Genomic DNA, 57,671 nt, shown 5'->3' with positions numbered 1-57,671 from the left:
AGCGTAGCCGCGTACGAAGTCTTTTTGTCGGTCGTTGCCGAGATTTCTGAAACGTGGGACGTACGAGCCTGCTGGACGCCGACCAAAATAATAGCTATCATTAAACTCATCTCCTTCGTATATGCCACTTACCCGAATTCGGTAGTTATGGTCCATCAAATAACGGCCCAGTGCGCCGCTGTCGTTGCCCAATCCGTTGGGAAAACGCCCCGAAGTGGAATTCATCAAAATGGCGGTACTATTGATGGTAGCGGCATTGACAAAAATAATGCGGGCATAAAACTCCGTCATTTCCAAGGTATTGGTGTCAATGACGCGTACTCCCGTGGCCTTTCCCTTTTTTTCGTCGTAAATAATCGAATGAACAATGGAAAACGGGCGTAATGTCAGCTTACCTGTTCTGACAGCGGCCGGAAGGGTAGAGGATTGGGTGCTGAAATAGGCCCCATAAGGACAACCTCGGCTGCACCAGTTGCGGGACTGACAAGCCGAGCGACCCAAGGCCGTATGAATTGTCGAAGGCTTGCTTAAATTGGCGGTGCGACTGATGATAAAATGCCGGTCGTTGTATTTATTGGCGACGGTCTTTTGGAAATGTTTTTCAAGGCAATTTAGCTCAAAGGGCGGCAAAAACTCGCCGTCGGGTAAGGATTTAATGCCGTCTTTATTGCCCGAAACCCCAATAAAACGCTCAACGTAACTGTACCACGGTGCGAGGTCTTTGTAACGAATGGGCCAATCAACCCCGATACCTTCGCGGGCATTTTCTTCAAAATTATCCTCGTTCCAGCGCTGTACCCACCGCGCCCACATCAGCGATTTGCCGCCTACCTGATAGCCGCGTGTCCAGTCGAAAGGCTTGATTTGGGTATAGGGATGTTCGTCGTCTTTGACAAAAAAATGATTGCCGTACTCGTTGGCGGCCGGGCCCGTTTTGCGCTGAATCGGCACGCGGTCAGCGAGTTCGAGCGGCAGGCGTCCACGGTGGGCCATCTCCCACGGTGCCGACATCGTGGTGGGATAATCGACAACGTGTTTTACGTCGCGACCGCGTTCGAGCATCAGCGTGCGTAATCCTTTCTCGGTCAATTCTTTGGCGGCCCAGCCACCGCTGATGCCAGAACCAATGACGATGGCGTCGTACGTGTTATTTTTCTGAACTTCGGTATTGAGGTACATTTTGTAACGTTTTACTTTAACTTATTATAATAAGTCTCACTCCCGTTTTTTATACTCCTAATTCCGTTGTTTTTAAGCCGGCTAAACGAAGCAATGAGACAATAAAAAAAGTGTAATTTGCGGCAGGAAAAAGAAGCGAAAGCAAAGACATGGTTCAACAGATAACAATTGAAAATTTCAAATCTATTCAGTCGCTCACGTTGGAGTTGGGGCGGGTGAATGTCTTTATTGGTGAAAACGGCAGCGGGAAAAGCAATATTTTAGAAGCTATTGCGATGGGCTCAGCAGCTGCTGAGAATAAATTGGATAATGAGTTTTTGAGCTCTCGGGGAATTAGGGTAACCGAGCCGAAGGCGATGCGGAGTGGGTTTGAGAAGGACGAGTTGGTAAAGGATATTGCAATGCGTGCTGTGATTGATAATTTTTCCACAGATTTAATATTGAAACATGATAATTTTCAATATTCTAAATGGCGGGTTGTATTAAATGGTTTTGATTTGAATAAAGGAATTGAAAACATAGAGAAAGTAAAAAATATAAAGCAGGCACTAGCTAAACATTCAGAAGTAATCAATTACGACAAAATAGCCGCTTCACTTGAATTACTGGTAAATCAAATAAATTTAACCAATAATGTATTTAATGGGGAGATTGAAAAATTTCAAAACTTTTTAATATATGCACCTGAAAATTATTTTTTACGCCTTTTTGAAGACGAAAAGCAAATTGATCCATTGGGAGTAAAAGGAGAAGGACTATTTAAATTGTTATCAAATTTAAATGAAGAAAAACCCGAACAATTTCAAAAAATTCGGGAAAATTTAGAATTGATAGATTGGTTTGAAGGCTTTGAAATTCCCAACGATTTGCGCTTTACCGAACGGCGGATTCGTATCAAAGACCGCTTTTTGGAAGAAGGATTGGCGTATTTTGACCAACGCAGTTCCAACGAAGGTTTTTTGTATCTGCTGTTTTATTTCTCATTGTTCATCAGCGATTACACCCCTAAATTCTTTGCCATTGACAACATCGACAACGCCATGAATCCCAAACTGGCGAGCCGATTGGTGCAGCAATTAACGCAACTTGCCAAAGAACATGATAAACAGGTAATCATGACTACCCACAACCCTGCGGTGTTGGATGGGCTTGATTTGAAAGATGACGAACAGCGCCTTTTTGTTATCTCGCGCAACAAACTTGGGCATACCAAAGCCTTACGCATTACCCATAAACCTACCCCCGAAGGGCAGGAACCCGTGCGGCTGTCGGAGCAGTTTTTGAGAGGATACATTGGCGGGCTTCCTAAAAACTTTTAATGTATGCCTACTTTTGGACTGATTGCGGAAGGCGTCACTGACCATGTGGTTTTGGAAAATATTTTGGTGGGCTACTTCAATGACCCTGATCTTGATGTTCGTCCGCTAACACCTTTGCGGGATGCTACTGATGCTTTGCAGGGGTTTGGTGGTTGGTACAATGTCTTTGAGTATTGTAAATCCTCGTTTTTCAAAGACGCGTTTATTCAAATTGATTACCTTATTATTCAGATTGATACTGACTGCTCCCACGAGAAAAATTATGATGTACCTCCGATTCATGGTGAGTCGACAGAAGAATTTATTGAACGAGTAATTGCCAAATTTGTGGGACTGTTTCAAAATGGCTTTGGAGAGAAATTTTATGAATCGCATCAACGTAGAATTCTTTTCGCAGTATCGGTCAATGAAATTGAGTGTTGGCTGTTGCCACTTTATTCAACTGAAAAAAAGACGCAAGCATCATCCAATAATTGCATCCATAAACTCAATCAATTGTTGACTAAAAGCAAAAAAGACATTATAAATCCTACTCGGAAAGATGCTAAAATCTATCAGAAACTGTCCCGAGAATTCTGTAAAACAAAGATTCTGAAAAACGCATATCCACAAAATCCAAGTTTCAACTATTTTGTGGAGCAGTATCTTGTAAAGATTGAAACAGCAAACCTAAGTTAGAAATCGAAAGAAAGTAATTGGTTGATATTTAGATGGTTAATGCAGTCGAAAATCGTCAATCGAAAACCCAAATTTTTAAACTAATGAATCTCCCATTTGAAGGAACCGATAAATACGTAGCAACGCGAGAATTGTCGGTCGCGGTCAATGCCGCAGTTAGCTTACAAAAGCCACTTTTGCTGAAAGGTGAACCGGGTACGGGCAAGACCATGCTGGCCTATGAAGTGGCCAAAGCACTAGGTAAACGGCTCATAACGTGGCATATAAAATCAACCACCAATGCGCATCAGGGGCTTTATGAGTATGACGCTGTATCGCGTTTGCGGGATTCACAATTGGGCGATAAGCGCGTGTACAGCGTCGAAAACTACATCAAAAAAGGGAAATTATGGGAGGCGTTTGAGTCGGAAGAACAAGTGGTATTGCTGATTGATGAAATTGACAAAGCCGATATTGAATTTCCCAATGACCTGTTGCAGGAACTCGACCGCATGGAGTTTTACTGTTATGAACTCGACCGCACCATCGCGGCCAAACAGCGCCCGATTGTCATCATTACTTCAAACAACGAAAAAGAATTGCCAGATGCGTTTTTGCGGCGGTGCTTTTTCCACTTTATTCGTTTTCCCGACCGTGATACCATGCAGCAAATTGTACATGTGCACTATCCCGAACTGGACAAAGAGTTGCTTGAACGCGCCATGAAAGCATTTTTTGCCGTGCGCGACGTGAAAGCCCTGAAAAAGAAGCCTTCTACGAGCGAACTACTAGATTGGATAAAATTGCTTTTGTGGGCAAAGGTCTCTGCCGATGACCTCAAAGACCTCGAATCACTGCCCGAAGTGCCACCGTTTTTGGGTGCTTTGCTCAAAAATGAACAGGACAATGATTTGTACGCAGCACTACGGGCAAAAGGTTTTAAACCGTATTAATGAGTCGAATTTGATAGGATGGGTTTCTGATTTAATGGTTGCGAATATGTTCTTAGACTTCTTTTTACTGCTAAAAAAACACGCCCTGCCCGTTTCTATCGGGGAGTACTTGAACCTGTTGGAAGGGCTCAAACGACAGGTGATTGACATGAGTGCGGAGGAGTTTTATTATTTTAGTCGCACGGCGCTTATCAAAAATGAGATGCACTACGATCTGTTTGATCGCCTTTTTGCCGAGTATTTCAAAAATGCCCAAACCGTCGAAGCAAAGATAATGGAGACCCATTTGCCGCCCGAATGGTTTAAAGATGCGTTGTCGCGCGAGTTGACCGACGAAGAAAAAGAGATGATTGAACGAATGGGTGGCTTGGAAAAGCTTTTTGAGCGGTTTCAGCAGTTGCTACAAGAACAAAATGAACGTCACGACGGAGGCAATACTTGGATTGGTACGGGCGGGACTTCACCTTTTGGCAACAATGGCTATAACCCAGAGGGTTTTCGGGTAAAAGGGCCTTCGGCGGGCAACCGTACGGCCACCAAAGTTTGGGAAAATCGGGAGTATAAAAATTACGACGAAGACCTCGAACTCAACACCCGCAACATGAAAATGGCCCTGCGCCGACTGCGTATCCTGACCCGCGAAGGCGTGGACGAAGAACTCGATATGAATGCCACCATCGAAGGCACCAGTCGCAACGCTGGCATTCTCGATATTCACATGCATCCGTCGCGCAAAAACAACGTGAAAGTATTACTGTTGTTGGACGTAGGCGGTTCGATGGATGAGCACATCGAGCAATGCTCCCAATTGTTTTCGGCGGCTAAGTACCAGTTCAAACACATTGAGTATTTCTATTTTCATAACTGCGTTTACGAAACCCTTTGGCGCGACAATACCCGCCGAAGTTCACGCGTACCTACGTTGGAGGTATTGCATAAATACAACAAAGAATACAAAGTGATTTTTGTGGGCGACGCCTCCATGGCTTCGTACGAAATTACGCATCCAAGAGGCAGCGTAGAGCATTATAATGAAGAGTCGGGGCTGGTTTGGCTCAATCGTTTTAAAGAGCAATATCCTCATTTTGTGTGGCTTAATCCCGTTACGGTGGCTGATTACTGGAAATATACCCACAGCATAAGTATCATTCGAGAATGGGCCGACAATCGAATGTTTCCGCTCACACTCAGCGGCCTGACTCAAGCAATGAAATGTTTAAAAAATCCTAAAGTTAAATTTGAAAGTTAATGCACCTCTTTTACCAGCCTAATTTCTCCGAACTCTCCGCTTTAATTGACGACGAAGCTTTTCATGCCGCCAAAGTACTGCGTCTGCGTGAAGGGGAAGCGGTGCGCGTTACAGACGGGCAGGGGAGCTGGTTTGATGCGGTTGTCCAAAGTAGTACACCCAAACGTTGTGATTTAAAAGTGGTTCAACAAACGGTACAGGTCCCGCGCCCCTTTCGGATTGAAATTGCGTTGGCCCCGACCAAAAACATGGACCGAATTGAGTGGTTTGTGGAAAAAGCGACCGAAATCGGGATTGATACCGTTTCGTTTTTTTATACCAAACATTCTGAACGACGCAACATGAAGTTGGAACGCCTGCACAAAATCGCCGTTTCGGCCATGAAACAATCTTTGCAGGCCTTTTTGCCCGAAATAAAGGAAGTTGGTGATTTTGGGAAATATATCCCTACGGTCAATATTACCCAAAAGTTCATTGCACATTTACCCGAAGATAAAATCCCCGCGCATTTATTAAAGAAAGCCAGTCCTGAACAGCATTATACCGTTGTGATTGGCCCCGAAGGAGATTTTACGGAGGCCGAAATACAGTTAACCCAACAGCACGGATTTGAGATGGTAACGCTCGGTAATACGCGTTTACGCACCGAAACGGCCGCTTTGGTGGCTTGCCAAACGTTGCATTTGGTGAATATTATATCCCAACCCTAACGCTTCGCTTGTAAGTTCTCTACGGTTCACTTGGCTATTGGTACGATTCACTGTTTCTTATTTGAATTAGGGCTGCTTCAAACCCCACCTTTGGGGCATTGAAAATCTCTAAATCAACTTTAGCCATGTCGCAGCCACAACTCTTTTCGCTACCTCAACTTGAAGAAAACCCCATTCACCGCCTTTGTATTCACATCGGTGGATTGGTGAGAACCATTGACATTCAAAGCATTATGTACCTCCAATCAGAGGTAAATTATACCCGTTTTTTTGCCAAAGACGGAAAGACCTACTTGGAGGCTAAGACATTAAAACATTTTGATAAAGTACTGGAAGATACCGAGTTTATTAGAATTCATAAGTCTTATTTGGTCAATCGAAATTGCATAGTATCGATGACTTCCGATTTTGTTTTACTCAAAAATGGGGTTCAGCTGCCCGTTTCGCGCCGTAAAGGGCGAGCCCTCAAACGCAATCGGAACGTGGTTTCGCTTTTTAGCAAACTGCGCGAGCGCCGAACTTGGTATTGATTTTGCTAGAGATGGATAAAATCGGTATATATGTTTGCGTAAACCGTTCGTTTACGTTAAGTTCGTAAAACCATAAATTATCCATTTCAGACAAGGCAACTATGACACTTATTCGCCTTTTTTTTGTATCCACTCTGCTGACGGTTTTCTGTTTCTTGCCCTCCGCTCATGCGCAATACGCGTATAAGATTGCAAAACTTAAATACGGCGGCGGCGGTGACTGGTACGCCAACAAAACATCATTGCCCAATTTAATTAAATTCTGTAATCAAAACCTACGCATGAATGTCTTCCCCGACGAAGACATTGTGGAGCCGGGAAGCCCCGATTTATTTTCCTATCCATTTGTCCATTTAACGGGCCACGGCAACGTCCTGTTTTCGGATTCGGAAGCGCGAAATTTGCGTCGTTACATGATTTCGGGGGGCTTTTTACATTTAGACGATAACTATGGCCTTGATAAATTTATTCGGCGTGAGATGAAAAAAGTCTTTCCCGAATTAGAGTTTGTGGAAGTCCCTTATACACATCCGGTTTATCATCAAAAATTCAATTTTCCCAACGGCCTGCCCAAAGTACACGAGCATGATGCTAAATCTCCACAAGGATTTGGGCTTTTTTGGGAGGGCCGTTTGGTATGTTTTTATAGTTACGAGTGCGACTTAGGAAATGGTTGGGAAGACCAAAGTGTTTATAACGACCCCGAGGAACTGAGACAGCAGGCATTGCGCATGGGAGCCAACTTGGTACAATACGCGCTTACGGTAAACCAATAACGGCGAAAATTCGCTTTTTTCTGTTGGTTTTGCCGAAAGTATTTCTTAGATTTGTACAAGTTTTCACATTAAAATAACCCGTTAATTTTCATGTACGCAGTATTGGCCGCTTTTTTTGGACACTGGTATCTTTCCTTGTTTTGTCAAACATTTTTCTTGCATCGTTATTCTGCCCATAAGATGTTCACTATGAACAAATTCTGGGAGAAGTTTTTCTATGCCTTAACCTACATTTCGCAGGGTTCATCCTATTTAAGCCCGCGTGCTTATGCCATTTTGCACCGTATGCACCATGCATTCAGTGACACCGACAAAGATCCGCACTCGCCGCACCATACCGAGAACGTATTTACGATGATGTGGAAAACAAAAGATATTTATAATGCGGTTTTGAGCCGTAAAATGAAAGTTGAGGCTCGCTTTGAGCGTGATTATCCTTATTGGGAAAAACTCGAAAAACTGGGTGATTCGTGGATGTCGCGTCTTGGCTGGGGGCTTTTGTACTCGGCTTTTTACATCTTCGCGTTCATGTATTTGGATATGCACTGGGCGTTTTTCCTGTTGTTGCCCATCCATTATTTGATGGGACCTGTACACGGTGCAATTGTCAACTGGAGCGGACACAAATACGGCTACCAGAATTTTGACAACAAAGATGAGTCTAAAAACTCCCTTATTTTTGATATTTTGATGATGGGAGAGTTGTTTCAGAACAACCACCACAAACTCCCCAACCGCGTAAATTTCGGAGCAAAATGGTTTGAGTTTGACCCAACTTATCCAGTAATTAAACTCTTGAGCTGGACCAAAATCATTAAGATGAAAGAGTCAAAAGTAGGAGTTGAAGTGCCTAAACAAAAGGCCGAAATGATGCAATAATACAGTTTTGTGTCTTATATAATAACAACGAAAAAGGGGCGAAATATTTCGTCCCTTTTTCGTTTTAGAGCAATCGAGAAGCGATTTCTTCCCAGCCCATGACTCGGTCAAATTCGGTATCTTCTAAATTATGAGGTGCATTAAACAATAACCCTTTCCCCTTGAACGTCTTTAGGTTACGGGGAAGGTCGTCAACCAAATAATCTCCACTGAGCACACTTTTGTCGCCGCAGAAAATAATATTTGACCAAGGGATAAAATCGAAGTGTTTCTTTAACCAATCGTATTTTTCTCGAAACGAATTGGGGAACTCCATCGCCGCCGTTGCCACAAAAATTTCATATTTTTTACTTAGTGCGAAAACCGTTTCCTGGGCATTGGGCACCAAAGGAATATCACTGAAAAAGCCTGGCTCATGAATGAGGCCATACAAGCGTTGATGATGGTCGGAAGATAGAATTTTGTGTAAAGACATTTTGTCGAATTCTTCGCGGGCAAGGCCCGTTCCGAAGTCACGCACGATAATATCAGCGAGTTTGCCGTGGGTATCGGCCAATACGTCATCTTGATCTAAAATAAGGCGAGGTTTTGTCATTATCATTGAAACGTTAGTTATAAAGACAACCGTCTCAATTTTTGAAAAATTCACCATTCCTCAAAAAATTGCGTTTTAAAAATAGTACAATCTGCAAAAACCTTCTTTTGGAAATGGAGTTAAGTCATTGATACATTGTTATTTTTAAGCTATGCCGAAGCGTTACATTATTTTTTTTCTTTGGTGTTTGGCGCTGCAAGGAAGGGCCCAAAGAAATGACTGTAATTTGTCAATCAACAAGCCAATAGTAAGCGTATCAAAAGCAGGAAGACCTGCGGTAGCGGCCCTAACGACCGTTTGTCAGGATAGTTTAGTCCAGCTTAATCTAAAGAACCACGAAAAAGGAACGGTGGTGCAGTGGAGGTTGAATAACACAGATATTCCAAACGCAACAGATACCATTTTGGTCATCAGAAACAATCAGGCAGGAGTTTACACTTGTATCGTTAAAAACAATGTGTTGTGTACAAATCCCGTCATCTCTGACCCCGTGGCTATTACGCTGATTCCAAAACCGATTGTAGGTCCAGTCATGCGGGGTGGTTTTGTGGGTACGCCCTGCGTGGATGGTTACGAAAAACTGACCGTCACCGCCACCGGAAATAGTTCGTTAAGTTATCAATGGTTGAGCGAAAACAGGCCGATTGAGCGGGCAAATTCAACTTCCTATGACGTTATTGAAACAGGTGTTTATTCCGTAAGGGTCACGGACTCTGACGGATGTGCTACCGTATCTGGTAATTTGACCGTCATTCCTGCTACACCACCCAAAGCCGAGATTAGTGCTTCAAAAGGTGGGTTTTGTGCGGGAGAAAACGTAACGCTTTTTTCGACCCGAGGCCGCACCAACGTTTACCAATGGATGCGAGACGGGCAACCCATTGGCGGCATCAAAGACACGATTATTATTGCACAGGCAGGGGTGTACAGCGTAAAAGTGACCGCGCCCAATTCATGCTCGACTACTTCATTGCCTATCACCGTAATTCGGCACCCCGAACCCGTAGTTTCAATCGAAAGTCCTGGAAATGAGTTTTGTCCAGGGGCGGCGCTGCCTCTAACCGCCGCAGGAACTGATTTGAAAAAGTTTGAATGGATGATGAATGGGCAACCGATTAAAGGAGCCTCCAAAAATAAGTTTGAAGTAAATGTGGAGGGGAGTTATTCCGTAAGTGTCACTGATACAAATGGTTGTAAGGCGGTAGCGAAAGCCGTTGAAGTAAAAAAAGTGGATAAAATTACGGTGCGAATCGACTCTCTCCCCGATTTTTGCGGGCCATTCGGCAGCCCGATTCCGCTTAAAGGTATACCCTCGGGTGGAATTTTTTCGGGAACGGGCGTGGTCAATGAAACCTTTGATTCAAAATTGGCGGGCGTTGGTGAGCATGTTGTTACTTATGTTGTACAAGGAGCTTTGGATTGTTTGAACGGGGAAGCCCAGAAAAAAGTCATTGTTTCGCGCCCCCCAACGCTCAATTTGGGAGAAGACCGCATTATTTTTCAGGGAAGTTCCTTATCGCTTGACGCTGAATTGGGCATTGGTTATACCTACCAATGGACGCCCACGGCGGGCGTGGATAATCCTGTTTCGCCCAAGGCGTTGTTTAGGCCCGAACAAACCACGACTTATCACATTGTAGCTACGGGACCGATGGGGTGCTTGGCCGAAGACAGCATTACCATTACTGTATTTTCAGGCGTGTATGTTCCTGATGTCTTTACGCCTAATGGGGATGGTCAAAACGATACGTGGGAATTGAAAGGCTTAGAGCAGTACCCCCAAGCCCAAATTACCATTTTCAATCGTTGGGGACAGGCCGTTTTTAATGAAACTGGCGAAGCTCCCAAACCTTTTGATGGTACTTTTAATGGGAGTGTATTGCCCGTTGGCGAATACGCCTACGTTATCCTTACCGAACCAAACGGGCACGTATTGCGGGGAAAAGTATTGCTTCTGCGGTAAATAAAACAGGCAGCCTGCCGAAGCAAACTGCCTGTTTTTAGGTATTTATAATAGATAAATCTCTGGCTTATAATCCAAGAGACTTCAGTACTTCGGTTACTTTGGCCGCCGCTTCTTTGAATTCAATGGCTGAATATACTTTCAGGCCAGACTCATTGATGATGCGCGCACCTTCTTCGGCGTTGGTTCCTTGTAGACGTACAATGATGGGCACTGGAATGTTGCCAATGGCCTTGTAGGCTTCCACAACCCCCGTTGCTACGCGGTCGCAACGTACAATACCTCCGAAGATATTGATAAGAATCGCTTTCACGTTAGGGTCTTTTAAGATGATACGGAAACCCGCTTCTACCGTTTTGGCATTGGCACCACCCCCTACGTCGAGGAAGTTGGCAGGCTCACCGCCTGAAAGTTTAATTAAGTCCATTGTACCCATGGCTAAACCAGCACCGTTTACCATACAACCCACGTTGCCGTCAAGTTTTACGTAGTTGAGGTTGCTTTCGCCAGCTTCTACTTCCAACGGATCTTCTTCGTTGGTATCGCGCATGAGGGCGAGTTCAGGATGGCGAATCAGGGCGTTGTCGTCCAAGTTTACCTTGGCGTCGATGGCCATGATTTTATCATCTGATGTTTTCAACACTGGGTTGATTTCAAACATAGACGCATCAGACTCCCAATAGGCAGTATAAAGGGAAGTGATAAACTTCACCATTTCTTTGAATGCATTGCCTGAAAGGCCGAAAGCAAAGGCAATTTTACGGGCTTGGAATCCTTGCAAACCTACGCGTGGATCGACCCATTCTTTGATGATTTTCTCGGGAGTATGCTCCGCTACTTCCTCAATATCCATCCCGCCCTCGGTACTTGCCATAATGACTGGACAGCCTTTGGCACGGTCGAGCAGAATTGAAATGTAGTATTCTTTGGGCTCAGATGCACCAGGATAGTAGGCATCTTCGGCCAAAAAGATTTTGTTTACTTTTTTGCCTTCAGGCCCTGTTTGGTGAGTGACCAAAACGTTACCCAAAAGGTTTGTTGCGATTTCGCGCACTTGGTCGGGCGATTTCGCCACTTGCACGCCGCGTTGCTCCAAACCTTGAATTTGACCCTTACCGCGTCCACCAGCGTGGATTTGAGATTTTACGACGACAAATTTTGAACCCGTACGCTCGGCAATCGAACGGTAGGCTTCTACAGCGCGCTCTGGGGTATCAACGACGATACCGTCTTGAATGCGAACACCGTATTTCTTGAGTATTTCTTTTCCTTGGTACTCGTGAATGTTCATATTATATATTCCGGTGAGTGTTTGTAATTTTTTGTTTTACCGTGCCAAATTACGGAAAATAACTGAATGAGAAACAGGATTTCTCTGGTTTTAGCCGAATGGGGCTAGATAATATGCAGAATGTTGGGGAATAGGCACCGTTCAGGCAATTTTTCGTTCTTATACGATTACTGCCTAACTGGAATAAATTGTAATAAGCATAGATAAAATAGAAATAAGTAACCATTTAATGCCAAAATCTAAAACTTTTCAGTAAATTCATAAACGGTGACCGTGATTTAGACGTTCTTTAGGAAACAAATCAACGTAAATCTTGCTCAAACGTTTATTCAATAGGTTTTGGAAGTATCGCTTCTACGTATCAGATCCTCCTATTATTACGATGGAAGGGTTGTACCCACTTTTGCTTCTTTTGCTGCTAAGTATGGTGGCGCTTACCTATCACATGATACGTATCCAATTCAAAGAAGCGGTAGATTTCTCGATGGATTGGAATTTATTTTTAAGTTGGATTCCTTTGTTAGTCGCTTTTTTGGTGGATGTAACCGTAAAACGATTCGGAAAATTGCCCAAATGGGTTGGGTTTTGGAGCATCATCTGGTTGTTGTTTTTCCCCAATGCTCCTTACATGATTACCGATTTACTGCACATTTCGGTCAATATGGGCAGCGATTTAACTTGGCATGATATCATCATGCTTTTTTATTACGCCGAAGTCAGTCTTTTCAACGGGCTTGTTTCTTTGTATTGGATGCACCGTTGTTGGCAAAAAACCTTCACAAATACCATTGGCAACGTCTTGTTGGCCATCAGCTTGCCGATGGCGGGCTTTGGTATTTATCTTGGCCGGATTCGCCGCTGGAACAGTTGGGACATTATTCATAACCCCAAAGAACTTTTAAGTGCGGTCTGGCAAAGCCTCACCGACCGCACTGCGTTGGTTCTCAGCCTAGAATTTGGCCTACTTTTGAGTATGCTTTATCTGGTTTTATGGGTGTTGTTGCGCTTTCGCGTCCGACATATCAATGAATAATTTACTTTTTTGAATCCCATTTTTCGCCAGCATTCAAAATATTTTCTTGGTCACCGAAATCAGGGTTTTGATAAATCGCAACACCATTATGGTATTCGGTGACTGGCGTTTGGCCAAACCGATGACGGTGAAAAGGAAGAGCTTCTTCGGTAGAATAGTGGCATACGTATGATTTGCGGGTTTGGTCTGGGTTCGTAATCAGACGACCGCCGTGGGCCAAGGCCGCGTGCCAGATCAAGACATCGCCGCGTTTGATAAGTAGCGTATCTTTGGGAAGCTTTAATTCTGCACATTTTGTGTCAAGATAATCCGCAAATTCGAGCGCTGTTTTGGTCGAGCGGTTGTTGTACAGAATTCCGTTGCCAAAATTGAACTTAGGCATTTTATGAGAGCCGATATAATAATACAACGGACCAGAATCAATTTTGATGTCTTCCAGCGGAATCCATGCGGCGGCCAAATGACTGGGTATTTTGGCCGTTACCCACGGATAATCCTGGTGGGTAGGCTGCTGACTGCCATACATAAACGTTAGGCTTTGCATTACCACCGTATTTTGTTGGAAAATCGCATCCAAAAAATTAACAATGGCGGGGTGAGTCATGAGTTTTTTGCCCGCCACCGATAGGTTATGAAAGTCATTTAACTTCACGTATTTTCCCTGGAGATCTTCTTTCGGGAAATCTTTGATGTGGCGTTCGCGAACAGGGTCAAACTTTGGAAGGTCGATGCGCGCCCACATTTTGTATTTTTCGGGATGCTCCACCAATTCTTCAACGTCTGACCAAAACAAATCCAATAATTCAGACTGAATCGATTGTTCTAAAATAACGTACCCATTTTTTTGCCAAAACTTCAGCTTTTCGGCCAGATTGTAGGATACGTCAAATTTGGGTTGGTATTTTTTTACAAATTCATCGACGTCTGCATCAGGCCGATCAATCCATGGAAGGGTTGCTTCATCGAATTCTGTTTGCGGAAATAATTGTTCTTTGGTAGCAATTACCTTTTGTTTTAGCGTAGTTAATAATCCCATGGCAAAGAGGAAAGTTAAATGATTGTTTCCCAAATATATCAGGATTCAAAGGGATTATCAAAATCTTCCTTTCAACAAATATGTGTCTGTACAGGCATACAAAGAGGAATAAATGGTAAAATGAGGCCGATTGGTCTCGATACATTTTTCGAGACGAAGCACTGGGGTATACTCGGCCATGCGCATTATATCGGTTAAAGGCGCTTGGGCAGCGGTAGCCCAAACTTTTTCTTCTCCGCCTTTAACAATGATGTTGTACCGACTCCGAAAAACGCCAAAAAGGGAGCGATTTTCTAATTTTTGTTTATGAAAATCGGGAACATCCGCCGCTGGAAAAGCCAACCTTTCAAAAAAAATCACTTCTTTGTTGACCAATCGTAAGCGTTCAAAATAATAAAAAGGCTCATTTGGATGGGTGGGCGCAAACAGAAAATCGCTAGGAAAAGGCATCAACTGAGGTTTTTTCAGAATTTCGGTTCTGATGTCTTCCTCTTTGAGTTCTTCACGTAACGGGTTTGGATAATGCGCCTGTATCGAAAGCATCCCCAAACCCACGGGAAGCGGTTGAACGATGCTTCCTTTTCCTTGGTATTTCTTGATAAATCCTTCTTCGGCCAACATCGAAAGCGCCTGACGGATAGTGGGTTGGGTAAGGTTATAGGTTTGTTGTAGTTCTTTTTCAGAAGGCAACAAACTCCCGATTTCATAGACGCCTTTAATGAGCTGTTGGCGTAAGGTTTCGTACAAATGTTGATAATGGGGAAGGCGGGCAGGTACTTCAGACATTGATGGATGGTTTTTTAATAAGGCAAAAATAGCGCCTCTTTTTTGAATATTTTTCTTAACATTGCATCATGCAACCAATTGTTCCGATACACTATTTTCTTATCGTTGCGGCGGCATTGTTCAGCATTGGACTTGCGGTCATGATTACCAAACGTAATGCCATTGCGGTGTTGATTGGCGTTGAATTAATTTTAAATGCGGTCAATCTCAATTTAGTGGCTTTTTCGCAATATGACCCTTTACGGCTTGAAGGCCAACTCTTTGCCTTGTTTGTAATGGTCGTTGCCGCCGCCGAATCGGCCGTTGCTTTGGCTATTATTCTGAAAGTGTACCGACATTATCAAACTACTGATTTAGATAAAATCAGTTCGATGAAAAAATAAACGGATTGTACGCTATTACGTGGATTTTTACGTTTTTAGGTAAGTAAACCTATACCGCTTCTTTATCAATTCAAGTGGTTTAACACACTAACAGGATGAATCGCATTGGCCTGATTTTATTTTTTTTAATTGCTGTCGGCACTTTTAGTGAGGCACAGCAAACTTCTAAAACCAAAAAACGCAAAGGAGATGCTCAAACGACGGCCGCCGCTAGTGGGGTAGACGACGTGACCATCTTAGGGATTAAAAGTAAATTTTTGAGCAAGGATACCAACTCGGTCGCTATTTTTATGCGGGTTGATTTGAGCAAACCCAATAATATCCCCGTGCGTTGGAAAGATTTTACGGATAAATTTACCCTCAACTACGTGCTGTATCCTGATTTTGCGTCTCGTGAGCGACTGGGCTACGGCAATATCCCTCTCAATGAGCAGAATGTGGTGCAGCTCAGTGCCACCAAATTTATGATTCGGTTTGACGTAAAAAGGCCAGTAAATCACGCTACGGCCGTTATGTTGGCCGAAATATCGGAGATTGGAACGACCAAAAAGGTGCTTAATGATTTGGCGGTTCGGTTCAACGCCCCCAAACTCAGCGACCGCTTTGCTTTGTTTGAGCGAACAGGTCAAGTTGTGATGCTCCAAAATTATGTCAACGTAAACGACACCTTGCTCATCAAAGACATCAAAAAGACCGTGAAGCCGCTGTACGTCATGCGCTATAAACATGATTTCGAAGCGGCCTCGTCGCCGATGAATACTACGCCGCGCAACGCACCTCGTACATTGGGGGTTGATACAACTTTCATGATTAATACAAGTACGCCGCTTACTTTTAAAGAGGAAGGCTTGTATTATATGACCGAAGACACCACCGACGCCACGGGTATCGGATTGGTGGTGAGTAATAAACGTTTTCCTAAAATGACCCGCCCTGCTGAGTTGGTTCGGCCTGTGATGTATATGAGTCAGAATCAGGAAATAAACGAACTCCTAGGGACAAAAGACGCTAAAAAATCACTGGATCGGTATTGGCTTTCGTTGATGAATGGCAACACCGATTTGGCTAAGCGTACCATAAGCGTATTTTATAACCGCGTGGAAGAAGCCAATCGACTTTTTACTACGTACAAAGAGGGTTGGAAAACGGACAAAGGAATGATTTTTATTGTGATGGGACCGCCCGACCGCGTGCAGCGTAGCAAAGACCGCGAGGTGTGGGTGTATTCGCAGCGGGCCAATTTTTCTGAAATTAACTTCACTTTCAATCGTAGGGCCAATCAATTTGTGGAAGACCACTATGAGCTCCAACGCTATGTAGAATACCAGCCCATTTGGTATCCAATGGTGGAAGCATGGCGTACGGGGGCGATAAGGGATTGAGCAGGCTTTGTAGTTTTAAATTTTCTTCTAGTTGCCCGTCCTAGTTTCAAGATTTTTGTCTTGTCCGTGATTTAATGTATCTGTGTTGGTGCCCATGCCTTGGTCGTTTACTTCGTTCAGGCTATATTTTTCTGGGTGCGGCGCAAGTATTTTAAAAATATCGGTTTCTAAAACTTCACAGATTTGCTCCAGCCTGTCGAGACTTAGGTGGGTTGTCCCATTTTCTATTTTACGGTAGGCTTCAAGGCTGATGTCTAAATGATGTGCCATATCTTCACGCGAGAGCTTTTTCTCCTTGCGAAGCCTTCCAATGTTAAAGTTGGCTAAGTTTTGTAAGGTTGACATGGGTCTAAAATTTAAATTGAAAGTTTGCAACCTAAGTGGCTTTGTTGCATGTTGAGCGCATCTTCCCATTAGACTTAAAATGTAAACACTTGTCACTACGTATAAATACGTGTTTTTGTAAATACTTACTCATTAGACCCTCTGTTTCAAGAAGTATAAGTAAGGGCTGCCAATGTTATGATAAAAGGCATAGTCACGTAGCCTTAGGATAAAGAAACAGTAATTGTGGAGACCTGATTGAAAATGAAGTATCATAAAACGGCTTTAATACGAAAATCTATTGGTTTCTTTACAAAATACAACTAAAAGTGGTAGATTTTTAAGGCTAGGTTTTACAAATTTGCGCTAACCATTACACCTCATGTGCGGCCGAGCTATGAAAGGCACTGTTGCTAAAAACCATATAGTTTTATAGGCAAAATTTCCTTCACCATTAAAAGCAGATGGTTAAAGGGTTAGGATAACGAATCTTGCCCTTTAACCACTCAAATAAACCTAAACTTTCATGAAAACAATCATCGTATTATTTTCTTTGTTTTGTGTATTTCAAACTGTACCGCCAAAAGCGTACAAGGTGAGTTATAGTCTTGTTTATCAGCCCGATTCAACCAATAGTAAGCGCGTTGGCGCTGAGACTTTCTTTCTTTATCTGAACAAAGGAGAGTCCTCAATATTTGGGTCAGAAGGTCGCTTCAAGAGTGATTCCATTAAAGATTTGGTGAATAAAGGTGTTCTGCCTCAAAATATTCAAATGGATAGTGAGTATAGATTTAAGACTAACTTTAGATATTTTGTATGTAAAGAATATACCAAAACAGAAACTATGGTTCACGAAGCCCTCAGCACCGACCGATTTATCTATCCTATAAATACATTAGATTGGAAAATTCTGGCGCAACAAGACAGTATAGTGGGTTATTTTTGCACCAAAGCAACCACCCATTACGCTGGCCGAGACTATGAAGCTTGGTTTACGACCGACATCCCCATTTCCGATGGCCCTTACGTGTTCAAAGGTTTGCCAGGATTGATTGTAAAACTCAACGATGTGCGTAACCATTATGTATTTGTAATGCAAAGCTTTCAAGAAGATAAAATAAAAAGAACGTACAAGCCTGTTTATATGAATTCAGCACCTGTGCCAATAGATCAAGCAAAGGTATTTTCGCTACGCACTGAGTTTAGAAAAGATAGATTCGAGTACATAAGACGTAGAACTGGCCGTAATTTTAAAAATGCTACCGTCACGACACCAGATGGGGTAACCAAACCCGCCAGCGAGGCCAGAGTCGACCGCAGTTGGGATAACAACCCGCTCGAATTAAAACCTTAAGTATGAAGCATTGGTGGGTTTTGGGGCTATTGGTATTGAACAGTGCTTTTGGGCAGGTTGTTATAACTGGCAAAATTACCCAAGCCAATCAAATACCTCTTGCCAGTACAAATATTACGCTTCATGCGCCGCGCTCGTCGGCTATTTTGGCATTTGCAATTGCAGATAAATCGGGCTTTTATTCGATTCCAGTCAAGACGATGGCCGATACGCTAGTATTGAGAGTGTATCGGCTGGGCTATGCCACGCAACAACGCACCGTGTTTAATAAAACCCAAGAAGTAAATTTTGAACTGTCGGAGCAGGAAATCAAACTCAAAGAAGTTGTAGTAAAAGAGAAGCCCATTACGCGTAGTGGCGATACGCTCTCGTACTCGGTCAATGCCTTCAAGACCCAGTCAGACCGCGCCATTGGTGATGTCATTAGGCGGCTACCGGGCGTAGAAGTACAGCCCGACGGTAAGATTTTGTACCAAGGCAAAGCCATCAACAAATACTACATTGAAGGGCTTGACTTGCTCGACGGGCGTTACAATTTGGCCAATGAAAACCTACCTGCTGATGCCGTGTCGCGCGTAGAGATTTTGGAAAACCACCAGCCTGTGCGTATGCTTGATAGTTTGGTGTTTTCGGAAAACGCTGCGCTCAACATCCGCCTCAAAAACAAAATAACCACTACCGGTACCGCCCGTGTGGGGCTTGGCGTAAGCCCGTTTTTGTGGGAGGCCAACGTTACTCCGATGCTTTTTACACGCGGCCAGCAGTTGATAGCCTCTTACCAAACAAACAATATTGGGCAGAACATAGGCCGTCAGATCAAAACGCTGACGAGAGAAGATGTGCTCAATCCATTTGAAAAAGAGCCTGCCAAGATAGTATGGGCGCGTGTAATGCCACTGGCAGCACCGACTTTTTCTGACACGCGCTGGCTTGACAACAAAGCGCATTTGGGAACGATTAATTTCTTAAAAAAACTCCCGAAAGGCTACGAGTTTCGCGTCAACCTATCTTACCTAAACGACCACCAGTTACAAACAGGCCGAACTCAGACTATAAATTATACACCTACGGATACCATTAATATCTTAGAAGAAAAACGTAATAGTTTTGTTTTCAGGACATTAGAAGGGAGTTTTGCACTTCAAAAAAACGACCGAGGTCAATATTTCAAAAATCAGTTTTCGTTTAAGCGGCAATGGGACAGCGAAACGGGGCTACTTTTGCTCAATGGTAATCCTCTGACGCAGCGCGTGAGTAGCCCATTTTATGCCCTTTCCAATCATTTGAAGGATATTTTCAAAATCAAAAAGCAGGTACTTACGTTGCAGTCTTTTATGAGTTTGCAAAACGCACCGCAGTCGCTATCCGTTACACCTGGGCCGTTTTTAGGGCTGATTAATAACAACTTACCCTACAATAGATTAAGTCAAGAGGTAACTTTACGTAGTTTTTTTACGCACAACATGGTTAGCCTCACGAAGGGGTTTGGTAGGGGCTTTTCGGTGTCGCCACAAGTTGGTTTTCAGGTAGAAAACCAGCGCTTGCAAAGCCAAATAGCGCGGGGTGATGGGGAAGAGGTATTAGAACTTGTCGGTGGCACTTTTGAAAATCAGTTGGACTGGAAAAAAATACACGCTTATGCTAAATTACAAACCCAGTATCGTAGAAGCAAGTGGCGCATAACGCTCAATTTGCCACTGAATTTTTACGATTTTTCGATACGAGATACGCCCCTACAACAGCAACAACGGCGGCAACAATTTACGTTTGAGCCTCGTTTCAATGCCAGCTACGACGCCACGCCTTTTTGGACCCTCTCGACGACGATAGACCGACAAAATACTTTTGGCGAAATAGACGATGTTTTTTACGGGTATTTGCTCCGTACGTATCGAAACATCGAACGCCGCAACGCGCCATTGTCTGCCAATGTTTCGCACGTAGGTAGGCTGAACGCCAGTTATCGCAATCCTGTTGCCTCGATTTTTGGACATGCCTCTTACTCCAAGCGATTGATAAACAATAATTTACTTTACAGCACCCAACTCAATGTCAACGGTGCCATCGAAAGCTACGCGTTGGCATCGTCCAACCGAGCTACCAATGATGTGCTCATGGCGCAGGTGAGCAAATATTTTACCAAATTAAGCACCCAACTTACCCTCGAAGGCCAATTCATGCAAACAGAGCGGCCGCAGATTATAAATGGCGTGGCCGCTACCGTCAGAAACCAAAATACGACCTATGGTTTTCGACTAGATGGCAAAGTAGCCAAATGGGCGGATTGGGAGTATCGTTACAAAAAAATGGGCTTTTTGAATCAAGTAAATAAACGTACATATCCTCTCACTTCCCAACAGCAGCACCAGTTTAACCTTAGTCTATATCCTGCTAGAAATCTGCACGTTGGCTTCAAAAATGAGTATTTTGTCAATAGGTTGGTGTCGAAAAGCAATCATACAATTTTCAGCGATTTGATAATACGCTTCACTTGGCAAAAGCAAAAAATTGATTTTGAAACGGCTTGGAATAATATCTGGAATACCTCCCAACTTTTGTTGGTTTCAACTAGCGCCTTCTCGTATCTTGAATCAAGCTATCAGCTACGCCCTATGCAGGTGCTTCAGCGAGTGCGTTTTTCGTTCTAAAAAATTACGCTGTTCAATGGTGGAAGCATGGCGTACGGGGGCGATAAGGGATTGATTATCTGTTACTTATTTTTGATTTGTATTTTAACGAAATAAGATAACAATACAACAAAAATCCCCGTCAGGAGCCTGACGGGGATTTTTGTATTTGAAGAGAGTACGAACTAGAAGAACAAGCCAATGGTACTCACAACATTGATGCTGCTGACGTTCAACTGTGCCGAAAAGTAATTGTTTGGGTCGTTGAGTTGATAGGGGGCAAAAGCATCCTTTGTGATTAGATACGTACCCGCCAAATCAATGTAAAAACGCTCGTTGCGATACCCTAACCCGCCCGAAAATGAAAGCTTGGCGCGGTTGAGTTTTCCCTCTACGTTGTAGTTTTGGCTGTAAATATTTGGCATATAACCTACCCCCGCCCGTACCCTGAAGGTATTGAGACGGGCCTCGCCACCAGCCCGCAGATTAACGACGTTGTTGAAGGTAGATTGGATTAAACGGCGATTGTTGCTACGAAACTGGTTGTCGTCGGGGGTACTGATACCCATTCCTTTATAGCCAACGTATTCGGCACTGGCGGTGAGGAAGCCTTTTTTGCCAAAGAAAAAAGTTGCGCCACCCGTGGCCCGTAGAGGAGTACGCATACTGTACTCAAAATCATAAGGCTCAATCGTTACCCGATTGGTGGGCAGTTGGTCAAAAGCCTGTTGCCCTTGTCCATTCGTAACGGGGTTACCATTAGAGTCATAAATTGGAACTCGGTTGTTTAAGACATCTACCCCTACTTCTTCTTCGTACGTCATTTGCATATTACTCCACGTGGGGCTGTGCAGTGAGGCCCCTAACTGTAAAAATTCGGTGGCTTTGTAAATAACCCCCGCTGATAGAAATACACCCGTTCCGTTGATATTTATATCCTCACGATAATCTAATCCACGAAATGCCCCGCCGTTGATGAAGCGTTCGGCATAGTTTTGTTGGCGAATATAGGTATGGCGCGAAAACCCTCCCGATACCCCAATGTAAAGCTTGTCGGCGTAATTTCCCGCATACGCAAAAGTCCATTGCGATGAGCCACCAGAAAGCTCGATACTACCAGTTTGCTCAAAAGATGAACGTGATAAAGGAATGGGGCGGCGATAGGGGCCGTTGGCCGAAAGGGCATCTATTTGATAAAGATTATAAAAAGCCGATTCAATTGAGTAAGGGCGGCCATTGTTGTAGTCATTTTCGAGGGTTGTAACTGGAACTCCGTTGGCTAGTTCTGCGATGTCGTCAATCATTGAACTGCGGTTGTTGGTTCCCCCGTAAGAAAACTGGGTGCCCGCGTTCACCTGCCGAGAATAACTGATCCCGAAGGATGTACGACGCCATTCGCGGTTATAACTTTGGGGGTTTCCAGCCAGAATCAACGAAAATTGCGATAGGTTCGGATTGACCTTTTGGTCGGTCGTGGTGTTGCCAATATAGTCGGCCTTGTTGTTGATGGAGTAAAAAGTCGGGCTAAGGCTTATCTCTGAGCGATTGAAAAAAGCAATGCCTGCGGGGTTTCCAAAAATGTTGCTGGCATCACCCCCAAGTGCCGCATGATTGCCACCAACACCCTGAAAACGAGCGGTTCCGTTTTGGGTAATCTGGGATAATTGAGAAGCCGCATTGGAATAAAGACGGCTTTGGGAAAAAACGTGAGTTGTGGTCATTCCGACGACAATTCCCACTAAAATGTGACGTGTTCTCATGGCAGAGTTAAAACGATTTCCCTGTTAAAATAATATGTGGAGCCTTATTTATTGTTAAAAGTACATTTATAAGCAAGAAAAAACCTCGCCATTCAAAAATAGCGAGGTTTTTTATGAAAGCGAATTTTGTCATTTATTTTTTAAACGGTAAGTCTTTCTTGGAAAAGTCTTTGTTTACTTTTCCGTTATTCTAACCATTTAGCGTGGTCCGCGTGAGGAGCCGCTGCTGCTTGAGCTCGAACCACTACTGCTTGAACTTGGGCTGCTGTAGCTGGGACTTGGGCTGCTATAGCTGCTTCTGCCACTGCTGTTGCTGCTATTGTTGTTCCAACTGCTAGAGTTGGAAGAATTGTTGTTGCTGTAAGAGCTGCTACGCTGGTTGCTGTACGTGCTACTTTCACCATAAGAGCGGGTTGCTCCACCGCGAGTACCCGAAGAGTATCCCGAACTTTGGGTGGAAGGAGCGCTGTAAGTGCTGCCAGTACGGCTGCCCGAATTTGATGAATAGCCATTGTACGAACGGTCGGCACCACCACGAGGACGTGAGTAGTAGGTGTCACTGCTTGTGGCGGTTGAGCTACTGTTTGCCCGTGAAGATGGGTCATAACTTTGACGGCGGCCATCGTTGGTATAACGAGGACTGTTGTCATTGTTACGGTTATACGAATTGGCTGAACGATCTACGCGGTTGTAATAATCAGAGCCTGGACGGCGGCGTGCGTCAACAATCTGAATGTTGTTGTTGGGGCCGTTATACCAAAGGTTATTATTCCCATAGAAGTTATTGCCATAGAAACCGCTTCCATAAAAACTGTATGGAGAGTAGAACGAATTAAAGCCCCACGGATTCCCCCAGCCAAAGCTTGAATAACCACCCCAAGCAGAATAAGGCGAATAATAAGAATACGGTGAAAAAAATGGGTCACCGTAGCCATAAGCGAAGGCAGAATTCCAGCCGAAAGGACTGCCAAAACGATAAGGATTTCCAAAAGCAGAACCATAACCATACCCAAGGCCTAACATCATGGCCGAACTGCCAAAGCTGTTCCATCCAAACGAGTTGTAACGATAAGGGTTGTTCCAGTAGCTTCCCCAATTATTGTTCATGGCTGTTTGATAGCCATCAGAAAAACCTGAATTATAGCCAGCATTGGGGCCGACATTACGCTGAATACCCCGCGAACTTAAATAGGATTCGTCGTAGTAGTCATAGTCTTCAGAGGTGGTATTGGGCTGTAGTTGGCCCGTACGGTAGTCAGGGTTGTAGTTACGAAGGCTTCTCTTTTCCTCATCCTGATTTCCCGACTTTGCTGCTACTGCTACACTGGATGAGTTACCATATAGGTCGTCGTATTCGGCGTCGTTTGCGGTGGTGTACTGGTTAGAGTTACACCCCCATAAACCAACCAAGCCTACTGCTGACCAAAGGGTGAGTGAACGAAAGGTTTTCATGGTTATTTAAAAGTTTTTGTTCCTACGATTTAAAAAGAAAATCAGGGTCGTTATTTACTATAAACGCCAATTTGGCTGATATTGATTCAGTTTCGTCACAAATTTAAGATAAAAAAGTATCTTTGCAAGAGTTTTTTCGAAAAAACAAGGAGGAGATTTGCGATAAAAGCTCCTGATAATCAAATAATTATAAATGTCGATGCTACACTAAATCCTGCAAAGTGCTGATTGCGAACGACTAGTATAGTTTAAGTGTAGATTTTACGCCTTTTTTATGTTAATGATTATTTTTAATGGGATTTAAGGGGTTATTAATTAAGGTGTTAGAGAAAGTACCTACTCTAAACGTAGACGCAATTGAAGAAAGAATAGTTTAAAAATTTAAAACAAAAATTTACCTAAATAAAAGCAATGGCAAACGCGATACCTAGCCGTAGTGAAAATTACTCTGAGTGGTACAATGAATTAGTGAAAAGGGCTGATTTGGCCGAAAATTCAGCCGTGAGAGGATGTATGGTCATCAAACCATACGGCTTTTCAATTTGGGAGAAAATGCAGCGGGCATTGGATGATATGTTTAAGGAAACAGGTCACATGAACGCTTATTTCCCTTTATTTATTCCCAAATCATTTTTGAGCAAAGAAGCGAGCCACGTGGAAGGCTTTGCCAAGGAGTGTGCGGTAGTTACGCACTATCGACTCAAAAACGCGCCCGATGGAAGCGGCGTAATCGTAGATCCCGATGCCAAACTGGAAGAGGAATTGATTGTTCGTCCCACTTCTGAAACCGTTATTTGGAGCACCTATAAAAACTGGATTCAATCGTACCGCGATTTGCCTTTGTTGATAAACCAATGGGCCAACGTTGTGCGTTGGGAAATGCGGACCCGTTTGTTTCTACGCACCACTGAATTTTTGTGGCAGGAAGGCCACACAGCCCACTCCACTTCTGACGAAGCCATGGCCGAAACGCGGCAGATGCTCGAAGTGTATGCACGTTTTGCGGAAGAATGGGCCGCTATTCCCGTTATTAAAGGCTTTAAAACGGCCAATGAGCGTTTTGCGGGGGCTGAAGAAACCCTTTGTATTGAGGCCATGATGCAGGATGGCAAAGCATTGCAGGCGGGAACTTCACACTATCTAGGTCAGAACTTTGCCAAAGCATTTGACGTTAAATTTCAGAGCAAGGCAGGTACACTTGAGTACGTTTGGGGAACTTCTTGGGGCGTAAGTACGCGCCTCATGGGCGCACTCGTGATGGCACATTCTGATGATTCTGGGTTGGTGTTGCCGCCTAAATTGGCCCCAATTCAGGTGGTGATTGTGCCTATTTATCGTAGTGAAGAACAGCTTGCTCAGATTACCGAAAAAGTAAAAGAAATCTCAGCAGGCCTTCGTAAAAAAGGTATCAGTGTAAAATTTGATGACTCTGACGCCAATAAACCTGGCTGGAAGTTTGCCGAGTACGAGTTAAGAGGCGTGCCTGTGCGATTGGCAATGGGCGCGCGTGATCTTGAAAATGGTACAGTAGAGGTGGCCCGACGCGATACGAAAGAAAAAATGACGGTTCAACTGGAAGGAATTGTGGACAGAATCGAGACCTTGTTGGAAGAAATTCAACAAAATATTTACGATAAAGCACTGGCATTTAGAACCGCCAATACGCACCACGTAGATGATTATGCCGAGTTTAAACAAGTCTTGGACGAAAAAGGAGGATTCATTTTGGCGCACTGGGATGGCACGCCCGAAACCGAAGAGCGCATAAAAGAAGAAACAAAAGCAACGATTCGTTGTATACCATACAATGCTCCCGAAGAAGAAGGCAAGTGTATTCTGACGGGGCGTCCATCAAGTCGGCGGGTGTTATTTGCGCGGGCTTATTAGTAAAACTTTTTTAGGTTGGGTTGAAGTTGATTTTAGGATTTGATTTCAGCGAGTGCAACTTAAATTAGATCAGTCAATAAAATCAATTCATTCAAAACAACAACAAAATGAGTGTAGCAAAATCAGGAGATACCGTAAAGGTACATTACAAAGGGACCTTGACCGACGGTACTGTTTTTGATTCGTCGGAAGGACGTGAGCCATTGGAGTTTGAACTCGGCTCAGGAATGGTGATTCCAGGTTTCGACAACGGAATTCAAGGAATGGCCATTGGAGATAAAAAAACGATTGATATTCCTGTAGAAGAGGCCTATGGTCCGTCGCAGGCGGAGTTGGTTTTTCCATTTAACCGATCTGAACTGCCCGACGATATTCCGTTTGAGGTAGGAATGCAATTGAATATGCACCAAGATGGAAACCCGCAACCTGTACCAGTAACGGTCGTTGAAGTAACAGATGCGCAGATTCTGGTAGATGCCAACCACCCACTGGCGGGTCAGGCATTGATTTTTGAAGTAGAATTAGTAGGCGTAAAATAACTTACGCTTCTCTGAGCGTAAGCCTTTATTGAAATAGACGTTGGGGTGATTGAATCATCTTGACGTCTATTTTTCATTTACAGGAGGCCGTCCGTACTTTTCGTTGACTTTTTGGTAGAGATTGGCGGGGACTTTCGTTTCTATAATTGGCACTTTGGGTTGTGGCCGTACCCAATCCAGATAGCCTTTTGCCCAGGCATAGGCAAGTCCAAGAACGAGAATTCCAACAAAAATCAGCATTTCGATTAGTGAGAACCATCCCCACAACCCATCGGTTTGTTGGATAAGCGTAGCTTGACCAAACACAACGGCCCAAGGAAAGAGAAAAACCAGCTCTACTTCAAACAAAAGGAAAACCAGCGCCACCACGTAGAAACGCACGTTGAATTGAACGTTGGCGTTGCCAATGGGGTCTTCCCCCGACTCATAAGTGGTGAGTTTTTCTACGTTAGGTTTATGAGGCCTCAGCAACTTGGCCAACATCAGCATGGAGACGATGAGGACGATAGCCGTGAGGATGAATAAGAAAATAGTGCCGAATTCGGAAACCATATTTGTCTTGAAAATGCGCTGAACTAAAACGATTAGCGTGCGCAAAAATAGCTAATCATTTTATTAACCCTTCTAAAAAAAACCGCTTCATCAGCGGCTTTTTTTAGAAATAAGTCAAGAAATGAGTTTATTTTACGAACAACATTTCACGGTATTTGACCAAAGGCCAATCTTCATCGTCAATCAGGAGCTCAAGTTTGTCCACTTCATAGCGGATTTTTTCAAAGTAATCTTTCACTTCTGAACCGTATAACTCGGCCCGGGTGGGAATATCATCCGTATTATTGGCTTTTTTACGGGCTTCAGTCATCGCTTCTACCGCCTGTTTAATAATATATACCCGCTGCGAGATTTCTTTGATGAGTTCTTTGAGGGGTTGTGCTTCTTCCACCAATTCAAGTTCCATCAACGATTTGGCCGTTTGAGCCAACTGATGCTGGTATTTGACGGCCGTCGAAACTACGTGATTCAACGCCAAATCGCCAATAACCCGCGATTCAATCTGTACTTTCTTGATGTAATTTTCGAGTTCGATTTCGTAACGGGCATGAACCTCACGCTCATTCAAAACGCCCATTTTTTCGAGTACCTGAACGGCCGAAGGTTCAATGTATTTGCCCAGTGCCAGCGGTGTAGAGGCAATGTTGGTGAGGCCGCGATTGGCTGCTTCCTGCACCCAGTCGTCCGAATAGCCATTGCCCTGAAACAAAATACGCTTGGACTCGCGGTAGTAGTCTTTTAGAATATCAACGATGGCCAATTCTTTCTTTTCGCCCAATTCAAGCCTTGCTTCGAGTTCTTTTCTGAATTCCTGAAGCTGATTGGCCACAATGGTATTGAGGATAATCATTGGCGAGGCGCTGTTGGCACTTCCGCCCACGGCGCGGTACTCAAATTTATTGCCTGTAAATGCAAACGGTGACGTACGATTCCGGTCGGTGTTGTCGCGCATCAAAGGCGGAGTACGCGTAATCCCTAGTTTATAAAAGACGTTGTCTCCTTTTTCGAGCTGGACTTCACCGCGATTTTCGAGGGTTTCCAACAGTCGAATGAGTTCATCCCCAAGAAAAATAGAAACAATGGCTGGTGGCGCTTCATTGGCGCCCAAACGGTACTCATTGCCCGCTGAAGCAATAGACGCCCGTAGTAAATCTGCGTGGTCATGTACGGCTTTGACGACGTTCATCAAAAAAGTCAAGAACCGCAATGTTTCTTTGGGTTTGGTACTTGGGGCCAAAAGGTTGACGCCCGTATCGGTCATCATGGACCAGTTGTTGTGCTTGCCGCTTCCGTTGATGCCCGCAAAAGGTTTTTCGTGAAAAAGAACCTTGTAATTGTGACGTTCGGCGACTTTATTCATCAAATCCATCAACAACGCGTTGTGGTCAATGGCGAGATTGAGTTCTTCGAAAGTAGGAGCGCATTCAAATTGACCAGGCGCCACTTCGTTGTGACGCGTCCGAACGGGAATACCCAGTTTCCAAGCTTCATATTCAAAATCAACCATAAAGGCATTGACGCGCGGAGGAATCGACCCGAAATAATGGTCTTCCAACTGTTGCCCTTTGGCGGGAGAGTGCCCAAATACTGTCCGACCCGCCATCACTAAGTCAGGCCGAGCGTAAAAAAGGGCTTTATCGACCAGAAAATACTCCTGTTCAGCCCCCAACGTAGCCGTTACTTTTTCCACATTGCGGTCAAAATAATACATTACAGCAGTGGCGGCTTTGTCGAGTACGTGTAGGGCGCGCAAAATCGGGGTTTTGTAGTCGAGCGCTTCGCCAGTGTAAGAAATAAAAACGGAAGGGATACAAAGCGTTTTGCCGCCTGCCCCGTTGTCCATCAAAAATGCGGGCGAGCTGGGGTCCCAGCCTGTATAACCCCGTGCCTCAAACGTAGCACGCAGGCCGCCGCTTGGAAAAGAGGATGCGTCAGGTTCTTGCTGTACAAGCGCGCTTCCTTTAAACTTCTCGATGGCTTTACCCGATGGAGTAACGTCAAAAAAGGCGTCGTGTTTTTCTGCCGTACCACCCGTAAGGGGCTGAAACCAATGCGTATAATGCGTGGCCCCTTTGGAAGTGGCCCAGGCTTTCATGGCGGCGGCTACCTCGTCGGCAATCTCGCGGTCAATTCGGGAGCCCGATTTAATGGCGTTGGATACTTTAAGATAGGCTTCTGGTGTCAACAACGTTTTCATTACGTCGTCATTGAATGTATAAGAACCGTAGTAATCGGCTACTTTTTCGCTGGGAGCGGGTACGCTGATTGTAGAACGGTTGTAGGCCGTTTCGATGGCCTTAAATCGCATATTTGCCATGCTATATGATTAGATTTTGGAATAATTTAACTGTTTCGGGAATACACATCAAACATATATTTTTTTTGTTTGACTGACAAAAGTAATGAAAGCAATTTGAAGAAATGAACTAGCTTCTTTTTGTTTATGGCCTAAATTAGGCCTATTTATTGAAAATACTAAAAACTTCAATCGCTCATTTTCTCAATCAGCCTGATTATCACTAATTTTGCAGGATGAAAAAAGTAGCATTTTATACATTAGGCTGTAAACTTAATTATTCAGAAACATCAGGTATTTCACGGATGTTTGAGCAACGGGGGTATAAGAAAGTGGCGTTTAATGACCAACCCGATATATTTATCGTAAATACGTGTTCAGTTACCGAAAATGCCGATAAGAAATGCCGCAAGATTGTACGCGAAGCCCAAGCGATTAATCCAAACGGTTATGTGGCTATCATCGGTTGCTACGCTCAACTCAAACCCCAGGAAATTTCGGAAATTCCCGGCGTAGATGCTGTTTTGGGGGCCGCTGAAAAATTTCGACTCATTGATTTATTGGATGGATTTGTCAAAGAACCTTCGCAGCAGCAGGGCAAAGTTTTTGCTTCGCCGATTGAAGACGCGGTAGATTATCACGTGGCATACTCACTCAATGACCGCACCCGAACGTTTCTCAAAGTGCAAGATGGCTGCGATTATCCTTGCGCTTATTGTACTATTCCGTTGGCAAGGGGGAAAAGTCGGTCTGATACCATTGAAAATGTGGTTAAATCGGCCCGCGAAATTGCGGCGCGGGGTGTCAAAGAAATCGTACTGACGGGCGTAAATATTGGTGACTTTGGCCTACAAAACGGTCAACGTGTGGAGACGTTTTTGGGGTTGGTGAAAGCCTTGGATGAGGTTGAAGGCATTGAGCGATTTCGGATTTCGTCGATTGAACCCAATTTGTTGACGGATGAAATTATTGCTTTTGTGGCGCAATCAAAACGCTTTGTGCCGCATTTTCATATTCCGTTGCAGTCGGGCTCAAATAAAATATTGGGGTTGATGCGCCGACGTTATCGCCGCGAATTATACGTTGATAGAGTAACCAAAATCAAGGAGTTAATGCCGCATTGTTGTATCGGCGTGGATGTTATTGTAGGGCACCCGGGCGAAACCAACGATGATTTTCTGGAAACCTACCAATTTTTGAACGAGTTAGATATTTCGTATTTGCACGTATTTACGTATTCAGAACGCCCGAATACCTTAGCGGTCGACATCAAGCCCGTCGTGCCCCAGTCACAGCGGGCGGAGCGTTCAAAGATGTTGCACATCCTTTCTGATAAAAAACGCCGGGCATTTTATGAAAGTCAATTAGGCTTGGAGCGGACGGTTTTGTTTGAAGAAGATGTAGTCAATGGGTATATGCAAGGCTTTACCGAAAATTACGTGCGGGTGAGCGTACAATATGACCCTTTGCTGATCAATGAAATGAAAACCCTACGCCTGACAAATATCAATGCCGAAGGCATCGTAGAGGCCGAAGAATCGGAAAGTATACCCATGTTCGTTCACAATTAAAGAAGGGGATTGCCCCTTCTTTAATAATTTTTAGTAACTGTTTATCGAAAGCAGTACCAACGTGCAGGCTTCTTCCGCAACGATTCCGTTTTGGGTTAATAATTGTTCAAATTCGGGGTTTTCTGTACTGGGATTGAAAATCACTCGTTTTGGATGAAGTGCAATAATATAATCATACCATTCGGCTTGGTGCTGCGGCCCAATGTAGAGCGTTACGGTATCAATGTCTTTGAGGTCGGGTTTGCCGGTTAAAATCTCATTGCCAGCTATCTGTCCTGCTTTCAATCCAAGCAACACAACCGGATGCCCATGATTCACCAATCGATTGGCGGCTAGAAATGAATAACGAGCTGGATTGGTGGATGCGCCAATAATGAGTGTTTTTTTCATTTTTATAATAATTACTCCTTTTTTCTAAACAAAAGTTTTTGAAACTTGTTCTACTCACATCCTGTAAAATGTACTTTTTTATTTTTGTAAACTAAATCTTCAATCAATAAAATAGGGGCCATGAGCGACAAGAAAGTGCTTAGTTATTGGAACGAAAAGTGGGTGCCTGTCGAGTTTGAGGGAGTAGAAAACCCGCCTCGGTATGATGTCTCTAACTATGGACGCCTGAGAAGTTTTCAAAACGAGGAGAAAAAAGCGGTTATTATTAAAGGTTCGGTGATTCAGGGGTATCGTTCGCTCAATATTCGTATCACAGGTGGAAAAACCATCAATAGATATGTTCATAAATTGGTGGCTGAATTGTTTCTAAAACGCGAAAGTGAATTGCATAAATACGTCATTCACCTTGATTTTGATAAACAAAACAACCGTGCCGACAATCTGAAGTGGGTAACCAAGACAGAAATGGTGGAGCATAACCGTGAGAATCCGGCCGTTATAAATCGTAAGCTTCCTGCCCGTACTCGCAACTACAAGCTGACCGAAATCAAAGTCAGAATGATTAAGAAAATGCTCAAAAGTGACAAGAGCAGATTGAAGATGATTGCCAAACAGTTTGGGATAACGCACACGCAACTCAACCGTATCCGTTCTGGCGAAAACTGGAAACACGTAAAAGTGGATGATGAATAGTTGGCTTTTACCCCCCGATTGTTGACATAGATTCGGATACTAAACCTACCGTGCGTCGGGCTTCTGCTTCAAATCCATCTTTGGCCCGGTGCTGAAGTGCTTCAAATATACGTTGTGTTACACTAGCATCATCCAATCCTTGTCGAAGCAAATCTTTGATATTGAACACTCCGTCGTCATATAGACAGGTCTTAAATTGACCTTGTGGCGTGATTCTCAGTCTATTACACGTACCGCAAAAAGTCCGACTAAACGCCGCGATGATTCCAATGGTGCCTTTGTGGCCCGGAATCTGATAATTATACGAAGTCGAGGCGGGTGGGTCAGGCAATTTATAAATCCCTGGGTACGTTTTTTTTAGTTCTTCCAAAATCTTGCGGTAGTTCCAAAACTCTTGGTATTCGTGGGCGCCGTCGCCGTTGAAAGGCATTTCTTCAATAAAACGAACGCTGACATTGTGTGTACGCGTCAGGTCGGCCATGGGGATAATGTCTTCCGTATTTTTTCCCGACATGACGACCGAATTCAATTTTGTAGGGATGTTGTATTCCTGCAGTGCTTCAAATGTCTGCCATACGTTTTGAAATTCATCGCGACGGGTAATGTCAAAAAAGCGTTGACGGTCAAGGGTATCTAAGCTGAGATTGACCGATTTAATGCCCAATCGCTGAAATTCAGGTATCAGCGGAGCCGTCAATACGCCGTTGGTTGTGATGTTTATTTGACGAAGACCTTCGATTTTATTCAATTCTTCCAAAAAATCCATGATTCCGCGCCGTACAAACGGCTCGCCTCCCGTAAGACGCACCTTGTCGACGCCCATATTGACCAATATCCTAATGGTACGCTCCATTTCTTCCCACGTCAACAAGTGTGGTTTGGGTACGTATTTGATGCCTTCTTCGGGCATGCAATAAAAGCAGCGAAGATTGCAACGGTCCGTGACGGCAAGCCGCAGGTAGCTGATAGGACGTCCGTGGTTGTCTATTACGCGGTTCAAGGGATTGTATGATTAGTTACAGTTGACCAAAAAAGGAGCAGTTTGTATAAAACCGTTCTTTTTCAAAGTAAATAACGAAAATGTTATCAAACAAGTTTAGAAGAAGGAAAGAGATGTGCACTTCACTCAAAAATAACGGTGAGTGAGGAGGAATTGGGGTGTAAAAGTGGATAAAACGGTTAGGGCAAGAAGATTATAATTGGAAAATACTTGTAAAAAATTGAGGTATGCTTTGTACTATTTATAACGAACTCCCATTTATTCCGTACTTTTGCGGCACTTTTTAAAGAAATTAAGAAATAGACTTTTGTATGCTTAGAACGCACACTTGCGGAGAACTCCGTATTTCAGATGTCAGTAAAGAAGTAATCCTCAGCGGTTGGGTACAACGTACACGTGATAAAGGCGGTATGATTTGGATTGACCTGCGCGACCGCTACGGTATCACCCAGCTAATGCTTGAAGAAGGTAAAACCGCCCCAGAAATCATTGCTCAGGCCCGAAATCTAGGCCGTGAGTTTGTGGTTCAAGCTACGGGGGTGGTTACTGAGCGCTTTGCCAAAAATGATAAAATGGCAACGGGTGATATTGAAATCAAATTGACGGGGCTGACGGTCCTGAACTCGGCCAAGCTACCGCCTTTTCAGATTGAAGATAAAACCGACGGGGGAGATGAACTCCGCCTGAAATACCGCTACCTAGACTTGCGTCGTGACATAGTGCGTAAAAACTTAGAATTGCGCCATAAAGTAGCTCAACAAACGCGTCTTTTTATGGACGCCCAGAATTTTATTGAGGTAGAAACGCCCGTTTTAATCAAATCAACGCCAGAAGGAGCGCGTGACTTTGTGGTACCTAGCCGCATGAATCCGGGTGAGTTTTATGCCTTGCCGCAATCGCCGCAGACGTTTAAACAATTGTTGATGGTATCGGGATTTGACCGTTATTATCAGATTGTAAAGTGTTTCCGCGACGAAGATTTACGCGCCGACCGTCAGCCTGAGTTTACGCAGATTGACTGTGAAATGTCGTTTGTAACGCAGGAAGACATTTTACAAATGTTTGAAGGCCTGATTCGTCATTTATTTAAAGCCGTAAAAGGACTGGATTTGCCTGAAGTACCGCGCATGACCTACGCTACGGCCATGAAAAAATACGGCTCCGACAAACCCGACATTCGTTTTGGGATGGAGTTTGTGGAGTTGAAAGGCGATAATGACTTCGTTTCAGGTAAAAACTTCGGTTTGTTTGACTCTGCCGAATTAGTGGTGGGGGTTTGTGCCAAAGGCTGTGCAGAATACACGCGCAAGCAAATGGACGAATTGACAGAATGGGTAAAACGCCCCCAAATTGGCGCAAAAGGGTTGATTTATGCTCGTTACAATGCCGACGGAACCATCAAATCGTCGGTTGATAAGTTTTACAGTGAAGAAGATTTGAAGCAGTGGGCGGAAGCATTCGGCGCGCAGCCGGGTGATTTAATGCTCATTATGGCGGGAGAAGCCAACAAAACCCGTAAGCAACTCAATGAACTCCGTTTGGAAATGGGTAGCCGTTTAGGCTTGCGCAATCCCGACGATTATAAAGTGCTGTGGGTGGTTGACTTTCCGTTGTTGGAGTATGGCGAAGAAGAAAACCGTTGGTTTGCCATGCACCATCCGTTTACCAGTCCTAAGCCCGAAGATATTCCTTTGTTAACGACAGATTTGGGCGCTGTTCGGGCCAATGCCTATGATATGGTCATCAACGGAACCGAAGTAGGAGGAGGCTCCGTACGGATTTTCCAGCGGCCGTTGCAGATGCAGATGTTTGAGATTTTGGGCTTTACCCCCGAAGAAGCTAAAGCTCAATTCGGATTTTTAATGGAAGCGTTTGAATTTGGAGCGCCGCCACACGCCGGAATCGCCTTTGGATTTGACCGTCTGTGTTCTATTTTTGGGGGAGTGGATTCCATTCGAGATTTCATTGCGTTCCCCAAAAACAATTCAGGCCGTGATGTCATGATTGATTCTCCGTCGACCATTGACCAAAAACAATTGGATGAATTGAAAATTGCGACGAAAGCATAATTTTTTGAGTTTTATAAGATTGTAGAAAAAACTCCACATTTTTGGTGTGGAGTTTTTTTATTGAAAGATTAAAAATGATACTCTGCGTCATAAATTGCACCTTTCGTCCCATTTTTGGGGAGAAGTACAATAATTTTGTTGAACTTCAAGTTTATAAAACGTTCGTTTTAACAGCCCAAATGCACCTACTATGAGCCTCTTTGATCGAATCAAAGCCTATTTTAGCCCCGATAACTTCAGAAAAGACCCCGAATTGGTGTCTTTTGCGGAGTTAGACCCGCCCCAAGTCGAAACCAAAAAGGTAACGGCCGATGTTTCTGTGCCTGCCTTACCAGCGACTGCTCCGCAGACGCGGGGCATGACCGAAGAGACTCCTGCACCTACCCATACTTGGGATTTAACACCGCCTCAACCCACACAAACTACAATTCCCATTGAGTTGCCATCGTGGTTGGAAGATGAAACTTTGCTACGGGATGAAGGCGTCATTTTTGGACTTTCAGAGTCAAAGCCCGAAGAGAAGGTTGCCATTATTCGCAGTTATTTCGTGCATCAAACCGCTGATTTAGAGTTAGATGTGGAGCGTTATGGTGAAAAAATTCAGGAATTAAATTTGTTTATTGGGCAAAAAGAAACCAGAATCAACGAATTGAAAGATAAAGCCGCCGAGCTGGAAGCCCGCCAAAATGAAGGAGAGCATCAGTTGCCGCGAACCATCGTAGGCTTGGTGTTTTCGATGGCGATGTGCGTGGGGAATTTCTTTTTGATTGATGATACTTTGCGCCCTTTATATCCCAATAGTCAGTGGATAGCCGTTGGGGTGTTTTTGGCAGGGATGTTTAACTTGTTCGGTCGGGTTTCACTTTTTCACGATACCGACAGCAATGTGTCGTGGCGCAGGTTGCTAGAGGAGGTTGGTATGCCTTTTGCAGCAGCTATGTTTGTGTTTGTACAGGCATTGCAAAATCAGACCGTTTGGCGGGCGGTGGCGTTGTTTGTCTTTGTGTTTTTTCTGTTCCTTTTTGCGGGCAAATTGCTGTTGAGCAATATCACCGTACTTCGCAATGATTTACGGATTTGGCTGACGGGTGCTAACATGAAAAAAGAAATAACGAGCAAAACCGAGACTTGGGATGAGGAAACCAACCGCTTGAACGCAGAAATTGATGAATTACGCATTCAAAAATGGCAGATTGTGCCGCAATTGAATCGGGTAGAGGCCGAACTTGCGCGGGTCAACGCCCGACGTGATGCCCTCATCAAACTGTTTGAAAGTGAATTTTACCTGGCCCGCCAACTGCGCGACCGTTTGACAGACCGACAAATGAGGGCGATTCAATCAACCGCTCAAAATCAGCCATAAGCACTTGGTAAAAAATAAGTAGCACGATTTTAAAAAAAGAAAGCCATGCAGGAACCAACAAAAGACCATACTGACGAACCCGATTTTCAACACGGCTACCACAGCGGTATTGAAGGCTCGGAAAATCGTAATCCATACGAAAGTTATTTATCAAGCCAGATACATTATAATTGGTTGGCCCAACGGATTGAGGACCGTCGAAATGAAATCCAACGGGTTGATAAAGAGATTGAAGAAACGGCCGTAAAGCGTAAAACTGCTTACGACCGTTTGCAAGAGTTTGTTCAACGGGTAATCAAAGCCACCAAGCGTGTAACAGAACTGACGGCGCAGCGGGATGCCGTTGATGCCGAAACCGAAGCCCTGCGGGCGCGGCGTAAACAAACTCAATCGGAGTATTCGCTCTTGGCAGGCTTCTTTTTCTTCTTTGCAGGGGCAGCGTTTGTGTTTGGTGACCTTATTATTTCGCACGAAATTGTTGCCTACGCCCTCAACATTCGCAACAACAACGAGGCATGGGCGTTTGCCATTGGTTTGGCCATGATTTCTATTTTGCTCAAACCCGCCTACGACCGCCTGATTGAGAAGCCGTATGTGGATGAGCATACCCAAAAAGCACGTACGCGTTATGCTTGGTTTAAAGTGGGCTTGGCGGGTTTTGCCATTATCACATTGGGGATTTTGGGATGGTTTCGATACGAGGCCTACCGTACCGATAAAATGAAAGAAGCCATCAATAAATCGGTCAAAAATCTTCAATTGGGCGCTACGCCGCTCGACCCCAACAGTACGATTACGCCACAAGAACAACAGGTTTTATTGCAAAAAATTGAACAACAGCTTTTGCGTTCTGATGAACTCAATCTGGGCCTTGTCAACAGCCCTTGGGCGTTGGCGTCGTTTGTGTTGAGTGGTATTTTGTTTGCTTTGGCGGGGGCGGTTTCGCTCGGAATGGCGCTGCCTGTGTTGCAGAATTTTTGGTACCGGTGGCTGCAAATCGACCCACGACTGTGGCGTTTGAGCCGTCGTCGTCGTAAACTGAACAAACAGTTGGAGGAAGCCGACAGAGAGTTGGCCGAGCAAACCACCCAAAAAGATATTTTGGAGCATGAGCTTCAACAGTTTCAGAGCTTGGATGATTTGCGCGCTGAGCGTACAAAAATGCGCAATGATTTGGATGAACTCATCGAATCAACGCGTTTGGCGCAGACCGATAGCCGCATCGCGTCTTTCAACGATGGCTACGCTAAAGGAGAAATAGCCCGCGAAATGATGAACGAGGAGGAGTTTACCCAATTTCGCAACTCAATGCTCAATACCCATAATTTGGCCGTAAAAGCCTCTTCTTCCGCCGACCGGAGCATGAATTACGGCAATGGAAACGGCACAAAACGCACCAACGGCCTGCGCCCGCACCAGATGATTCGGAAGATGATAACGGATGGCTTGGACGGGGAGAAGGAGTGATATTTAGCGAACAAGTAGAGTAAAAGGTTGCGGAAACGCGACCTTTTCTTGTTTACAGCCTGCCCCGCTTTCCCAACTCAATCGCCTCTAAATGAGGGATTTTTCCGTCATCAAGCGTGAATCGAAGCATGGTTCGAATCTTATGAAAGCCTTCATTGCCTGCCGCCCCGGGGTTGAGGTAGAGCATATTTTGAAGTTTAGGGTCGCGCAGTACGCGCAGGATGTGTGAGTGGCCGCAGATGAAAATATCGGGAGTAGTGTTTTTTAATTCGGGTCTGACTTGCGGGTTATAATTGGGCGGAGCGCCGCCGATGTGGGTCATCCAGATGCGGAAGCCTTCGAGTTCAAAGCGTTGATGCTCGGGGGCCTTCCACTGAATCTCCTTGGCGTCGATGTTGCCATATACCGCGCGTAATGGCTTAAATTGTTCCAGTTTTTCCAAAATCTCAACCGTGCCTACGTCGCCAGCGTGCCAAATTTCGTCGCAGTCTTTGAAGTAGTCAAAAATGGTTTCATCTAGGTAAGAATGAGTGTCAGATAAGAGGCCGATACGGGTCATGTTTTAGGAAAGATTTCCGAGGGTTGTGTTGATATATATTACTTTATAAGGGTATAAAAAGCCATCCCGCTCATCATCAATACCACGAGCCAACCCGCCATTTGTAGCCAAATAGGGTGTTGATAGGCGCCAACCAATCGTTTATTGCGCGCGGCAATAAGCATCACCGCCAAGGCAATGGGTAAGATAAAACCATTCAACGTACCCACAAACACCAAAATCTGTACGGGTTTGCCAATCCACAAAAACAAAATCGTTGAAATGGAGATAAAACCAATCGTGAGATAGCGATGATTTTTTTCTAAGCTCGGATGGAAAGTTCGCAAGAACGACACCGAAGTATAGGCCGAGCCGATGACAGATGTAATGGCCGCACTCCACATCAAAACCCCAAACAGTCGGTAGCCTGTCTCACCAGCAGCCAATTGAAATACCGAAGCGGGAGGATTGTCTTTGTTTAACGTAAGTCCCGCCGCGACAACGCCCAACGTGGCCAAAAACAAAAAATACCGAATAAATGACGTGACTAAGATACCCGTCGTAGCGCTGCGATTGACCAAGGGAAGCGCATCCGCGCCTTTAACTCCTGCTTCCAAAAGCCGATGTCCGCCCGCAAAAGTAATGTAGCCTCCCACCGTGCCGCCTACGAGGGTAATGGTGGCAATGGGGTCAAATTGCTGTGGCAAAACCGTTCGGACGAGGGCTTCGCCAACGGGAGGGTTGGCCGAAATAACCACGTAGGCAATCAACAAAAGCATCAGGAGTCCCAGCCATTTGGCAAAATTGTCCATGGCTTTTCCCGCTTCGGGCAATAAGAAAAGCCCGATGGCAACCAATGCGCTAAGTGCGGCCCCGATTTTGACGTCTATGCCGCTCATGACTTCGATACCGAGCCCTGCCCCAGCCACGTTGCCAATGTTGAAAGCAAATCCGCCGATGACAATCAGGGCCGAAAGAACGTAGCCCAACCCAAAAAACAAATCATTGGCAATGTCTTGGGCGCGTTTTTCGGTGACGGCAATGATGCGCCAGATGTTCAGTTGAGCCCCCAAATCTAAAAGAATTGATAACAAAATGACAAAGCCAAAATTGGCCAGTAATTGCTGCGTAAAAACGGTTGTCTGCGTCAAAAAGCCTGGCCCAACGGCTGAAGTAGCCATCAAAAAAGCAGCACCGAGAAGGGTATTGGTGGTGGGTGGTTGGTGATTGGTGACTGGTGATTGGTGATTGGTGACTGGTGATTGGTGGTTAGTGACTGGTGACGATTTGTCGTGCGGTTTATTGTTTTTTAGGGAGGGCATTTTGTAAAGCGTTTAGCATTTTTCCAATGGTATCGATTTCGTTCTCGAATAACTGAAAACTTTCACTTGAAAGAAAGCCCAATCGCTTTGCAATTTCTAAATGTGTATCGACTTCGGCCAAAGAGCCTTTCGAAATACCTAAAAATTGGGAAAACTCGCCTGTTGTATTGCGCGCTTGTCCTTCTGCAATATTGGAAGGAATTGAAACTGAGGCGCGTCGAATTTGCGAGGTTAGGCCATATAACTCTTCTTTTGGGAAAATAGAGGTTATTTTATACACCTTTACGCAAAAATCTACGCTTTGTTGCCAAACACGAAGCTCACGATAGCTTTTTACTTTCATAACAATAGAATTTAAATTCATATTACTAGCCACCAACCACCAGTCGCCAATCACTAATTACTCAAAATCATCTCCTTCATCTCCGAACGAATCCTTTTTTTATCAATCTTCCCTACGGATGTTTTAGGGATTTCGGGAACAAATTTGATTTGGTCAGGCACGTACCAACGGTTAATTTCGCCGCTGTCCACTTTGGCTTGTAAAGTTGATTTGATGCTTTCGGGCGTTAGTTTTTCCTGATAATCGGGTTTGATGACCAGAATGGCGTGCGGGCGTTCGCCCCATTTAGGGTCAGGAAAGCCCACCACGGCCGATTCGGCAATGCCTTCTATCTGAGAAAGCAGATTCTCAATGTCTAACGATGAAACCCACTCGCCACCTGTCTTAATGACATCCTTGACGCGGTCGGCAATGGTGACGTAATAATCGGGGCCGATGGTGGCCACGTCGCCAGTGTGGAGCCATCCGCCCGCCCACAGTTTTTCGGAAGCCTCCTTTTCTTTGTAATATCCCTGCGTCATCCACGGGCCGCGTGCCACCAATTCGCCAACGGTTTCGCCGTCGTGGGGCAGAAAATTACCCTCTTCGTCCATGAGTTTCAATTCTACAAACGGAGCAATTTTTCCCGCTTTGGTTCTAAACTCAAGTTGCTCTTCGATAGGGAGTTTTTCCAGTTCTTCATTTAAGTGAACAACCGACATGATGGGCGCCGTTTCTGACATTCCATAGCCTTGGGTTACGTTGATACCAAGCTCTAAAGCAGCCTTGGCCAAGCCGCGCGTCAAGGCCGAGCCACCTATCAGCACGTTCCATTTACTTAGATCCACCTGCTTGGCTACGGGGCTGTTGACCAGCATGTTGAGGATGGTTGGTACGCAATGTGAGAAGGTTACTTTTTCTTTTAACAAGAGTTTTAGCAACATTTCTGGCTCATAGCGACCAGGGTATACCTGCTTGAAATTGAGCATAGTAGCCAACAGCGGGAAGCCCCAACCGTGGACGTGAAACAACGGCGTGATGGGCATATACACGTCGCGATTGTCCAATGGAAGGGCGCGGTAGCCTGGAAAATAGGCCAGCAAACAGAAGGTGTGCATCACCAATTGACGGTGCGAGAAGTATACGCCTTTGGGGTTGCCCGTGGTACCAGTCGTATAAAAAGTTGTGGCAATGGAGTCTTCCTCAAAATCAGAAAATTCAAATTGGTCGTTGGCGTCGTTGACCAACCGTTCGTATTCGCCTTCTAAGGCAAACGTTGTGGTAATGATTTCGGCCTCAGGGTTGGTGTACACCTTGTCGCTGATGATGATGTATTTTTCAACGGTGGTGAGTTGTCCTTTGATGGCTTCCAGAATCGGTACAAAATCTTCATGCACAATCACCACCTTGTCTTCGGCGTGGTTCATGGTGTACAGAATCTGCGCTGGCGAAAGACGTACATTGATGGTATGCAAGATAGCTCCTAGACAGGGAATGCAGAAAAAACACTCCAAATACCGATGGCTATCCCAGTCCATCACGGCTACGGTATCGCCTGCTTGCACACCTGCATTGGTGAGGACATTGGCAAGCTGGCGCACGCGTTTGTCGAAGGTGGTATAATTCATCCGGAACAAATCCCGGTATACGATTTCGCGTTGAGGATTGTAACGAACGGCTTGCGCAAAGAGGGTTTTGATTAACAAAGGAGGGTCGTAGGCCGATGGCGTACGGGGAATCAACTTGGTTTTAGCCATGATTTTTGCAAAGGTTTTTAGAAAAGTAAAGTTATGTTTTTTCTTCAAATACTCACAAAAAAGCCAATCTTACCATTGTATATAGGCGAGATTGAGAAATTGTTTTTCGTAGATTCTTGAAATAGAACGTTATTTTGATTTTATCCCCTTTCAGGTGGTTGTTCGGCAATTCTTTGGTAATGAATTTCCATTTAAATTAAAAATACAACCAGTGTCCTTTCCAGCCCTGTTTTCGGTTAAATTCTAAGGCAGGGGCGGGGACTTTGAGGGTGTTGAGCAGGAAGAAAAGCGTTTTGAGGCCCTTTCGGCGGGTGGGAATACGACGAAAGTCGATGTCTAGCGAGAGATAATACTGCCGATACGGGTCATAACCCAAGGATTGGCTTTTTTCTACTTCGGCTCCGACCATGTGGTGAATCCCGTATCCGAGCGATACGCTGAGCCATTTAGGAATTTTTGAGTGCGGGGCAAATGAGGCTACATTGACCGAAAACCAATAGGTTTGCCCATTGTAATCCTTGAGCCATTGTTCGCTAAAATTGCGCCCCAAAAGTTCTGGACGAACCTTGGCGAGGGGAGTGGGAGAGAAGGAAAATTTTGGGGTAATGCGCTCTTCGCCCCAGATGGCATACTGTCCCAAATACAAAGACGGGCCCATAACATTGGCCACCATATCGCTAGGCGAAAACCCGTAAGTGGGGTATTGAAAACCATCTAAAAGCTCAATGGGGGTCAGGAACAAAAAGCCCGAAAGCGCCCCGTACAAAGCCGCTTGGCGGTTGGTAATCCCCGTGTTTTTGTAAACCGCTGCTGTGTGACGACAAATCTGGTAGGCCGTAAAAAAGTGCCCTACTTTATCAAATTGTTTCCACTCATGAAAGTCGTCTTTGACGCTAAAATTCGTAAAGGGTGTTTTGTACCACGCTTTACTTAATCCATAAATAGACGCCGAATAAGCCACCGATTCACCCGCCAAAAGCCACCGCAACGCCCGGTAGTTGGGACGGAGGGTGTCAGTTTGGGCTTGGCAAGTGACGAATGACGAATGCTGAATGATGAATGCTAAATAAAAAAAAAGAGCTTTTGTAGTGCTGAAAGCACCTAAACAACTGTGCGAAGTTGGTGAATTGGCCCTTTCAGGGTGGCACAAATCACTTAATAACTTCCCTGATATTTCCGTGTTCCCCATTCCAACGTCGCCAAAAATAATAACAAGAAAAACAACCACTTATTTTGAATCAATTCCGACAAATCTTCGGTGCTGTCGAGGCGGTCAACGGCTTTATTTTTGAGTAAATAGTCTTTCAATTGCTCAATCTGGTTTGCTTTCACAAATTGGCCACCCGACTGTTGGGCCAGAGCGCGCAGCATTCCGTAATCAGCGGTGTTGGTTAATGATTCCAACGCCAAATCTCGCACGATAAACTGGCCCGTTACGCTTTCAATTTTGTTGTTTAGACTCGTAGTTGCCTTGAATTGATGCACTCCTTGCCGAAGGCCGCTCAGCTCAAAACGCGAATTTCCTTCCCCGTTGGTGTAGGTGTAAGGCTGCACTTTACCTTTTTCGTCCGTGATTTCAAGGCGGATGCTTTGACCGTAGATTTTTTCGTAAATATCGTTGTAGACTTCCGTCTCAAAAGTCACTTTATCGCCCACGTTGTATTCATTAGCCAGCGGATAAACCCTAAACTTACGTTTGTCTTCCTTGACCGAAATCAATTGAATCACTTTTTGCAGCAGCTCATCCACGGCTTCCTGCTTGTCGGTAAGGGCGTATTCTTCAAGGCGCCATTGCCAGATTCCTTCGCCCGCCAATACGGCCGATTTACGAGCGCCCCCAGTGTTCAGAATCAACAAAGGTTTGTTGGTGCGCAGATTGCCAACGTTCTGAAACAGAATCGTTTCACTGCCGGGCATCAGGCGGTATTCTCCAAAAGGGACCGTCAAAGGTGGCATTTTCTCTAAAATACTGAGTTTGTCGGCGTCTAAGTTCAGCAGTTTAAAATTGGGGTTAAAACGGCCCGATACTTTGTCAATCTGCCCTGGGTTGGAGACAACCGTAACGGCAGAATTGAGTTGACTCACTTTCGACGTGTTGGATTGCGAGCCTAAAATGAAGAAAACGGGCGTGTTGTCGCGTTGCAGATAACGTTGTACAATGTCGCCGCCAATATTAAATAAATCAGGCAATTGATGAAGGATAATCAAATCATATTTCTTTTCGGGAAAGGTTTCAGCCGCAGGATTCACCCCAAAAATTTTGACATCGACTTCGTAGTTTAAGTTTTTTTCAAGAATTGTACGGATAGCTTTGATGTCTGGGTGAGTGGCCAAAGCAAGCATCAATACTTTTTCTTTGCCGTCGATGATGTCAATATAAACATCGCGGTGATTGTTGCGGGTGGTAAATTCGCCCTTAAGTGGCTCTACATCAAGGGTATAGTGCTGTACCCCTTTTTGGGTAGAAGAGGTTTGAAACGTAACCTGTTTGAAATCTTCTTTTTGGCCAAATGCAATGCGTTGGGTGCTAATGGTACTGCCGTTTTGACGCAAGGAGACGGTCGCCGTTTGTCCCTGAAACCCACTGGCTACGATGTCGGCCTGAATCGGGAATTGATTGCCCAAATACGCAATTTTATTGGCCGAAACGGCTTTGATACTTACATCCCGCTTGGGGAGGGTATCGCCCACGCCAATGCTGTGAATCCGAAACGGATAGGTGCCGTAGGTGGGTGCAAGGCCCTGATTACTAATGCCATCGGTTAGCAATACCACGTCGGTCAGATTGCGTCCTTCATAGTTGGTTTTGGCATTGTTCAATAAATCCGAGAGATTGGTGGTCGTTCGGTCAAATTTCAGTTTGGGAAGTTCATCCTGATAATTTTCACTGTTGAGGGTTTGAACGGCCACTTCTAGCCCCTCATCCGCCAACGCTTCTCGCAGCGTGGCCAAGGCCGATAGCGTTTTGGGGCCGTCGTTTGCCATTGATTCGGAGTTATCAATTGCAATCACCACTTTGGGCTTGTCTACGAGCGTTTGGATGCTGCGCAGGAGTGGATTCAACAATAAAAAGGCAATGATACTGACAAGCGCTCCCCGCAAAATGGCCAATCCAGTGTTGAGAAGTTTACTCCATACGGGCTTGGGTTGGTAAAGAAAAAACGCGTAGGCAGCGCCTAACAACAAGCAAAATCCAATGTACCACGGGGAAGTTTGAAAGATAATCTCGGTTAAAAGCATTTGTATGGTGTTTGTCTGGTGGGGTCGTCAGTCAAAAGTCTTAGGCCATCAATAATCGGCCATAATTTATATTAAAGCTTAATTTACAGTGTTTTACATTGACGGTCGACGATTGACTAACGACGCCAACTTACATGACCATACCGCCGTCAACTTGCAATACTTGTCCAGTAATGTATTTAGACAAATCTGATGCCAAAAATACGACACAGTCGGCTACTTCTTCGGGTTGACCGCCGCGTTTGAGCGGAATATTTTGTTTCCATTCCTCAATCGCTTTTTCGTTCAGCTCACCCGTCATTTCGGTTTCGATGAAACCCGGGGCAATGGCGTTAGAACGAATATTTCGGGAACCAAGTTCTTTGGCTACTGATTTTGTAAATCCAATGATACCAGCTTTTGAAGCGGCGTAATTGGCCTGCCCAGCGTTTCCTGTCAAACCAACCACCGACGTAAGATTAATGATAGAACCGCTGCGCGCTTTCATCATGACGCGGGTTACGGCTTTGGTCAAATTAAAAACTGACTTTAAGTTAACGCGAATTACTTCATCCCATTGTTCTTCGGTCATGCGCATCAACAAACCGTCGCGCGTGATACCCGCGTTATTTACCACAATGTCAACGGTTCCGAAGTCGGCTACTACCTGCGTAATGAGGTCTTCGGCCGATTTGAAATCAGATGCATCGGAGCGGTAGCCTTTGATTTTGGTGCCGAATTGTTGGAGTTCTTCCTCCAACGCTTGACCTTTTTCAACGCTCGATAAGTACGTAAATGCTACCTGCGCACCCTCTTGGGCAAAACGAGTGGCAATGGCTTTGCCGATTCCACGGGATGCGCCCGTTACGATAGCTACTTTGTTTTGAAGTAAAGACATTTTATAAAATTAGAGTTGGATAATCGAGTACTTGATTTATTGATTGACTTGGGCTAATTTTTTGATGGCTTCCAGAGTATGAATAAAACTCGTAGAATTGTTTATTTCTAAGTTCAAATAAGGGGCAATTCTTTCGGAAGCTTCCAATTTGGGTAATGAACTTCTATTTTTATATTCTGGGATTATTTTTAAGAGAAGTTGATTAGGGTTTGTAATTTTATCAACATTTTTAAAATTTGCCTTGGTTTGATAGTGTTCTGGTTTAAGTCTTGGATAAGCCATCTTAACTGCATTTAAATCTCCCAAAAACCATGATTCAAGCTCCTTGCAGACTATTCTTATAAAATATTCACATTCACAATTCTCTTTGATAATATTATCAATTTTCTTTTTTAAATCAAGACAATCTGCATTGTCCTGATCACGTGTAATTAAAATTTTAGCACCAGGAAGTTTACTGATTTGAGGAATTGTTTTAGATAAAGCTTTTTCTAAGTCTTGCTTACCTTGGTGTGGATATATCCTGAACTTAACATTATCAGGGAGTATTTTAGGTAAAATCGCTTCAAAAACATTCTTAGCAGATGGCTCCTCTGTAAAAATATGAAGTGTTATCATAAATTAGCGCCTTTTATATAATGATTTCGCCAAAGCCATCCTAACTGATTTTCTTTTGCTAAAACTAATACCGATTCATCATTTTTTGCTGCATTTATTATTGTAACCCCCTTTTCTTTGACAAGAAAGAATAACTCATTTATGTATAATCCATTAACGAAATCAGGTGAATGAGTCGATACCAGTACTTGCCCACCTCTATCTGAATATTCCCTTATTTCTTCACATAATTGGAGCAACAGGTCTGGATGAAGGAAATTTTCTGGTTCTTCGATGCATAATAATGGATGCGGTTCGGGGTCATGCAACAGTATCATGTAAGCAAACATCTTAATTGTACCATCAGAGACATAGCGTGCAACGAAAGGATCTACAAAATTTTCATCCTGAAACCTTAAAATAATTCTTCCATCTTCCGTCTCTTTTGCTTCAACTTGGGTAATACCAGGTATGCGATTAGGTAACTTTTGCAGAATGCTATCAAATACGTCTCTATGATAGTCATACATGTATTTTGTTACTTGAGCTAAATTGTCTCCAGTAACAGATAGATGGTTTGAAATGCCAGTGTCAGAAATACGGCGCCCATATTCAATGGTAAAATTTGAAACATACGATTTTTCAAGTAAAGATCGAAAAGAATTGATTGTTTTAAATTGTTCGAACTGCCCCAGCCCCTTAATGGCCAATATATCAGAGCTTGTTACCTTTTGTTCAATTCGCTTTTCCACTGCCCCGGATTTGCCATAATCGTTTTCGTTAACGATAGCATAGCCTATACCCTCTTTAAAATCAAGAAAGTGCCAAGGCTTTCCTGTTTTTTGGCCACGCCGGTATTTTAAAGTTTCTCTATTGATATATACTTTGCCATTTTTAAACCCGATTTCAATAGAATAAGTTATCAAAGGCGAATGTTCTGTTTCAGTTTGTTGATTTCTAAACTTTATCTCAATTTTAATAAAGTCTTTCTGAAAATCACATCCTCTTGTAATTACTTCCTGAAAACCACCTCTTTTATTTAACGCAATTGTAACATTGTTTTGGAGTGCGTCGCTTAAAAAGCCAAAAACGTCAAAAAAAGTTGATTTTCCTGATCCGTTTGCGCCAACAAAGACTGCCATTTTGGGGATATCCTTAATGATAGTATTTTTGAATACCTTAAAATTTTCAATCTTTATCTGCTCAATTCTCATGATATAAAGGTTTTCTGTATTCTCCCGACACTATTTTGGAAATACATTGGCTTCTACAATCTCACACATAATGTGGCCGAGCAAGATATGACATTCTTGAATACGTGGGGTATCTTTTGAAGGAATATTAACCAAAAAAGTGCTCACTTCTTTCATTTTTCCACCGCTTTCGCCCGTCATTGCTACCGTTATCATGCCGAGTTTATTGGCGGCTTCAAGGGCTTTTACGACGTTGGTTGAATTGCCAGAGGTTGAAATTCCGACCAGAACGTCGCCTTCTTTCCCCATTGCTTCGATCATTCTTGAATAAATCACATCATAGCTATAATCATTGCCGACGGCCGTTACGTACGAAGAGTTGACGTGGAGCGCTTCCGAATACAACGGTGGACGGTCGTAATAAAAACGCCCGCTAAACTCAGCGGCTAGGTGTTGGGCGTCGGCCGCACTGCCGCCATTGCCGCAAAAAAGCACTTTTTTGCCATTTTTAAAGGCCGTTGTCATGGCTTCGGCAACGGAGCCAACGGTAGCAAGGAGGGTTTGGTCGGCAAGGACACGGTTTTTGGTATCAATAGAGGCTTGTACGATGGATTGAATGTTAATCATTAAAATGCTTGTTTAATCATGGGGACAAAAATAGTAAAAAAGGTTGTTGTATGGTGGATTCGGGTAATTTCAAGGGGATTTTGAACTTAACTAGGGTTGGCTAGACGGCTGATTCGAACCGACGGCTCCTTTAATTTTTCAATTTCCCTGATTACTTCCACAATTCCCCTGAGGGGTATCTTAACCCACGAGGGGCGATAACTGATTTCATATCCTAATTCATAAACGGCTTTTTCCAACAGAAAAAACAGCAGTAAAAAGTTTATTTCATGCTGACTGTTAAAAAGCGGATGCGGCCAACCAAATGCTTCCAAGTAGGCTTCAAAATAGGTTTCGCGCATGAGTTTGTACCAACGGTCGGAAACAATTTGGAGTTTTTCGGACGAAATGTCTTTGGTTTCGTGGCTTTCAAACAACTTTGCACTGACCGCATAATGGTAACTGCGTATCATACCCGCAACATCCTTAAATGGACTATGCTTTATTTTACGCTCGGCAATGGTGGCTTCGGGTTCTCCTTCAAAATCGATGATGATAAAGTCGCCGTCTTGGGTGAGAACCTGTCCTAAATGGTAATCACCGTGAATCCGAATACGCAGCGAGTCCAACGGACGGGTGAGCATTTCTTTGGCAAAATCATCAATTAATTCACGGGCTTCCATAAAAATCCACGCCAAGCGTTGCGTAGGCTCGTCGAGTTTTTGATAATTGTCAATCAGCAACGCGTAGCGGCGGTCGAGCAAGTCGGTAAGGCGGTGCAGTAAAAATGCGCGGTAGGTATCATCAAAGCCTTCGGGCGCGAAGGCATCATCAGCTCCTGGCGCAAACAGCCCCAAGTGCATTTCGCCCGTACGTTTTCCGAGCAGGGTAACTTGTTCAAATACCCATTCTTTGACGCCAAACATGCCATTTGGAACACCGTACATAAAATCATTAAGAAAATCGCCCGTCAACATCCAATTGTCTTTGTCGGCGCGGATGGCTTGTTGCATCATTCCCAAGGTGATGTCGGGCTGCCCAGTCCGTTGCCAAGTAAGGCTACCTGCGTAGGCTGGAATATTTTTAAAATCAGAATGTTGGGTCAAAAAACTCACCATTTCCACTTCGGGGTTGGTTTGGTCGAAGAGTTTTCGGTAGAGTTTTAAAAAATATTTGCCGCCAAACAACATGGCAGAATTGCTTGAATCGACGGGCAAAACGTGGCTTTCAATGTTTTCTGGCGTGTCGGAATCTGATAGCCCTTTGCCTTTTATGGATGCAAGAAACGAAGATGGGTCGGAGGCGGAGGAAAGGGTGGTGGCGTTGAAAATGTTGGCAAACAGCTCTTTCCTAAATTGAGCGTCATAAATGGCGTCTATCCATTGAGATGTCTCGGTTTTTTCGATGACTCCTTTTTCGGGAATATCCATGTCGAGTGAAACCTCGGTGAACGGCAATTGATACAACTCTGAAGGCCCGTCATGGTACGCAACTTCTACAATCAAAATCAAAAATTCGCCAAAAGTCAGCGTATGTTGAACACGGAAATCTTTCTGTGAGCGAGCTTTCCCCGCAAACCAGCGACTGGCATTGAAATATCTTGGGAAAACGTTGGTTTCTAGGTGATTAATGAGAGCGTTGTTTACGTTGGTCATAGCGGGTTTAGCAGTTTATCATAATAGGTTGTTGATTCAAATAGGCACTGAATAGGGGAGTAGTTTCCCGTAATGCGTCTTTAAATATATCGTTGAAATCGTCACTTTGTGGTCAATCTACTCAAAAATTGCACATTTTGGTGTATTTGTAGGAACAAAAACCGACAATTATACCTGTTATTTTTCTTTTGTACATTTTAACCCAAAAAAAACACGAGACAATGTCCCGTGTTAGGCATGAAGGTCAACTACTTCAGCGTTCCGACGTGTAAGTGTGAATCGTGCTGCGTGCTGTGGTAAATGCGAATCGTTTCTTTCTGAAAGTCTTTTTCGTCGGCTTCGGGAATAGACATGAATTTCTGGGGGTTACGGTCAACCAACGGAAACCATGAACTCTGAATTTGAACCATGATTTTGTGCCCTTTTTTGAAAGTATGCAGCACATCGGGCATCCGCACTTTCACATCGGTGACTTGGTTGGGCACAAACGGTTCTGGTTTTTCAAAGCTGTTACGGAATTTGCCGCGCAGTACTTCCGCTCGGACTAAGCGCTGATAGCCCGCCATGGTTAGGTTTTTGGGATTGGGCGATGGATTTGGGGCATCTTCTGGCAATACATCAATGAGTTTGACGATAAAATCGGCATCGGTGCCCGTGGTAGAAGCAAAAAAATGGGCTGTCATCGGCCCCGACAAGGTTACATCTTCCGTAAGTGGTTCTGTTTCATAAGTAAGAACATCCGGACGACGCGATGCAAAGCGCTGATCTTCAATCATGTATTGATTATTGCGTCGGGCAAAAATACCGTCCGTGTATGGCACTGGTTTGGCGGGGTCGCTTACGTATTCGTCAAAACCGTCTTTTTCGGTGGTTTCATTCCATGATAATTTACCGTTGGCCTGAAAATGTAACTCTTTTTTCTCGCTGTCTTTGGGGGGCCAAGTTTCAAAGGTTTTCCATTCATTGGTTGCGGTGTTAAACATAGTGGCTTCGGCGGCGTTCCATTGGCCCTTGTTTTTAAGGTAAAAATTGAAAAATTTAAGTTCCAATTCTTCCTGAAAAAACTTGGCCGTGTTGGTGCCAAAATTCAGCGTTCCAAACTCATTCCATTCTGGTCGCGACCAAGCACCGTGCGTCCACGGGCCCATCACCAGTTGGTTTTTGTTGTTAGAGGTCTGTTTTTCAATGGCTTCGTAGGTGCGCAACGCGCCAAATAAATCTTCGGCATCAAACCAACCGCCCACCACCAGTGTAGCAGGTTTGATATTTTTGAGGGCTGGGCGAATGTTGCGCGATTTCCAGTAGTCGTCGTAGGTTTCGTGTTGGAGGTATTCGTTCCAGATTCGGCCTTTGTTGTTGAAGTATTTTTCACCGTTGGCATTTTTGAGCGGTCCCAATTTCAAGAAGAAATCGTAGGCGTCTTTGCTGCGGTTGTTGAAAATACCGTTGTAAGTCGGAACGGGTTTGTTGGGTTGAGCGTCAAAATAACTCAAAAAGTTAAAATTATCGAGCAAGAAAAAAGCGCCGTTGTGGCGGGCATCGTCGCCCACAAATTCGTCCGTAACGGGGGCCTGCGGAGAAACGGCTTTGATGGCGGGGTGAGCGTCGGGCAGAGCCGCCGAAGCATAAAAGCCTGGGTAAGAGATGCCTGTAATGCCCACGCGACCGTTGTTTTGCGGAATGTTTTTCAGTAACCATTCTACGGTGTCGTAGGTGTCGGTGCTTTCGTCGGTATCCTTTGGCGTTTTTTTGGTGAATTTGTGCGGGGTCATTTCTTCAAATTTCCCTTCACTCATGTAGCGTCCGCGTACGTCTTGGGTGACAAAGATGTATTTTTCTTCCGATAACAGTTTGCTCGGTCCGGGGCCGTTTCCGGTATAATTACTCTCGCCGTATGGCCCTGCAGAGTAGGGGGTGCGTTCCATCAGAATTGGATAGTTTTGGCTCTTGTCTTTTGGAATATAAATGACGGTGTAAAGCTTAATGCCGTCGCGCATGGTGATTTGGCGATCCCATTTCTCATAATTGTCTTTGACAAAATTGGGGGTTTGAGCGTGGTTTTGATGCGCACAAAAGAGGAGAACTAGAAGGGGTAGGAATGCTTTCATAGAGTATTTTCGATGACTATTAATGTTTTGACAAAAGTAGAATAAAATTAAAAGGTTCGAATAGGAATTTAATCTTAAAACCATGAACGCACAGTCACGCCGCCGAACATTCCTAAAAGCACTGGCCGGTGCTTCAATCGCGTCTATTCCAAGCACGGGTGAGGCCTCGCATTTGGCACCCAAAAGCAAGCGACTCAAAACCAGCCTGAATGCCTACTCCTTCAATGCCCCGTTGATGAATAAAACGATGAGTTTGGACGAGCTGATTGACTTCTGCGCGGGCATTGGCTTTGATGGGCTGGATATAACAGGTTACTATTTTGATGGTTATCCCACTGTTCCGTCCAACGAAACTATTTATCACGTAAAACGCCAAGCTTTTCGGAAAGGCTTGGAAATCAGCGGCACCGGCGTAAGAAATGACTTTACGATTGCCGACAAAGACAAACGTAAAAAAGAAGTACAACTGGTAAAAAATTGGGTGGAAGTGGCCGCCAAATTGGGTGCCCCAGTACTGCGGATTTTTGCAGGAACGCAAAAAAACGAAGGAATTCCACGCGAGCAAATAACCGATTGGATGTTGAAAGACATTGAAGCCTGTGTTGAGTACGGCAAACAAAATGGCGTAATCATCGGCCTGCAGAACCATTTTGATTTCGTTCAGACGGCCGACCAAGTAATTCCATTTTTTGAAACGATTAAATCGGAGTGGTTTGGGCTGATTCTGGATACGGGTAGTTATCGCATTGGCGACCCTTATAAGGAAATCGAACGAACCATCAAATACGCCGTTAATTGGCAGTTGAAAGAGAAGATATTTGTGGAAGGAAAAGAAATAGATACGGATCTGGAACGGGTCATTAATCTCATCAAACCGTCCGATTATCAGGGCTATGTACCCATTGAAACCCTCGGAGCTGGCGACCCAAAGGTGAAGGTTGAGGCATTGTTGGCGAAAGTAAAAAAGTACCTTTGACGGTTCTTGGGCTTTCTAACCCAAAACAAGATTAAATTAATTGCATTAATTTAATAAAAAAATGCCATATTTCATTAATATTGGCATATAGTATTGGATTCATCTGTGTTTTGTCATAAAATAGTGGTACCTTTGCGGGTCTTTTAGAAGACAAGCTGATTGTGAATAGTTTTTCGTTAGTAACAACACTTTCAACCTATTCGATTAGCTATCAACAGTTAACAAACAACTCAAATGCAAAGCATCCGCAACATTGCCATCATTGCGCACGTTGACCACGGTAAAACCACATTGGTGGACAAGTTCATCCACTATTCAAAACTGTTTAGAGAGAATCAGCAGTTTGACGATCTCATTTTGGACAACAATGACCTCGAACGTGAACGAGGAATTACAATTGTCTCTAAAAACGTATCTGTACGCTACAAAGACGTAAAAATCAACATTATTGATACCCCAGGCCACTCCGACTTTGGAGGAGAGGTAGAGCGCGTACTTAAAATGGCTGACGGTGTCGTCATTCTGGTAGATGCTTTTGAAGGGCCTATGCCGCAAACCCGTTTCGTGTTAGGTAAAGCCTTACAATTGGGATTGAAAGTAGTGTTGGTGGTCAATAAAGTAGATAAGCCCAACTGCCGCCCCGACGAAGTACACGAAGCGGTTTTTGACCTAATGTTTAACCTCGAAGCCAACGACGTACAACTTGATTTCCCTACCGTTTTTGGTTCGTCGAAACAAGGATGGATGGGGCCTGATTGGCAAAAACCAACCACCGATATTTCGTATTTATTGGACGTAATCGTTGAACATATTCCACCAGCTCCCAACAACGAAGGCGATCCGCAAATGCAGATTACCTCATTGGATTACAGCTCTTTTGTAGGACGTATTGCCATCGGTCGTGTACACCGTGGTACGTTCAAAGAAGGTGCTCAATTGGGCCTTTGTAAGTCAGACGGCACTGTAAAACGCGCCCGTATCAAAGAATTGCAAGTATTTGAAGGCTTAGGCAGACAAAAAGTAACGGAGGTTTCATCGGGTGATATTTGTGCCGTAACGGGTTTGGAAGATTTCGAAATTGGTGATACCATCACGCTATTTGAAAACCCTGAACCACTACCGCGTATTTCGGTAGACGAGCCAACGATGAACATGTTGTTTACCATCAACAACTCACCGTTTTTTGGTAAAGAAGGTAAATTTGTGACTTCTCGCCACTTGCGTGAGCGTCTGTTTAAAGAAATGGAAAAAAACCTTGCCTTACGCGTTGAATCAATGGGTAGCGAGGATAAATTTATGGTGTTCGGACGTGGTATTCTGCACTTGTCGGTGTTGATTGAAACCATGCGTCGCGAAGGTTACGAATTGCAGGTAGGTCAGCCACAGGTGATTTTCAAAGAAGGCGACAAAGGCGAACGCCTAGAGCCAATCGAAATTCTCGTGGTAGATGTTCCTGAAGAATCGGCAGGAAAAGTGATTGAATTGGTTACCCAGCGCAAAGGTGACTTGCTCGTGATGGAGCCACGCGGCGATTTGCAACACTTGGAGTTTAATATTCCTTCACGCGGTTTGATTGGGTTGCGTTCAAACGTTCTGACTGCCACGCAGGGGGAAGCCGTACTTTCGCACCGTTTTAAGGCCTACGAACCCCACAAAGGCACAATTCCAGGACGTATCAACGGTTCAATCATTTCTAAAGGAACTGGAGTAGCTACTCCTTATGCCTTAGACCGTTTGCAAGAGCGCGGAAGATTCTTTGTGGATCCAGGTGAAGAATTATACATGGGAATGGTAATCGGTGAACACAGCCGCCCAGGAGATATTGTAGTAAACTTGCAGGAAACCAAGAAGTTGACCAACATGCGGGCTTCAGGTACGGACGACAACGTGCGTATTGCGCCTAAAATCAACTTCTCATTGGAAGAATCAATGGAATATATCCAAAAGGATGAATATTTGGAAGTAACGCCGCAGACGCTTCGTATTCGGAAAATATACTTAGACGAAAACGAACGTAAACGCAATTCAAAAGAAATGGAAATGGCGTAAAATAAGGAGCGAGGAGCGAGAATTCAGGAGTCTGGTCCGTTTCTCTCTCCTCACTTTTAAATCAGTGTTTCGGGCAGTCGCAAGCGTTGCGTTTGCGGAATATGCCCCCCAAAAAACCTTTACGTTGCCGATTACGCTTGCGTTTTCGGTACGACGATTGCTCAGAAGCGGCCTCAACGGTCGCTTTTTTGTTTGTAACTACGTTGACTTCCACCGCAGAGGCTTCAAACTGCAAAAAGCTGATACACAACAGCAGCAAAATACTTTTTTTCATGGGTATGAATTTTAAGGACGAATTCGGTTGGAAATGGCGAAAGTATGAAAAAAAACGGTGTTCTACCAACGACCCCTTCCGCGCCCGCGGTGACCATAATTACGGCTCTCGTAACGTGGGCGTGGCGAATAACGCGGTGGATTGACGTATACCCGAGGGCGAACCACTACCGGTGGCGGCACAACCCGCACGTAAGGGCGAGGAGCGTAGTAACGAGAGCCGTAATAACCTCGGTCGTATCTGCCTCGATAAGCACCACCTGAATAAAAACAGCTGCTCATGATTGTACTGAGCGCCAATACGGTTACAAAAAGTGTTATGCGCGATTTCATAGCTTGTCAGAGTTTAATGTTACTACTTTATATATAACGTTTTATCTGCTTTTTTTGTCTAAGACAACTCAAAAAGTATTTGCCACTATGGGGTTGGAAATTATTATGGGGCTTTAGATAGCGGTAAGTGATTTTATATGGCATATTTTTGCGGTTTTTTGCTAAAAAATCATGTTTCCATCGTTACTTTTGTATACAACCTCAACCTAACTTTGAAAAAATGAAACGCTCTCTCTTTTTAATGATTTTTATTGGGTTTGGCCTACATTCACTGAACGCTCAAACCCCAACTGCCGCTCAAGCTGCTAATGATTTCTACAAGTGGTATCTGACCAAAGGAGTCAATTTGGGATGGCGAAAAGTGGTAAACCACCCTGATTTAACCCCTTCTTTCCGAAAACGCTTAACGAATTTTTTTAAGAAAATGGAAAAAGACAACGAAGGTGGTTATGATCCAATTCTTCAGGCGCAGGATTTCGAAGAGAAATTTTTATTGAAACCGGTCTCCCAATCACCCACAAAAGCAATATTTAATTTTTGGATGTTTGGCCAAAAAGCAGCGGTTGTTACGCTAATTAATAGTAATAACAAATGGATGATTGATGCCATTCAAGGGGTATAAACTGGAATACATTTCTGACCAAAGCACATCTTTCAAATTGGGGAATTGGATTGTTTAACCAATCGCGGCAAAAAAAGCCTCTAATTTTTCGGGGTCTAGTTGCCCATTGGTACGTACACTGCTACAAAGGTCTAAGCCAAACGGCTGTACTGTTTCAATCGCCTCTTTTACGTTTTCGGCTTTGATGCCTCCCGCTAAAAAGAGTGGAATAGGGATGGCTTCGCGTATTTTGCGGCTGATGGCCCAATTGTGGACCCTCCCCGTTCCCCCCAATTCCTTGATTTGTAGGTTTGGGTTTCCGCTATCCAATAGAATGGCATCCACAAATTCGGCTGCCTGAACAGCTTCTTCCACCGTTTTTTCATCAATTACGTGGATAACCTGCACGAGTTTAATGCCCGGCAGTGCCTCACGGATTTGGTGATAGGTGCCTTCAGAAAGCGCATCTACAATCTGAATGGTGCTCGTATGAACGCGCTGATGGTGGGCGATGATGGCTTCTGGATTGGTCTCGCTTGTAAGCAAAAAAGTAGAAACAGGCGGCGGCACTGCCTTGGCAATCTGCGCAATTAGCTCGTCTGATATTATTCCGGGACCGCTGGGCATATTTCCCACTAAACCCAAGGCGGAAGCCCCCGCTTCAATGGCCAGTTTGGCTTCCATCAGACTGCTAATGCAGCAAATTTTTACGCGTGGTTTCATGGTTAAAACGTTACTTTCAACATCAATTTCTCCGCTCCCCGTTGCACTTCCGTTTCCACAGTTTGCCCCTTTTCGTATTTTCCGAGTGCCCCCATGTAATCATAAATTGTATTGAGTGTATAGTTGCCTAGTCGTAAAATAAGGTCGCCCCCTTTGATGCCGGCGGCTTCGCCAGGCCGATTTTTTGAAACGCCGTCTACTTTGATGCCCGGACCGTTGAATGAGTAATCCAACAACAACCCCATCGTTACTTTAAAACTGGCATTGCGAGCCATTGGCATCGCGGTTTCGCGGTATTCGAGGCGGCCGGGAAGTTTATCCAATTCATTGAGGATTCCAGTGACGGCATTCAAAATTTGGGATTCGCCCGCAAAATTGATGAGTGCGATGTCGTCGCTGGGGCGGTGGTAGTCAGAATGTACGCCCGTAAAGAAAA

General features: G+C 44.4%; 52 protein-coding genes (2 of these 52 running past the window's edge). 24 read left to right on the top strand and 28 right to left on the bottom strand.

What is annotated here, in order from left to right; all coding sequences use genetic code 11:
- A protein-coding gene (locus NCI00_RS08515; RefSeq protein WP_253526698.1) for a GMC oxidoreductase crosses the window boundary here: on the bottom strand, positions 1-1,179 show its 5' portion. The gene continues 546 nt to the left of window position 1, outside the view; only the first 1,179 of its 1,725 coding nucleotides appear in the window; its start codon is at positions 1,177-1,179; its stop codon lies off the left edge, out of view.
- 149 nt (positions 1,180-1,328) lie between these two features.
- Here NCI00_RS08515 and NCI00_RS08510 point away from each other — a divergent pair, with 149 nt between their 5' ends.
- The 8 genes from NCI00_RS08510 to NCI00_RS08475 all read left to right on the top strand — a co-directional run bounded on the left by NCI00_RS08510 (position 1,329) and on the right by NCI00_RS08475 (position 8,252).
- Complete coding sequence (locus tag NCI00_RS08510; protein ID WP_253526697.1) at positions 1,329-2,498, top strand: AAA family ATPase; 1,170 nt, start codon at positions 1,329-1,331, stop codon at positions 2,496-2,498.
- A gap of 3 nt (positions 2,499-2,501) precedes the next feature.
- Positions 2,502-3,176, top strand: coding sequence for a hypothetical protein (locus NCI00_RS08505; RefSeq protein ID WP_253526696.1), 675 nt, complete (start codon positions 2,502-2,504; stop codon positions 3,174-3,176).
- Positions 3,177-3,259: 83 nt separating this feature from the next.
- Positions 3,260-4,108, top strand: coding sequence for an AAA family ATPase (locus NCI00_RS08500; protein WP_114065379.1), 849 nt, complete (start codon positions 3,260-3,262; stop codon positions 4,106-4,108).
- 46 nt (positions 4,109-4,154) lie between these two features.
- A complete protein-coding gene (locus tag NCI00_RS08495; protein ID WP_253526695.1) occupies positions 4,155-5,357 on the top strand; it encodes a vWA domain-containing protein in 1,203 nt (400 codons plus the stop codon).
- Positions 5,357-6,067 carry a 16S rRNA (uracil(1498)-N(3))-methyltransferase gene (locus NCI00_RS08490; RefSeq protein ID WP_253526694.1) on the top strand — a complete coding sequence of 237 codons (711 nt, stop codon included), beginning with the start codon at positions 5,357-5,359 and terminating at the stop codon, positions 6,065-6,067. The genes NCI00_RS08495 and NCI00_RS08490 overlap by 1 nt, the downstream gene beginning before the upstream one ends.
- A gap of 125 nt (positions 6,068-6,192) precedes the next feature.
- Positions 6,193-6,597, top strand: coding sequence for a LytR/AlgR family response regulator transcription factor (locus NCI00_RS08485; RefSeq protein ID WP_253526693.1), 405 nt, complete (start codon positions 6,193-6,195; stop codon positions 6,595-6,597).
- A 101-nt stretch (positions 6,598-6,698) separates the two neighbouring features.
- The gene (locus NCI00_RS08480) at positions 6,699-7,373 is read left to right on the top strand and encodes a DUF4159 domain-containing protein (protein ID WP_229598998.1); all 675 of its coding nucleotides are present in this window, start codon (positions 6,699-6,701) and stop codon (positions 7,371-7,373) included.
- A 90-nt stretch (positions 7,374-7,463) separates the two neighbouring features.
- A complete protein-coding gene (locus tag NCI00_RS08475; RefSeq protein ID WP_253526692.1) occupies positions 7,464-8,252 on the top strand; it encodes an acyl-CoA desaturase in 789 nt (262 codons plus the stop codon).
- A 64-nt stretch (positions 8,253-8,316) separates the two neighbouring features.
- Here the strand turns inward: NCI00_RS08475 and NCI00_RS08470 are convergent, their stop codons facing one another.
- Positions 8,317-8,847: a 5' nucleotidase, NT5C type gene (locus tag NCI00_RS08470; RefSeq protein WP_253526690.1), complete on the bottom strand. Its 531-nt coding sequence runs from the start codon at positions 8,845-8,847 to the stop codon at positions 8,317-8,319.
- A gap of 151 nt (positions 8,848-8,998) precedes the next feature.
- Here NCI00_RS08470 and NCI00_RS08465 point away from each other — a divergent pair, with 151 nt between their 5' ends.
- Positions 8,999-10,810: a T9SS type B sorting domain-containing protein gene (locus NCI00_RS08465; RefSeq protein ID WP_253526688.1), complete on the top strand. Its 1,812-nt coding sequence runs from the start codon at positions 8,999-9,001 to the stop codon at positions 10,808-10,810.
- A 67-nt stretch (positions 10,811-10,877) separates the two neighbouring features.
- Here NCI00_RS08465 and sucC read toward each other — a convergent pair whose 3' ends face one another.
- Entirely contained in the window at positions 10,878-12,101 is a 1,224-nt protein-coding gene (sucC, locus tag NCI00_RS08460) for an ADP-forming succinate--CoA ligase subunit beta (protein ID WP_166557713.1), read from the bottom strand.
- A gap of 313 nt (positions 12,102-12,414) precedes the next feature.
- Here sucC and NCI00_RS08455 point away from each other — a divergent pair, with 313 nt between their 5' ends.
- Positions 12,415-13,134, top strand: coding sequence for a DUF1361 domain-containing protein (locus tag NCI00_RS08455; RefSeq protein WP_253526687.1), 720 nt, complete (start codon positions 12,415-12,417; stop codon positions 13,132-13,134).
- 1 nt (position 13,135) lies between these two features.
- On the opposite strand, the gene NCI00_RS08450 is transcribed toward NCI00_RS08455, so the two are convergent.
- Entirely contained in the window at positions 13,136-14,170 is a 1,035-nt protein-coding gene (locus NCI00_RS08450; protein WP_253526686.1) for a phytanoyl-CoA dioxygenase family protein, read from the bottom strand.
- A gap of 57 nt (positions 14,171-14,227) precedes the next feature.
- Positions 14,228-14,956, bottom strand: a complete 729-nt coding sequence (locus NCI00_RS08445) for a GntR family transcriptional regulator (protein ID WP_253526685.1) — start codon at positions 14,954-14,956, stop codon at positions 14,228-14,230.
- A gap of 68 nt (positions 14,957-15,024) precedes the next feature.
- Between NCI00_RS08445 and nuoK the strand changes: the two genes are divergently transcribed.
- Positions 15,025-15,339, top strand: coding sequence for an NADH-quinone oxidoreductase subunit NuoK (gene nuoK / locus NCI00_RS08440; protein ID WP_114065388.1), 315 nt, complete (start codon positions 15,025-15,027; stop codon positions 15,337-15,339).
- A gap of 95 nt (positions 15,340-15,434) precedes the next feature.
- Positions 15,435-16,721: a GWxTD domain-containing protein gene (locus tag NCI00_RS08435; RefSeq protein WP_253526684.1), complete on the top strand. Its 1,287-nt coding sequence runs from the start codon at positions 15,435-15,437 to the stop codon at positions 16,719-16,721.
- Positions 16,722-16,748: 27 nt separating this feature from the next.
- Here the strand turns inward: NCI00_RS08435 and NCI00_RS08430 are convergent, their stop codons facing one another.
- Positions 16,749-17,066, bottom strand: a complete 318-nt coding sequence (locus tag NCI00_RS08430; protein WP_253526683.1) for a helix-turn-helix domain-containing protein — start codon at positions 17,064-17,066, stop codon at positions 16,749-16,751.
- 505 nt (positions 17,067-17,571) lie between these two features.
- Here NCI00_RS08430 and NCI00_RS08425 point away from each other — a divergent pair.
- Together NCI00_RS08425 and NCI00_RS08420 are read left to right on the top strand one after the other, a co-directional pair.
- A complete protein-coding gene (locus tag NCI00_RS08425) occupies positions 17,572-18,399 on the top strand; it encodes a GLPGLI family protein (RefSeq protein ID WP_253526682.1) in 828 nt (275 codons plus the stop codon).
- 2 nt (positions 18,400-18,401) lie between these two features.
- Positions 18,402-21,047: a Plug and carboxypeptidase regulatory-like domain-containing protein gene (locus tag NCI00_RS08420; RefSeq protein WP_253526681.1), complete on the top strand. Its 2,646-nt coding sequence runs from the start codon at positions 18,402-18,404 to the stop codon at positions 21,045-21,047.
- Positions 21,048-21,211: 164 nt separating this feature from the next.
- On the opposite strand, the gene NCI00_RS08415 is transcribed toward NCI00_RS08420, so the two are convergent.
- On the bottom strand, positions 21,212-22,786 hold the full coding sequence (locus NCI00_RS08415) for an OmpP1/FadL family transporter (RefSeq protein WP_253526680.1): 1,575 nt from the start codon (positions 22,784-22,786) through the stop codon (positions 21,212-21,214).
- A gap of 198 nt (positions 22,787-22,984) precedes the next feature.
- Positions 22,985-24,238, bottom strand: a complete 1,254-nt coding sequence (locus NCI00_RS08410) for a hypothetical protein (RefSeq protein ID WP_253526678.1) — start codon at positions 24,236-24,238, stop codon at positions 22,985-22,987.
- Positions 24,239-24,649: 411 nt separating this feature from the next.
- On the opposite strand from NCI00_RS08410, the gene proS reads away from it, so the two are divergent.
- Together proS and NCI00_RS08400 are read left to right on the top strand one after the other, a co-directional pair.
- On the top strand, positions 24,650-26,125 hold the full coding sequence (gene proS, locus NCI00_RS08405; RefSeq protein ID WP_253526676.1) for a proline--tRNA ligase: 1,476 nt from the start codon (positions 24,650-24,652) through the stop codon (positions 26,123-26,125).
- A 107-nt stretch (positions 26,126-26,232) separates the two neighbouring features.
- A complete protein-coding gene (locus tag NCI00_RS08400; protein ID WP_114461072.1) occupies positions 26,233-26,664 on the top strand; it encodes an FKBP-type peptidyl-prolyl cis-trans isomerase in 432 nt (143 codons plus the stop codon).
- A 66-nt stretch (positions 26,665-26,730) separates the two neighbouring features.
- On the opposite strand, the gene NCI00_RS08395 is transcribed toward NCI00_RS08400, so the two are convergent.
- Together NCI00_RS08395 and NCI00_RS08390 are read right to left on the bottom strand one after the other, a co-directional pair.
- Positions 26,731-27,216 (bottom strand): NADH-quinone oxidoreductase subunit A, encoded by a 486-nt coding sequence (locus NCI00_RS08395; RefSeq protein ID WP_253526674.1) that lies wholly within the window; start codon positions 27,214-27,216, stop codon positions 26,731-26,733.
- Between the two features lie 127 nt (positions 27,217-27,343).
- Positions 27,344-29,533 (bottom strand): glutamine synthetase III family protein, encoded by a 2,190-nt coding sequence (locus NCI00_RS08390; protein ID WP_166557703.1) that lies wholly within the window; start codon positions 29,531-29,533, stop codon positions 27,344-27,346.
- Positions 29,534-29,748: 215 nt separating this feature from the next.
- On the opposite strand from NCI00_RS08390, the gene mtaB reads away from it, so the two are divergent.
- Positions 29,749-31,083 (top strand): tRNA (N(6)-L-threonylcarbamoyladenosine(37)-C(2))-methylthiotransferase MtaB, encoded by a 1,335-nt coding sequence (gene mtaB, locus NCI00_RS08385; RefSeq protein WP_253526672.1) that lies wholly within the window; start codon positions 29,749-29,751, stop codon positions 31,081-31,083.
- A gap of 30 nt (positions 31,084-31,113) precedes the next feature.
- Here the strand turns inward: mtaB and NCI00_RS08380 are convergent, their stop codons facing one another.
- A complete protein-coding gene (locus NCI00_RS08380; protein ID WP_253526670.1) occupies positions 31,114-31,473 on the bottom strand; it encodes a CoA-binding protein in 360 nt (119 codons plus the stop codon).
- A 120-nt stretch (positions 31,474-31,593) separates the two neighbouring features.
- Between NCI00_RS08380 and NCI00_RS08375 the strand changes: the two genes are divergently transcribed.
- Positions 31,594-32,166 (top strand): HNH endonuclease, encoded by a 573-nt coding sequence (locus NCI00_RS08375; RefSeq protein WP_114065403.1) that lies wholly within the window; start codon positions 31,594-31,596, stop codon positions 32,164-32,166.
- A gap of 7 nt (positions 32,167-32,173) precedes the next feature.
- Here the strand turns inward: NCI00_RS08375 and moaA are convergent, their stop codons facing one another.
- Entirely contained in the window at positions 32,174-33,166 is a 993-nt protein-coding gene (gene moaA / locus NCI00_RS08370; RefSeq protein WP_253526668.1) for a GTP 3',8-cyclase MoaA, read from the bottom strand.
- A 311-nt stretch (positions 33,167-33,477) separates the two neighbouring features.
- Between moaA and aspS the strand changes: the two genes are divergently transcribed.
- From aspS to NCI00_RS08355, 3 genes are all read left to right on the top strand, one after another.
- The gene (gene aspS / locus NCI00_RS08365) at positions 33,478-35,235 is read left to right on the top strand and encodes an aspartate--tRNA ligase (protein ID WP_253526667.1); all 1,758 of its coding nucleotides are present in this window, start codon (positions 33,478-33,480) and stop codon (positions 35,233-35,235) included.
- Between the two features lie 190 nt (positions 35,236-35,425).
- A complete protein-coding gene (locus NCI00_RS08360) occupies positions 35,426-36,598 on the top strand; it encodes a hypothetical protein (protein WP_253526666.1) in 1,173 nt (390 codons plus the stop codon).
- Positions 36,599-36,643: 45 nt separating this feature from the next.
- Positions 36,644-38,065: an AAA family ATPase gene (locus NCI00_RS08355; protein WP_253526665.1), complete on the top strand. Its 1,422-nt coding sequence runs from the start codon at positions 36,644-36,646 to the stop codon at positions 38,063-38,065.
- A 52-nt stretch (positions 38,066-38,117) separates the two neighbouring features.
- Here the strand turns inward: NCI00_RS08355 and NCI00_RS08350 are convergent, their stop codons facing one another.
- The 12 genes from NCI00_RS08350 to NCI00_RS08295 form a co-directional block, all read right to left on the bottom strand.
- Positions 38,118-38,624 carry a metallophosphoesterase family protein gene (locus tag NCI00_RS08350; RefSeq protein ID WP_253526664.1) on the bottom strand — a complete coding sequence of 169 codons (507 nt, stop codon included), beginning with the start codon at positions 38,622-38,624 and terminating at the stop codon, positions 38,118-38,120.
- A 38-nt stretch (positions 38,625-38,662) separates the two neighbouring features.
- Entirely contained in the window at positions 38,663-39,925 is a 1,263-nt protein-coding gene (locus NCI00_RS08345) for an NRAMP family divalent metal transporter (protein WP_289623387.1), read from the bottom strand.
- The gene (locus NCI00_RS08340; RefSeq protein ID WP_253526663.1) at positions 39,903-40,268 is read right to left on the bottom strand and encodes a four helix bundle protein; all 366 of its coding nucleotides are present in this window, start codon (positions 40,266-40,268) and stop codon (positions 39,903-39,905) included. Before NCI00_RS08340 ends, NCI00_RS08345 begins: the two co-directional genes overlap by 23 nt.
- A gap of 53 nt (positions 40,269-40,321) precedes the next feature.
- Positions 40,322-42,004: a fatty acid--CoA ligase gene (locus tag NCI00_RS08335; protein ID WP_253526662.1), complete on the bottom strand. Its 1,683-nt coding sequence runs from the start codon at positions 42,002-42,004 to the stop codon at positions 40,322-40,324.
- 196 nt (positions 42,005-42,200) lie between these two features.
- Complete coding sequence (locus NCI00_RS08330) at positions 42,201-43,193, bottom strand: DUF2279 domain-containing protein (RefSeq protein WP_253526661.1); 993 nt, start codon at positions 43,191-43,193, stop codon at positions 42,201-42,203.
- Positions 43,160-45,244 (bottom strand): vWA domain-containing protein, encoded by a 2,085-nt coding sequence (locus NCI00_RS08325; protein ID WP_253526660.1) that lies wholly within the window; start codon positions 45,242-45,244, stop codon positions 43,160-43,162. Before NCI00_RS08325 ends, NCI00_RS08330 begins: the two co-directional genes overlap by 34 nt.
- 130 nt (positions 45,245-45,374) lie before the next feature.
- Positions 45,375-46,121: a 3-oxoacyl-[acyl-carrier-protein] reductase gene (fabG, locus tag NCI00_RS08320; RefSeq protein WP_114065422.1), complete on the bottom strand. Its 747-nt coding sequence runs from the start codon at positions 46,119-46,121 to the stop codon at positions 45,375-45,377.
- Positions 46,122-46,157: 36 nt separating this feature from the next.
- Positions 46,158-46,739: a DUF4276 family protein gene (locus NCI00_RS08315; RefSeq protein WP_253526659.1), complete on the bottom strand. Its 582-nt coding sequence runs from the start codon at positions 46,737-46,739 to the stop codon at positions 46,158-46,160.
- On the bottom strand, positions 46,736-47,932 hold the full coding sequence (locus tag NCI00_RS08310) for an AAA family ATPase (protein WP_253526657.1): 1,197 nt from the start codon (positions 47,930-47,932) through the stop codon (positions 46,736-46,738). The genes NCI00_RS08315 and NCI00_RS08310 overlap by 4 nt, the downstream gene beginning before the upstream one ends.
- Positions 47,933-47,962: 30 nt before the next feature.
- Positions 47,963-48,538, bottom strand: coding sequence for a D-sedoheptulose-7-phosphate isomerase (locus NCI00_RS08305; protein WP_253526655.1), 576 nt, complete (start codon positions 48,536-48,538; stop codon positions 47,963-47,965).
- Between the two features lie 86 nt (positions 48,539-48,624).
- Entirely contained in the window at positions 48,625-50,172 is a 1,548-nt protein-coding gene (locus NCI00_RS08300; RefSeq protein ID WP_253526653.1) for a maltokinase N-terminal cap-like domain-containing protein, read from the bottom strand.
- 248 nt (positions 50,173-50,420) lie between these two features.
- Entirely contained in the window at positions 50,421-52,280 is a 1,860-nt protein-coding gene (locus tag NCI00_RS08295; RefSeq protein ID WP_253526651.1) for a CocE/NonD family hydrolase, read from the bottom strand.
- Between the two features lie 82 nt (positions 52,281-52,362).
- Here NCI00_RS08295 and NCI00_RS08290 point away from each other — a divergent pair, with 82 nt between their 5' ends.
- Both NCI00_RS08290 and typA read left to right on the top strand, forming a co-directional pair.
- On the top strand, positions 52,363-53,256 hold the full coding sequence (locus NCI00_RS08290) for a sugar phosphate isomerase/epimerase family protein (RefSeq protein WP_253526650.1): 894 nt from the start codon (positions 52,363-52,365) through the stop codon (positions 53,254-53,256).
- Between the two features lie 234 nt (positions 53,257-53,490).
- Positions 53,491-55,305 carry a translational GTPase TypA gene (typA, locus tag NCI00_RS08285; RefSeq protein ID WP_253526649.1) on the top strand — a complete coding sequence of 605 codons (1,815 nt, stop codon included), beginning with the start codon at positions 53,491-53,493 and terminating at the stop codon, positions 55,303-55,305.
- A 61-nt stretch (positions 55,306-55,366) separates the two neighbouring features.
- Here typA and NCI00_RS08280 read toward each other — a convergent pair whose 3' ends face one another.
- On the bottom strand, positions 55,367-55,579 hold the full coding sequence (locus tag NCI00_RS08280) for a hypothetical protein (protein WP_253526648.1): 213 nt from the start codon (positions 55,577-55,579) through the stop codon (positions 55,367-55,369).
- Positions 55,580-55,641: 62 nt separating this feature from the next.
- The gene (locus tag NCI00_RS08275) at positions 55,642-55,911 is read right to left on the bottom strand and encodes a hypothetical protein (RefSeq protein WP_253526647.1); all 270 of its coding nucleotides are present in this window, start codon (positions 55,909-55,911) and stop codon (positions 55,642-55,644) included.
- Positions 55,912-56,038: 127 nt separating this feature from the next.
- On the opposite strand from NCI00_RS08275, the gene NCI00_RS08270 reads away from it, so the two are divergent.
- On the top strand, positions 56,039-56,533 hold the full coding sequence (locus NCI00_RS08270; protein WP_253526646.1) for a YqhG/Tai3 family protein: 495 nt from the start codon (positions 56,039-56,041) through the stop codon (positions 56,531-56,533).
- A 54-nt stretch (positions 56,534-56,587) separates the two neighbouring features.
- On the opposite strand, the gene NCI00_RS08265 is transcribed toward NCI00_RS08270, so the two are convergent.
- Positions 56,588-57,235 carry a phosphoribosylanthranilate isomerase gene (locus NCI00_RS08265; RefSeq protein WP_253526645.1) on the bottom strand — a complete coding sequence of 216 codons (648 nt, stop codon included), beginning with the start codon at positions 57,233-57,235 and terminating at the stop codon, positions 56,588-56,590.
- Between the two features lie 2 nt (positions 57,236-57,237).
- A protein-coding gene (locus tag NCI00_RS08260) for a M20/M25/M40 family metallo-hydrolase (RefSeq protein WP_253526644.1) crosses the window boundary here: on the bottom strand, positions 57,238-57,671 show its 3' end. Its footprint extends 778 nt past the window's final position; 434 of the gene's 1,212 nt are visible here — the last part of the coding sequence; its start codon lies off the right edge, out of view — the gene reads right to left on this strand; its stop codon occupies positions 57,238-57,240.

The organism is Runella salmonicolor (assembly GCF_024158025.1).
GTDB classification, from domain to species: domain Bacteria; phylum Bacteroidota; class Bacteroidia; order Cytophagales; family Spirosomataceae; genus Runella; species Runella salmonicolor.
The sequence above is the reverse complement of the archived record's forward strand: the minus strand, read 5'-3'. Positions and strand labels throughout refer to the sequence as shown.

Bases quoted from the DNA above. Each gene is read 5' to 3' on its own strand.
- NCI00_RS08510 (WP_253526697.1), top strand. From the start codon at position 1,329: ATGGTTCAACAGATAACAATTGAAAATTTCAAATCTATTCAGTCGCTC.
- NCI00_RS08505 (WP_253526696.1), top strand. From the start codon at position 2,502: ATGCCTACTTTTGGACTGATTGCGGAAGGCGTCACTGACCATGTGGTT.
- NCI00_RS08500 (WP_114065379.1), top strand. From the start codon at position 3,260: ATGAATCTCCCATTTGAAGGAACCGATAAATACGTAGCAACGCGAGAA.
- NCI00_RS08495 (WP_253526695.1), top strand. From the start codon at position 4,155: ATGTTCTTAGACTTCTTTTTACTGCTAAAAAAACACGCCCTGCCCGTT.
- NCI00_RS08490 (WP_253526694.1), top strand. From the start codon at position 5,357: ATGCACCTCTTTTACCAGCCTAATTTCTCCGAACTCTCCGCTTTAATT.
- NCI00_RS08485 (WP_253526693.1), top strand. From the start codon at position 6,193: ATGTCGCAGCCACAACTCTTTTCGCTACCTCAACTTGAAGAAAACCCC.
- NCI00_RS08480 (WP_229598998.1), top strand. From the start codon at position 6,699: ATGACACTTATTCGCCTTTTTTTTGTATCCACTCTGCTGACGGTTTTC.
- NCI00_RS08475 (WP_253526692.1), top strand. From the start codon at position 7,464: ATGTACGCAGTATTGGCCGCTTTTTTTGGACACTGGTATCTTTCCTTG.
- NCI00_RS08470 (WP_253526690.1), bottom strand. From the start codon at position 8,847: ATGACAAAACCTCGCCTTATTTTAGATCAAGATGACGTATTGGCCGAT.
- NCI00_RS08465 (WP_253526688.1), top strand. From the start codon at position 8,999: ATGCCGAAGCGTTACATTATTTTTTTTCTTTGGTGTTTGGCGCTGCAA.
- sucC (WP_166557713.1), bottom strand. From the start codon at position 12,101: ATGAACATTCACGAGTACCAAGGAAAAGAAATACTCAAGAAATACGGT.
- NCI00_RS08450 (WP_253526686.1), bottom strand. From the start codon at position 14,170: ATGGGATTATTAACTACGCTAAAACAAAAGGTAATTGCTACCAAAGAA.
- NCI00_RS08445 (WP_253526685.1), bottom strand. From the start codon at position 14,956: ATGTCTGAAGTACCTGCCCGCCTTCCCCATTATCAACATTTGTACGAA.
- nuoK (WP_114065388.1), top strand. From the start codon at position 15,025: ATGCAACCAATTGTTCCGATACACTATTTTCTTATCGTTGCGGCGGCA.
- NCI00_RS08435 (WP_253526684.1), top strand. From the start codon at position 15,435: ATGAATCGCATTGGCCTGATTTTATTTTTTTTAATTGCTGTCGGCACT.
- NCI00_RS08430 (WP_253526683.1), bottom strand. From the start codon at position 17,066: ATGTCAACCTTACAAAACTTAGCCAACTTTAACATTGGAAGGCTTCGC.
- NCI00_RS08425 (WP_253526682.1), top strand. From the start codon at position 17,572: ATGAAAACAATCATCGTATTATTTTCTTTGTTTTGTGTATTTCAAACT.
- NCI00_RS08420 (WP_253526681.1), top strand. From the start codon at position 18,402: ATGAAGCATTGGTGGGTTTTGGGGCTATTGGTATTGAACAGTGCTTTT.
- NCI00_RS08415 (WP_253526680.1), bottom strand. From the start codon at position 22,786: ATGAGAACACGTCACATTTTAGTGGGAATTGTCGTCGGAATGACCACA.
- NCI00_RS08410 (WP_253526678.1), bottom strand. From the start codon at position 24,238: ATGAAAACCTTTCGTTCACTCACCCTTTGGTCAGCAGTAGGCTTGGTT.
- proS (WP_253526676.1), top strand. From the start codon at position 24,650: ATGGCAAACGCGATACCTAGCCGTAGTGAAAATTACTCTGAGTGGTAC.
- NCI00_RS08400 (WP_114461072.1), top strand. From the start codon at position 26,233: ATGAGTGTAGCAAAATCAGGAGATACCGTAAAGGTACATTACAAAGGG.
- NCI00_RS08395 (WP_253526674.1), bottom strand. From the start codon at position 27,216: ATGGTTTCCGAATTCGGCACTATTTTCTTATTCATCCTCACGGCTATC.
- NCI00_RS08390 (WP_166557703.1), bottom strand. From the start codon at position 29,533: ATGGCAAATATGCGATTTAAGGCCATCGAAACGGCCTACAACCGTTCT.
- mtaB (WP_253526672.1), top strand. From the start codon at position 29,749: ATGAAAAAAGTAGCATTTTATACATTAGGCTGTAAACTTAATTATTCA.
- NCI00_RS08380 (WP_253526670.1), bottom strand. From the start codon at position 31,473: ATGAAAAAAACACTCATTATTGGCGCATCCACCAATCCAGCTCGTTAT.
- NCI00_RS08375 (WP_114065403.1), top strand. From the start codon at position 31,594: ATGAGCGACAAGAAAGTGCTTAGTTATTGGAACGAAAAGTGGGTGCCT.
- aspS (WP_253526667.1), top strand. From the start codon at position 33,478: ATGCTTAGAACGCACACTTGCGGAGAACTCCGTATTTCAGATGTCAGT.
- NCI00_RS08360 (WP_253526666.1), top strand. From the start codon at position 35,426: ATGAGCCTCTTTGATCGAATCAAAGCCTATTTTAGCCCCGATAACTTC.
- NCI00_RS08355 (WP_253526665.1), top strand. From the start codon at position 36,644: ATGCAGGAACCAACAAAAGACCATACTGACGAACCCGATTTTCAACAC.
- NCI00_RS08350 (WP_253526664.1), bottom strand. From the start codon at position 38,624: ATGACCCGTATCGGCCTCTTATCTGACACTCATTCTTACCTAGATGAA.
- NCI00_RS08345 (WP_289623387.1), bottom strand. From the start codon at position 39,925: ATGCCCTCCCTAAAAAACAATAAACCGCACGACAAATCGTCACCAGTC.
- NCI00_RS08340 (WP_253526663.1), bottom strand. From the start codon at position 40,268: ATGAAAGTAAAAAGCTATCGTGAGCTTCGTGTTTGGCAACAAAGCGTA.
- NCI00_RS08335 (WP_253526662.1), bottom strand. From the start codon at position 42,004: ATGGCTAAAACCAAGTTGATTCCCCGTACGCCATCGGCCTACGACCCT.
- NCI00_RS08330 (WP_253526661.1), bottom strand. From the start codon at position 43,193: ATGGGGAACACGGAAATATCAGGGAAGTTATTAAGTGATTTGTGCCAC.
- NCI00_RS08325 (WP_253526660.1), bottom strand. From the start codon at position 45,244: ATGCTTTTAACCGAGATTATCTTTCAAACTTCCCCGTGGTACATTGGA.
- fabG (WP_114065422.1), bottom strand. From the start codon at position 46,121: ATGTCTTTACTTCAAAACAAAGTAGCTATCGTAACGGGCGCATCCCGT.
- NCI00_RS08315 (WP_253526659.1), bottom strand. From the start codon at position 46,739: ATGATAACACTTCATATTTTTACAGAGGAGCCATCTGCTAAGAATGTT.
- NCI00_RS08310 (WP_253526657.1), bottom strand. From the start codon at position 47,932: ATGAGAATTGAGCAGATAAAGATTGAAAATTTTAAGGTATTCAAAAAT.
- NCI00_RS08305 (WP_253526655.1), bottom strand. From the start codon at position 48,538: ATGATTAACATTCAATCCATCGTACAAGCCTCTATTGATACCAAAAAC.
- NCI00_RS08300 (WP_253526653.1), bottom strand. From the start codon at position 50,172: ATGACCAACGTAAACAACGCTCTCATTAATCACCTAGAAACCAACGTT.
- NCI00_RS08295 (WP_253526651.1), bottom strand. From the start codon at position 52,280: ATGAAAGCATTCCTACCCCTTCTAGTTCTCCTCTTTTGTGCGCATCAA.
- NCI00_RS08290 (WP_253526650.1), top strand. From the start codon at position 52,363: ATGAACGCACAGTCACGCCGCCGAACATTCCTAAAAGCACTGGCCGGT.
- typA (WP_253526649.1), top strand. From the start codon at position 53,491: ATGCAAAGCATCCGCAACATTGCCATCATTGCGCACGTTGACCACGGT.
- NCI00_RS08280 (WP_253526648.1), bottom strand. From the start codon at position 55,579: ATGAAAAAAAGTATTTTGCTGCTGTTGTGTATCAGCTTTTTGCAGTTT.
- NCI00_RS08275 (WP_253526647.1), bottom strand. From the start codon at position 55,911: ATGAAATCGCGCATAACACTTTTTGTAACCGTATTGGCGCTCAGTACA.
- NCI00_RS08265 (WP_253526645.1), bottom strand. From the start codon at position 57,235: ATGAAACCACGCGTAAAAATTTGCTGCATTAGCAGTCTGATGGAAGCC.